This window comes from Streptomyces sp. SYP-A7185 (genome assembly GCF_046103685.1).
Taxonomy (GTDB): Bacteria; Actinomycetota; Actinomycetes; order Streptomycetales; family Streptomycetaceae; genus Streptomyces.
The window spans coordinates 2,236,562-2,293,021 of record NZ_CP122310.1 but is presented as its reverse complement, the minus strand read 5'-3'; the positions used below and the strand labels follow the sequence as shown (position 1 = coordinate 2,293,021).

The window sequence follows — 56,460 nt, the reverse complement described above, 5'->3', positions numbered from 1 at the left end:
TCGCACGCTACGGCGGCGACCCCGACGCGGCCGACCGCATCGCCGCCGCCTGCGCGGGACTCCAGTCCCTGGCCGCCGCGGTGGCCACCGAGATCCCGCGGAGCGACGGCGGGATGCGCATGGTCATCATCGAGGTCGACGGCGGGTACTTCTACCTGATGGCCGCGGGAGCCGGCGCCTACCTCGCCGTGCTCGCCGACGAGACCGTCGACGCGGGCCTCATCGGCAACCGCATGCGGGACCTGGTCGTCCGGATCGGCGCCCATTTGACGAGCCCGCCCAGGCGAGACGGGCAGGCCGTATGAATCCTCCGCAAGGCGAGAACCCCTCCCACCGAGACGACCCTCCCCAACGGGAACGGCGCAGCCCGGAGAACCCCGAGCGGCTCTACATCCTGACCGGCGAGGACACGGAGAGGGCACCGCTCGACCTCGTCACGCTGATCGTCGCGCACGGCGAGGCACCTCCCACGGCCGAGCCGGAGCACTCCGCCGTACTGCGGCTGTGCACGACCCCGCTGTCCGTCGCCGAGCTCTCCGCGTACCTCGCGCTGCCGTTCAGCGTGGTGACCGTCCTGCTGACGAAGATGCTCGGGGCCGACCTGGTACAGGCGCGGGCGCCGATCGTCCGCTCCACGCTCCCCGATCGTTCCCTTCTCGAAGCGGTGATGCATGGACTTCAAAAGCTCTGACACGATCACCGGGCCGAGCAGCGAGGACGTCCTGCCGCACACGGCCACGGCCGCCGTGAAGGTCGTGATCGTGGGCGGGTTCGGGGTCGGCAAGACGACGATGGTCGGCTCGGTCAGCGAGATCCGTCCGCTGACCACCGAAGAGACCATGACCCAGGCCGGCATCGGCGTCGACGACAACTACGGCTCCGAGACGAAGACGGCCACCACCGTCGCGATGGACTTCGGCCGGATCAGCATCTCCGAAGAGCTGGTGCTCTACCTGTTCGGCACCCCCGGCCAGGAGCGCTTCTGGTTCCTGTGGAACGGGCTCTTCGAAGGCGCGCTCGGCGCGGTCGTCCTCATCGACACCCGGCGCCTCGAAGTCAGCTTCGACGTGATCGGCCGCCTGGAGGAACGCGGCGTGCCCTTCGTCGTCGCCGTCAACGACTTCCCCGACGCACCCCATCACCCGATGGAGACCCTGCGCCGCGCCCTCGACCTGGACGACGCGGTCCCGATGGTGAAGTGCGACGCCCGCCAGCGCGCGTCGAGCCGGGACACCCTGCTGACCCTCATGCGGTACCTGCACTCCCTGACCGTGGCCCGCGTCTGACACCTCCTCTCATCCGCAACCCCGGATCCCCTTCCGCAACCCCGGAGCGACGAACGTGACGACCCCATCCCACTCCCGCCCCGGCATGGACGACCCCGCCATGCCACCGCCCGGCTGCCCCGCGCACGGGCTCGGCCCCGGCGGCCTGCGCCGGCTCTACGGCCCCGAGGCGGACACCGACCTCGCCGGCCTCTACGAGAAGCTGCGCGCCGAGCACGGCCCGGTGGCCCCGGCCCTGCTCCACAACGACGTGCCCGTCTGGGCGGTCCTCGGCCACAGCGAGAACCTCCACATGGTCCGCACCCCCTCGCAGTACACCCGCGACTCGCGCCAGTGGCGGGCCGTGCAGGACGGCTCCATGGGCCCCGACAACCCGCTCGCACCCGTCGTCACCTGGCAGCCCATGGCCAGCTTCGTGGAGGGCGACGAACACCAGCGGCTGCGCGGCGCGGTCACCGGCGCCATGGCCGGCCTCGACCACCGGGGCATCCGCCGCTACATCAACCGCTACAGCAACCTCCTGCTCAACGACATCTGCCAGGACGGCAAGGCCGACCTGGTGAGCGGCTTCGCCGAGCATCTGCCGATGATGGTCATGTGCCATGTCCTCGGCATGCCCGAGGAGTACAACGAGAAGATGGTGCAGGCCGCCCGCGACATGCTCCGGGGGACCGAGACCGCCATCGCGAGCAACGCGTACATCATGGACGCGCTGATGCGGCTCGTGGCGCGGCGCCGGGCGCAGGCCGAGGAGGACTTCACCAGCAACCTCATCGCACAGCCGGAGCAGCTCACCGACGAGGAGGTCGGCGCCCACCTGCGGCTCGTGCTGATCGCCTCGTACGAGGCGACGGCCAACCTCATCGCGAACGCCCTGCGCATGGTGCTCACCGACCCGCGCTTCCGGGCCCAGCTCAGCGGCGGCCAGATGACGGTGCCGGAGGCGGTCGAGCAGTCCCTGTGGGACGAGCCGCCGTTCAGCGCCATGATCGGCTACTTCGCCAAGCAGGACACCCAGCTCGGCGGCCAGCAGATCAAGGCGGGCGACGGCCTGATCTTCGGCATCGCGCCGGGCAACGTCGACCCGGTCGTACGCCCGGACCTCTCCGCCAACATGCAGGGCAACCGCTCCCACCTGGCGTTCGGCGGCGGGCCGCACGAGTGTCCCGGGCAGGACATCGGGCGCGCCATCGCCGACACGGGTGTGGACGCGCTGCTGATGCGCTTCCCGGACGTGGAGCTCTCCGTCGAGGAGCATGAGCTGCGCTGGACGTCGTCGATCCTCTCCGGGCACCTGGTGTCGCTCCCGGTGCAGTTCGCGCCGCGGCCCCCGCAGGACGTGATGGCGCGGCCGATGGCGCGGGTGCCGGGCGCGCGCAACGACTGGCACGTCTCGTCCCCGGCGCCCCGGCCCGCCTATCCCACGACTCCGGCGCCCCCGGCCGCCACGCCGCCGCCCGCCCCGGAGGCCGCACCGGTGGCGGCCGCGGTGCCCAGGCAGGGAGCGTGGCGCAGGCTGGTGACCTGGTGGCGGGGCTACTGACCGCTACGGTCCGCCCGCTGACGGACCCGCCCCGGAGCCGTACCAGGAGTCGTACGAGGTCCAGGCGCCCAACTCGCGTGCGCTGACGAAGCGGTGGTCGGCGCCCGTGACCGGGTCCCTGAACTCCAGGACGCGGGACAGGAGCTGGAGGGGCCGCCGGAAGGCGTCCGGCGGCACCGGCCCCGCGACCAGCGGGTAGACCGGATCGCCCAGGATCGGCAGGCCGAGCGCGTTCATGTGCACGCGCAGCTGATGGGTGCGGCCGGTGTGCGGGGTGAGCCGGTAGCGCGCCAGCGTGCCGTCGTGCTCGGCGCGTTCGACGCGGCTCTCGCTGTTGGGCTCGGCGCCGGGCACCTCGTAGGCGGCGATGACGCCGCGCTCCTTGACGATGTGGCTGCGCACGGTGCGGGGGAGCGCGAGACCGGGGGCGTGGGCGGCCACGGCCTCGTACTCCTTGCGCACCCGCCGCTCGCCGAACAGCGTCTGGTAGGCGCCGCGTTCCTCGGGCCGCACGGTGAAGAGGATCAGCCCCGCGGTGAGCCGGTCGAGGCGGTGGGCGGCGCCGAGCGCGGGGATGTCCAGCTCCCTGCGCAGCCGGGCGAGCGCGGTCTCGGTGACGTGGCTGCCGCGGGGCGTGGTCGCGAGGAAGTGCGGCTTGTCGGCGACGACGATGTGCTCGTCGCGGTAGACCACGTCGATGCCGAACGGCACCGGGACCTCCTCCGGCAGATCCCGGTGGAACCACACGAACGCGCCGGGCGCGTACGGATCGTCCGGTGTCACGGGGCGCCCGTCGACGCCGACGATCAGTTCGTCCCGCAGCATCCCGTCGATCACCCCGGGCCCGGCCTTGAGCCGCTCGACGAGGTGGTCCCGTACGGTCGCCCACGCTCCGTCGGCGGGCAGCTTGACCCGCATGGGGTCGACGCCGCGCCGCTGCGGCAGGGGAGAGGGCGGGATGCGGGGCTTGCGGGTCACAACCGGCAAGAGTACGGGCCCTGGCGGCCCCGCCCCGCCGGGCGCGGGGCGCGTAGGACGCGGGGTCAGCGGCTGCCCGTCGGGCCGTCCTCCCGGACCCGCGCGTGCAGATGCATGTCGAGCCAGCCCTCCTCGTGCAGGACCGCCCTGCGCTTGGTGCCCTCGGGGGCGAAGCCGGTCTTGAGCGCGACACGGCAGGACGCCTCGTTGGCCGTGGCGTGGGTGAGCTCCAGGCGGTGCAGGCCGACGTCGGCGAAGGCCCAGTCGGAGAGGGTGGTCAGGGCGCGCGGGGCGATGCCCCGGCCGCGGGCCGACGGCATGGTCCAGTACGCGACTTCGGCCTGGCCGTCGCCGAGCACGATCAGCCGCAGCGAGATCCGGCCCACCACCGCGTCCGTCGTGGCGTCGGCGATGGCCCAGTGCGCGTCGCGCTCCTCGGCCCAGGCCGCGCGCCAGCCCTCGATCCAGTCGCGGGTCTCGTCGACGGACTCGGCCCCGCGCGCGTGCCAGCGCTGGATCACCGGGTCCTGGAACGCCTCGTACACGGCGGGGGCGTCGGCCGCTTGCCAGGGGCGGATGAGGAGGCCGCCGGGGGCGGGGATGCGGGGCTGCTGTGTGCGGGCGAGGGCGCCCGGCGGCACGACGTCCGGGATCTTGGAGGGCATCCCGGCATGGTGCCAGCGGGGTCCGCCCGGGGGGAAACGATTTTGGTCTGACGTGGTCCGCGGACCGGTGGGGGCTGATCGCGCAGTTCCCCGCGCCCTGAAGGGGCTTGCCTGCGCCCGTCAGGGGCGCGGGAACTGCCGCCCCATCCTGCCGCCCCATCCGGCTCGAACTGCGCGATCAGCTCCCCGCTCAGCGGCAGACAGTGACTTGGCGGACCGGCGGCTGCTCAAGCCGAGGGCACCGACTCCTGCTCCGCCTCCACCTGTGCGTTCCAGTCGCGCTTGGCCGCCTGCCAGCCGTCCTCGTTGTGCCCCAGGCGCCAGTAGCCGGAGACCGAGAGGCGCTCGCGGGGGACCTCCCGCTCCACGCGGAGGTAGCGGCGGAGCTCCTTCACGAAGCCGGCCTCGCCGTGCACGAACGCCTGCACGTCGCCCGCCGGGAAGTCGAGGGCCCGTACGGCCTCGACGAGGGCCTCGCCCACGGGGCGCTCGCCGCGGTGCAGCCACCTGACGTCCGCGGCCGTGCTGATCTTCTGCTCCTCGTCCGCGTCGGCGACCTCGACGAAGGCGAACGCCGTGGCGCCCTCGGGCAGTGCCTCCAGGGAGGCGGCGATCGCGGGCAGCGCGCTCTCGTCACCGGCGAGCAGGTGCCAGTCGGCCGCGGTGTCCGGGGCGTACCCGCCGCCCGGGCCGAGGAAGCGGATCGTGGCGCCCGGCTCGACGCGCTTGGCCCACGGGCCCGCCAGGCCCTCGTCGCCGTGGACGACGAAGTCCACGGCGAGCTCGCGGGTCTCTTGGTCCCAGGAGCGGACCGTGTACGTGCGCGTCACGGGCCACTGGTCGCGGGGGAATTCCTCGCGGATCCGCTGGATGTCGAACGGCTCCGGGTAGGTCACGCCCTCGGCGCCGAAGAGCAGTTTCACGTAGTGATCGGTGGAGTCGCCCACCGCGAACTCGGCGAGACCCTCGCCGCCCAGGACCACGCGCTGCATGTGCGGGGTCAGGCGCTCGGTGCGCACCACCTGGGCGACGTGGGTCTTCGGTGCCTTGCGTGCCGGACGTTCTGCCATGGCGGCGGCCTCCCCTGATCAAATGTTGCTTAGGCTTACCTAAGCTAGCACCTCACCCCTGGAGAGTCGTGAGCAACCGCTTGAGCGCACCGCCCAGGTTCCACCGCTCCGCCAGCTCGTCCAGGGCCGCGGGATCACGGGGTTCGGCCGGCAGCGCGAGGTCCACGTCCGGCAGCGGGACGTCCCCCGCGACGCGGACCACCTTCGGCGCGACGGCGACATAGGCGCGGGACTCGGTGAGCCGCTTGCGCTGGGAGGGCGTCAGCTTGCTCATGGGGTCGTCCACGGCAGCCATGATTCCGGCCAGATCTCCGTACGCGTCGAGGAGCTTGGCCGCCGTCTTCTCGCCGATGCCTGGCACGCCGGGCAGGCCGTCGCTGGGGTCGCCGCGCAGCAGGGCCAGGTCCACGTATCCGGAGCCGTCCACGCCGTACTTCTCGCGGAGCCAGGCCTCGTCCGTGAGCTGGAGGGAGCCGACGCCCTTGAGGGGGTAGAGGACGCGGACGCCCCGCGCGTCGTCGACCAGCTGGTACAGGTCGCGGTCGCCGGTGACGATGTCGACCGGGCCCGTGGCGCGGCCGGCGTACGTACCGATCACGTCGTCCGCCTCGTAGGCCGGGACGCCCACGCGGGCGATGCCGAGGGCGTCCAGGACGTCCTCGATGATCGGGACCTGCGGCGCGAGGGTGTCCGGGGTCTCCTCGGCGTCCGGGCCCTGCTCGACCTCCTCGGCGACGCGATGCGCCTTGTACGAAGGGATCAGCTCGACCCGCCAGTGCGGGCGCCAGTCCGCGTCCATGCAGGCGACCAGGTCGTCGGGGCGGTGGTCCTGGACGAGCCGGGCGATGAAGTCGAGCAGGCCGCGCACCGCGTTCACCGGTGTGCCGTCCGGGGCCCTCACGGAATCGGGGACCCCGAAATAGGCCCGGTAGTACAGGGACGCCGTGTCGAGCAGCATGAGCCGTCGCGTTCGCTGAGTCACCTTCGCATCATGCCGCACGGCACCGACAGCGGACCGGCCGCGGCGCCGCCCGGGAGTGGTCCGGGCCCCGGTGGGCAGGGGCCGGATCATGGCGCGTTCCGGTCGACAGAAGTGAACGGAATGTGAACTGGATCACTCTTGCGTTTGATACGTGTAAGTCAGGGCAGGCGCCGAGCCGGAGCGCCTCCGGTCGAGAATTCAACTATTTCGCCGGGTAAACAGCGGGCAGAAACCGCGTCGCTCCACGGCCCGCCGGCGGGGGAGGCGGGCCGTCTTGGTTCAACCCGAGAGGTGTATGTGTCCAGGCTGCAAGCCGAACACCTGTACAAGGTATTCGGCAGACGACCCGCTGACGCGGTGGAGAAACTCCGCCACGGAACCGACCGAGAGGAACTGCGCGCCGAGGGCACCACGGCCGCGGTGATCGACGCCTCCTTCACGGTCGAGCCGGGCCAGATCTTCGTCGTCATGGGTCTCTCCGGATCCGGCAAGTCCACGTTGCTGCGCATGCTCAACGGACTGTCGGAGCCAACGGCCGGACAGGTGCTGTTCGACGGTCAGGACCTGACCGGGCTGAGCGCCCGCGAGCTGCGCGAGGTGCGCTCCAAGAAGATCAGCATGGTCTTCCAGCACTTCGCGCTCTTCCCCCACCGCAGCGTCCTGGAGAACGCCGGTTACGGCCTCGAGGTGCAGGGCGTGCCGCGCGCCGAGCGCGAGGAGCGCGCCACGGTGGCGCTCGAACTCGCCGGCCTCAAGGGCTGGGAGAAGTCCTGGCCCGACGAGCTCTCCGGCGGCATGCAGCAGCGCGTGGGCCTGGCCCGCGCGCTCGCCACCGACGCCGACCTGCTCCTCATGGACGAGTCGTTCAGCGCGCTCGACCCGCTGATCCGCCGCGACATGCAGGACCAGCTCCTCGAACTCCAGAAGCGGCTGAAGAAGACCATCGTCTTCATCACCCACGACCTGAACGAGGCCATGCGCCTGGGCGACCAGATCGCCGTCATGCGCGACGGCGAGATCGTCCAGATCGGCACCGCCGAGGACATCCTCGTCACCCCGGCCAACGAGTACGTCGCCGCGTTCACGCAGGACGTCGACCGCTCCCGGGTCCTCACGGCCGGCGCGATCATGGCCGAGCCCGAGACGGTGTTCGGCACGGAGACGGCCGAGGGCAAGGAGCTGACGACCGCACAGGACGTGCTGTCCGCGGCCCCCGCCACGGTCACGGCCGAGACCCCCATCATCGAGCTGTTCACGCCGTGCTCCACCAGTGACGTGCCCGTCGCCGTGACCGACGACGAGGGCGCGCTCATCGGTGTCGTGCCGCGGGCGCGGCTGCTCGCCGTGCTCGGCGAGCCGATGGACCCCGAGAACGAGCCGCAGGACACCGCCGTCCCGCTCGCCACGACGCGGGACACGACGCAGGACAACGGCGGACAGGCTGTGGGCAAGGTGGTCAGCGGTGCCTAGGATTCCCTTCGGCGAGTGGGTCAACGACAGCGTCGACTGGCTGCTCAGCCACATGGCCTGGCTGTTCGACTTCTTCAAGACCGTCTTCCAGGGCGCCTACGACGGCATAGCCGACGTGCTCCAGGCGCCCGAGCCGCTGCTCCTCGCGGGCATCTTCGCCGTCATCGCCTTCTGGCTGCGCGGTGTGGTCGCCGGTGTGCTGACCTTCGCGGGCTTCGCGTTCATCGTCTCCCTCGAACTGTGGGACCACGCGATGATGACGCTGTCCCTGGTGCTCGTCTCGACGATCATCGCGCTCGTCATCTCGGTGCCCGTGGGCATCTGGGCGGCGCGGTCCAGCACGGTCAGCGGCATCGTCCGCCCGGTGCTCGACTTCATGCAGACGCTGCCGGCGATGATCTACCTCATCCCCGCCATCCTGTTCTTCGGCATGGGCGCCCCGGCGGGCATCGTCGCCACCCTGATCTTCGCCCTGGCCCCCGGCGTCCGCATGACGGAGCTGGGCATCCGCCAGGTCGACAAGGAGCTGGTCGAGGCCGCGGACGCGTTCGGCACCACGCCGCGCAACATCCTGATGCGCGTCCAGCTGCCCCTCGCGCTCCCCACGATCATGGCCGGTGTCAACCAGGTCATCATGCTGGGCCTGTCCATGGCCGCCATCGCGGGCATGGTCGGCACCGAGGGCCTGGGCGCCGACGTCAACGAGGCCATCGGCCAGCTGAACGTCGGTCTCGGCTCCGAGGCGGGCGTCGCCATCGTCATCCTGGCCATCTACCTGGACCGGATGACCAGCTCGCTGGGCACCCAGGTCTCCCCGCTGGGCCGTCGCGCCCTGGCGAAGGTGCGCGCCGCGCAGGGCCTGAACATCTGGACCTACCGTCCGCAGGCCGCCGTCGCGGTCGTCGGCGTGGTCGTCCTCGCGCTCGTCGCGGGCGGCATGGGCGTCTTCGGTGGCTCGGCGTCCGAGGACGTCACGGCCGACGGCAAGAACGTCGGTCAGGGCAAGGAGATCAACATCGGCTACATCCCCTGGGACGAGGGCGTGGCCTCCACCTTCCTCTGGAAGGAAGTCCTGGAGCAGCGCGGTTTCAAGGCGCAGACCAAGCAGCTGGAGGCAGGCCCGCTCTACACCTCGCTCTCGCAGGGCAGCATCGACTTCCAGACCGACTCCTGGCTGCCGACGACGCACGCCGCGTACTGGAAGAAGTACGGCGACAAGCTCGAGGACATGGGCTCGTGGTTCGGCCCGACCTCGCTCGAACTCTCCGTGCCCTCGTACGTGAAGGGCGTCGACTCGCTGGCGGACCTCAAGGGCAAGAGCAGCACGTTCAAGGGCAAGATCGTCGGCATCGAGCCGAGCGCCGGCATGATGGGCCTGCTCAAGGACAAGGTCCTCAAGGAGTACGGCCTCGACAAGGAGTACAAGGTCGTCGACGGCTCCACGCCGGCGATGCTGGCCGAGCTCAAGCGCGCGTACGCCAAGAAGGAACCGATCGTCACCACGCTCTGGTCTCCGCACTGGGCCTACAGCGACTTCGACCTGAAGAAGCTCGACGACCCGAAGGGCGCCTGGGGCAAGGGCGACGGCGTGCACTCGCTGGCGCGCAAGGGCTTCTCCGAGGAGAACCCGCAGGTCGCCAAGTGGCTGAAGAACTTCAAGATGGAAGAGAAGCAGCTCACGAGTCTTGAGGCGGAGATCAACAAGGCGGGCAAGGGCAAGCAGCAGGAAGCCGTCCGCGCCTGGCTCAAGAAGAACCCGGGCGTCGTCGACAAGATGGCCCCGCTGCCGAAGAACTCCACCCCCGCCGAGGCGAAGCGTCCGCTGAACGCCGCGTACTTCGCGTGGGACGAGAACATCGCGGTCACGAATCTCTGGAAGCGCGTCCTGGAGAAGCGCGGCTACAAGATGAACCTGAAGCCGTCCGACGTCGGTCCCGTCTACACCGCGCTCGGCCAGGGCGACCTGGACCTGAACCTCGACGCCTGGCTGCCCACGACCCAGAAGCAGTACTGGGAGAAGAACAAGGCGAACCTCAACGACATCGGCTCCTGGTACAGCCCGACGTCGCTGGAGGTGGCGGTCCCGTCCTACGTCAAGGACGTGGATTCGCTGGCCGACCTCAAGGGCAAGGGCGACAAGTTCAAGGGCAAGATCATCGGCATCGAGCCCGGCACGGGCGTGATGACGGCGCTCAAGGACAAGGTGCTCCCCGGCTACGGCCTCGACAAGGAGTACAAGATCGTCTCCGGTTCGACGCCCGCGATGCTGGCCGAGCTGAAGCGCGCGTACGCCAAGAAGGAGCCGGTCGCGGTCCTGCTCTGGTCGCCGCACTGGGCCTACAGCGAGTACGACCTCACCAAGCTGAAGGACCCCAAGGTCGCCTTCGGCAAGGGCGACACGATCCGCACGCTCTCCAGCAAGGACTTCCCGGAGCAGTACCCGCAGCTCACGAAGTGGCTCAAGGGCTTCAAGATGAGCGAGAAGGAACTGGCCGGCCTGGAGAACGAGATCAACAAGGCGGGCAAGGGCAATGAGCCCAAGGCCGTCGACGCCTGGCTGGAGAAGAACCCGGGCTTCGAGCAGAAGATGACTCCGCAGTCCTAGTTCCGCGCCGGGCCGGGGTTTCCACCGGCCCGGCGCCGTACCGCCGACGCACCCCCGAGGGGTGGGCACCGCCCGTGTGGCGAAGCCCACCCCTCGGGACGTTCCCGGGGGCACCCGTGCTCCCTAGGCTGGGCAGCCTCCCCGCCGCTCGAACGTAAGTGCCCCTCCGTGACCGTCCGCGTCTCCCACACCCTCCTCGGCCTCGCCGTGGCCCTGGCGCTCGCCGCCGTCCTGCTCCTCGCCCACGCGGCGGGGGCCGGCGCCGCTCCCGCGTCCGCGGGCACCGCCCGCCTCGCCGCGCTCGCCGAGGACGTCACCGCCGCCGACGGCCACCGCTACGACGCGCGGGACCACACCGGCCGCACCATGGACGCCGCGCAGATCACACAGGGGCCCGACGGCGGCTACCTGGCCGTCTACCACACCCTGCTGAGCGACGGCCGCTTCCACGCAGCCGTCGCCACCTCCGGCGACCTGCGGCACTGGCACCGCCGCCACGACTTCGGGCCCGGCACCCACCAGGCGTCCCTCGCCGCCGACGGACGCGGCGGATACGTCCTCGCGTACGAGAAAGACCCGAAGAACCACATCGCCGTCCGCGGGTACGCGGACCGGGCGGCGCTGCTCGACGGGCGGGCCGGCCGGGCCTTCGACGCGCCCCGCACCCTCTCGCGGTGCGCCGAGGGCACGCCCGCCGTCACCGCCGTCCGCGGCGACACCGTCGAACTCACCGGGCACTACCGCGCCGGCTGCGACACCGACCGCCAGCTGCGCGCCACCCTCACCGGGTTCCGGCACTGGCACGCGACCCCGGACCGGCGCCTGGACCGGGCGCTCCAGACCTGGGGCAACAGCGGGAACTTCGGCGACCGGGCGTCCGTCGAACTCGACGGGCGGCGGACGCTCCTCGTGGAGGGGCAGCGCCTGCGGGGCGACTTCGGCAGCTGGCGGACCTACGCGTACGACCCCGTGAGCGGCCGGGCCGACCGGCTGGCCCTGGCCACCCATGGCGGAAGCCGCGCCTTCGCCAATCCGTCGGCCACCCTCGTCACCGACCCGCAGGGCAGGCCGGCGCTGCTGGTCAGCGTGTTCCTGCCGGCGGAAGGAGCGGCCCCCGGGGAGGCCGGGCAGCTCGTCTACTGGCGCAAGCTGTAGAGGGCGGTCCTCGCAACGGGGCAGAACCGTTTGGCGAACATGCGTAGGGTGCAGAAAACCCCTCAGGGTTGAGAGTGGACCGACGCGCAGAAGGGAGCCGAGGCGATGGACGAGCAGAAGGAAACCCTCCGGGTGGGCTCGGCCGTGCGGCGACGCCGCCGGCAGCTCGAACTCACCCTCGCCGTGGTGGCCGAGCGCAGCGGTCTCTCGGTGCCCTTCCTGAGCCAGGTCGAGAACGAGCGGGCGCGGCCCAGTAGGCGCTCCCTCCAGCGGGTCGCCGACGCCCTCCTGACGACCGACGTCGAACTGCTCGCCGCGGCGGACCCCGCATGCACGGTCGACCTGATGCGGGCCGGTGAGGGCGACGGCGAAGGCGCGTCCCCCGACGCCCGGGTGCGCAATCTGGTGCGCGGTCACCACCAGCTGCACGCCATCGAGTTCACCGGCGACCACGACGAGGGACGCGAGTTCCAGCACCGCAACGACGAGTTGATGTACGTGGTGGGTGGCGCCGTCGAGGTCGAGGCGGAGGGCAGGGCCTATCGCCTGGGGCGCGGCGACAGCCTGTATCTGACCGGCGGGGTGCGCCACCGGTGGCGGGCGACCGTGCCCGACAGCCAGGTCCTGGTGGTGGCCGTCGCCGATCACGTCGAGGCCGTGGACGGCTCGCGCCGCTGAGGGGATCGCACGGTGACCGGAGTACGGGTGGTCTCGCTGGTGCCTTCGCTGACCGAGGCGGTCGCGGTGAGCGCGCCGGGAGCGCTGGTCGGTGCCACGGAGTGGTGCAGCCATCCGGAGGACCTGGACGTGGCCCGCGTCGGCGGCACGAAGAACCCGGACGTGCGCCGGATCATCGGCCTCGCCCCGGACCTCGTGATCGCCAACGAGGAGGAGAACCGCGCCCCCGACCTCGCCGCGCTGCGGGCGGCGGGGCTCCAGGTCCTCGTGACGGAGGTACGCGATCTGCCCGGCGCCTTCCGCGAGCTGGCCCGGGTGCTGGCCGCCTGCGGGGCGGGGCGGCCCGGGTGGCTGGCGGCGGCGGAGACCGCGTGGGGGCGACTGCCGGAGCCGGACGCCCGGTTGACGGCGGTGGTCCCGATCTGGCGGCGGCCGTGGATGGTCCTGGGGCGCGACACGTTCGCCGGGGACCTGCTGCGGCGGCTCGGCGTCGACAACGCGTACGCGGCGCACGCCGAGCGCTATCCGCGGATCCCACTGGACGAGCTGCGGGCCGTGCGGCCGGACGTGGTGATCCTGCCGGACGAGCCCTACCGCTTCACCCGCGAGGACGGCCCCGAGGAGTTCACCGCCCCGTCGGTGCTGGTCAGCGGCCGGCACCTCACCTGGTACGGCCCGTCCCTCGCCCGGGCTCCCGCCGTGCTCGGCGCGGCTCTGCGCGAGGCCATCGGCTGAGCGGGGGCGCCACCGCCGAGCCTTGCGCCACCGCCGAGCGTCCGGTCAGTGCCGAGCGTTCGGTCAGCGCCGCGGGGCCGCGAGCAGCGTCCCGTCGAGCACGCCGCGCAGGGTCTGGGTGAGCGCCACCGCCCAGGCGGTCACGAGCAGGGCGTACAGGGCGAGCGCGAGCCAGTCGTACACCGCGAGGCCGGTGTGCTTGCCCAGGCCTTCGGCGCCCGTGACGCACGTGCCGACGGGGAACGTGAACGCCCACCAGGTCATCGCGAAGCGCATGCCCCGGCGCCGGGCGCGCACCACCATCGCGCCCGCGAGCGCCAGCCACAGCAGGGCGAAGCCCATCACCGGGACGCCGTAGAGCACCGCGAAGACGGCGAAGCCCTGGTCGTAGGGGGCGGGGACGACCCCGGCCGCGGCGGTGTCGGCGAACTTGTTCACGGCGGTCGTCGACTGGCCCAGCGGACCGAGCACCAGGAAGAGCGCCGGGGTGAGGGCGAGGGGGAAGGGGCCGCCGGTCAGCAGGCGGGCGAAGATCATCGGCAGCATCACCAGGGTGGCGAGCAGGCTCAGACCGAACATCGCGAAGCAGGCGAAGAGCAGCGTCTTTTGCGCCTGCCCCGCCGGGAGGTGGGGGACCAGGAGGGGGCCGAGCGCGGCGGACACCATGGGCGCCACCAGGGGCAGCAGCCAGACGGGCGACGCCTGCCCCGGCTCCGCGCGGTGCTTCACCGCCATCAGGTACGGGATCGCCACGGCCGCCGCGAGGCCGATGGCCGTGCCGGCGACGAAGAGGACGGCGTCGAGGGCGACCGCCGCGCTCGTCCCGATCCAGTCCTCGCCCACCAGGAGCGCGCCGCCGCCGACCGCGAGCAGGGCCATGGACAGACAGCCGTAGAAGGGGGCGACGGCCGGGTCCAGGAGGTGGGCGCGGGCCTGGTCCCGGTGGTGGATCCAGTGCAGGGTCCGGGCGGCGAGGAGGGCGGCCAGCAGGAGCAGGGAGAACGCCCAGACCGCCGTGCAGGCGGTGCGCAGGCCGGGGAACCGCACCGGCAGGGTCGAGCCCGCTCCGGCGATGATCGCCGTGCCCATGACGGCGGCGTACCAGTTCGGGCCGAGGTGGCGGGTGGCGAGGGTGAGGCGGCCGGTGCCGGTGGCGGGGTGTGCGGCGGCGGGGTGGGCGGCCGTGTCGTGCGCGGCGGTGGGGTCTGCGGCGTCGGGGTGTGCGGTGGGGCTCAAGGGTGCCTGCGGGTGGGCGACGGTGACCATGAGTCCACGGTCGCCGCCGGGCGGGCCCCCCACCAGGAGGCATCTTCGTATGAGGGCATAACCTGGGTTTATGAGTACGTCTTCTGGTTCCGCCGGTGGCTCCGACGCGTCGCCGGGGGTGCCGCTCGCGCACCGGGTGCCGGACCTCGGGGCGCTCGAACTGCTGCTGGCCGTGGCCCGGCTGGGCAGCCTGGGGCGGGCGGCCAGGGAACTGGGCATCACGCAACCCGCCGCGAGCAGCCGCGTCCGGTCGATGGAGCGGCAGCTGGGGGTGGCCCTGGTCGACCGGTCACCGCGCGGCTCGCGGCTCACCGACGCGGGGGCGCTCGTCACGGACTGGGCGCGGCGGATCGTGGAGGCTGCGGAGGCCTTCGACGCGGGCGCGCAGGCGCTGCGGGACCGGCGGGACTCGCGGCTGCGGGTCGCGGCGAGCATGACGATCGCCGAGTATCTGCTGCCGGGCTGGCTGATCGCGCTGCGCACACAGCGGCCGGACACGGCGGTGTCCCTGACGGCGGGCAACTCGACCGCGGTCGCGGAGCGGCTGCTCGCCGGGGAGGCCGACCTCGGCTTCGTCGAGGGGCTCGCCGTGCCGACCGGCCTGGACTCGGCGGTCATCGCCCACGACAGCCTGATCGTCGTCACCGCGCCGGGGCACGCCTGGGCGCGGCGCGGGAAGCCGCTGGGGGCCGCGGAGCTGGCGGCCACGCCGCTGATCCTGCGGGAGGAGGGGTCGGGGACGCGGCAGGTCCTCGACGCGGCGCTCGGCGGTCTGGCCCGGCCGCTGATCGAGCTGTCGTCCACCACGGCGGTGAAGGCGTCCGCGGTGAACGGGGCGGGGCCCGCGGTGCTCAGCGAGCTCGCGGTGGGGGAGGAGCTGTCGGCCCGGCGCCTGGTGAACATCCCCCTGGAAGGGGTGCAGCTGCGCCGCGCGCTGCGTGCGGTGTGGCCCACGGGCCACCGCCCCACGGGCCCGGCCAGAGACCTCCTGTCCCTGACCAGGGCGGGCTCACCTGCCCCGGCGGGGTGAGCCCGGCGGCGGGCGCGTGGGTGGGAGAGGTCAGGTCCTCCTGTCGCAGGCCGCTCGGGTCAGGGCCTTCATGACCCGGAGGTCTTCCCCCATCTCCGGGTGCCACTGCACCCCCAGCGCCCAGTGCGGCGAGGGCAGTTCCACCGCCTCCACGGTGCCGTCCTCCGCGTGGGCCGACACGATCAGGTCCCTGCCCAGCCGGTCCACGGCCTGGTGGTGGTACGTGGGGACGGGGCACGCGGTGGGCGCGATGGACTCGTACAGCGTGCCCGGCACCGGCTTCACCTCGTGCGCGCCGAAGACGCCCACCGCCTCCACGTGCCCCTCCAGGTGCTGCACCAGCGTCCCGCCCAGCGCCACGTTCAGGAGCTGCATCCCCCGGCAGATCCCCAGCAGCGGCGTCCCGGACGCCAGCGCCGCCTCGATCAGCGCCAGCTCCCACGCGTCCCGCTCCCGTGCCGGAGGGCCCGTACGCTCCTCACGCTTGGCGCCGTAACGGACCGGCTCGACATCGGGCCCACCGGCGATGACCACGCCGTCCAGCCGGGCGACGACGTCATCGGCGTACGAAGGATCGTCCGGCGGCAGCATCGCGGTGAGTCCGCCCGCCGCCCGCACCAGACGCGGGTAGCCCGCGGGGAGCAGGGCCGCGGGCAGCTCCCACACGCCCCAGCTCGCCCTCACCTCCAGGTAGGTGCTGACGCCGATCAGCGGCCGGCCGGTGCTCACGCTCACTCCGTCTCCCGTCATGTCCCGTCCTGCCCAGTCGTCCTTCGGCCGCGACCTGCTCAGTCGCGGTCCAGCTCCGCCTCCGCGGCGGCGAGTGCCGCGAACTCCTCCTCCGGAGCCCGCGCCACCAGATGCTTGCGGCTGTAGAAGCCGAAGTACGCGATCGCCACCACGTATACCGCGAGCGCGATCAGCGCCGCCGTCACGTCCACCAGGAACGTCGCGACCAGCGCCGCACAGGCGAGCACCAGCGCCACCGACGAGGTCACCGTGCCGCCCGGCGTACGGTACGGCCGTTCGAGCTCCGGCTCCCTGCGGCGCAGCACGATGTGCGACAGCGACATCAGGGCGTACGAGATGGTCGCCCCGAACACCGCGACGTTCAGCATGCGCGCGCCGTCCCCGGTCGCCGCCGCCAGGCCGAAGCCGATCGCCCCGGGCACCAGAAGGCCCAGGTAGGGCGCCTTGCGGCTGCTGGTGAGCGACAGGAACTTCGGCAGGTATCCCGCCCGCGACAGGGCGAACAGCTGGCGCGAGCCCGCGTAGATCAGGGAGAAGAACGACGCCACGAGGCCCGCGAGACCGGCGTAGTTGACGATCCGGCTGAGCGCCGTCGCCTCACCGCCCGGCTGGAGCGCCTCCACCAGCGGATTGCCCGCGTCCTGGATCGCGTTGGCGCCGCGCGCCCCCGCCGACGCGAAGAACGTGAGGAGCGCGAGCACGACGAGGATGGCCATCGACCAGCGGATCGCGCGCGGCAGCGTACGCGCGGGGTCCTTCGTCTCCTCCGCGGCGAGCGGGACGCCCTCCACCCCGAGGAAGAACCACATGCCGAACGGGAACGCCGCCCAGATGCCCAACAGGCCCATCGGCAGCCAGGAGTTGGCGCCGAACGCGTCCGCCTCCACGGGGATGTCGTTCAGCTTCGACGCGTCGAAGTCCATGAACGCGCCCACCGCGAAGACGAGCAGCGCCGCCACCGCGATGCCCGTGACGACGAAGCTGAAGCGCAGCGCCTCGCCGACGCCCCACAGATGGATGCCGATGAAGACGACGAAGCACGCGAGGTACACCGGCCAGCCGGAGGTGAGGCCGAAGAGGCCGAGCGACTCGACGTAGTCGCCGATGAAGATGGAGATCGCGGCCGGCGCCAGAATGTACTCGATGAGGATCGCCGTGCCGGTGAGGAAGCCGCCCCACGGGCCGAGGGCCCGGCGCGCGAAGCCGTAGCCGCCGCCCGCGGTCGGCAGGACCGAGGAGAGTTCCGCCAGCGAGAAGACCATGCACGCGTACATCACGCCCATGAGGGCCATGGCGATCCCGAGGCCGCCGAAGCCGCCCTCCGCCAGGCCGAAGTTCCAGCCCGAGTAGTCGCCGGAGACCACGTACGCGACCCCGAGCCCGGTGAGCAGCAGCCAGCCGGCGCTGCCCCGGCGCAGCGTTCTGCGGTCCAGGTAGTCGTCCGCCGGTGCGGCGGGACTCGTCTTGGGTGACTCCACGGTCATGACACGACTCCTGAGGACGGGTGACTCAATGGAACGGATCCATACCTTTGCTGTGCCGGACGCGAGAAATCAAGACCCCTGCGTTACACCGCGGTTAATCACCTCTCGCCGCGCCCCTAGGTGAGGAAGCCCCGCAGCAAGGCGGCCGTGCCGCCGCAGTGCTCGCGCATGATCTCCCGCGCCCCGTCCGCGTCCCCGTCGAGCACCGCCTCGACCAGCGCGGTGTGCTGGCGCTGTGAATGCTCCAGGTTCCGGACCAAGAGGGGGATGCAGTCCAGGAGGTCGTTGACGGTCGCGCGGACCGCCGCGTACTGCGCGGTGAGCGAGGGGGAGCCGCACAGTTCGGCGAGCGTCAGATGCAGGAGCGTGTCCAGGCGCCGGTACTCGGACAGGGGTGCCTCGTGCGTCTGTGCGAGCGCCGTGCGCAGCCGTTCGCGCTGCTCCTCGCTCAGGCCGTGCGCCGCGCAGAGCCCGGCCGCGCCGACCTCAAGGACTTCGCGGAACCGCAGCGCGTCCTCGACGTCGACGTCCGCCACGCGCCGCCGCAGCTCGTCCTCGCCCGCGGCCTCGGGGCGCGGGCGGACGAACGTTCCGCCGTACCTGCCGCGCCGGGATTCGACGAGGCCCTGGTCCTGGAGCACCTTGAGGACCTCGCGCAGCGTGACCCGGCTGATCCCGAGACGGTCGGCCAACTCGCGTTCCGACGGGAGGCGTTCGCCGCCGGGCACCAGGCCGAGGCGGACCACCTGGAGGATCTGTTCCAGGGCCTCCTCGAAGCCGTTGCCCGCCCGTACGGGGCGAAGGACCGGCGTGAGCCGGTCGTCGGCGGTCGCGGCGGCCGGACCGGCGGCCGCCCGGGCGGCTTCGCCGGCGGCCCCGTCGGCATCCGTGTGCGACATCTGGCCGTACCCCCTTCCCAATCAATGGTTCTCGGCAATACCTTATGGCTCTCGGCTGACCCAAGGAGGATTTTCCCGTGGCAGACCGCACACCCCCGCTCGGGATCGAGGAGCTGCGTGCTCTCGTCACGAGCGGCGAGATCGACACTGTCGTCCTGGCCTTCCCCGATATGCAAGGGCGGTTGCAGGGCAAGCGGTTCGCCGCCCGGTTCTTCCTCGACGACGTCCTGGAGCACGGCACGGAGGGCTGCAACTACCTCCTGGCCGTCGACCCGGAGATGAACACGGTCGAGGGCTACGCCATGTCCTCCTGGGACCGCGGGTACGGCGACTTCGCCATGCACCCGGACCTGACCACCCTGCGCCGCGTCCCCTGGAACGAAGGCACCGCGCTGCTCGTCGCGGACCTGGCCTGGAACGACTCGTCGCCCGTCGTGGCCGCGCCCCGCCAGATCCTGCGCCGCCAGCTCGACCGGCTCGCCGAACTCGGCTACGGCGCCAACGTCGGCACGGAGCTCGAATTCATCGTCTTCAAGGACACCTACGAGCAGGCGTGGGACGCGGGCTACCAGGGCCTGACCCCGGCCAACCAGTACAACATCGACTACTCGGTGCTCGGCACGGGCCGCATCGAGCCGCTCCTGCGGCGCATCCGCAACGAGATGGCCGCCGCCGGGCTCGTCGTCGAGTCCGCCAAGGGCGAGTGCAACCCGGGCCAGCACGAGATCGTGTTCCGCTACGACGACGCCCTGGTCACCTGCGACCAGCACGCCATCTACAAGACCGGCGCCAAGGAGATCGCGTCCCAGGAGGGTGTCTCGCTCACCTTCATGGCCAAGTACAACGAGCGCGAGGGCAACTCCTGTCACATCCACCTCTCGCTCGCCGACGCCGACGGCACCAACGCCATGGCCGGTGACGGACCCGGCGGCATGTCGCCCGTCATGCGGCACTTCCTGGCCGGGCAGCTCGCCGCGCTCCGGGAGTTCTCCCTCCTCTACGCGCCCAACATCAACTCGTACAAGCGGTTCCGCCCCGGCTCCTTCGCGCCCACCGCCGTCGCCTGGGGCTACGACAACCGCACCTGCGCCCTGCGCGTCGTCGGCCACGGCCGCTCGATGCGCTTCGAGAACCGCCTGCCGGGCGGCGACGTGAACCCGCACCTGGCGGTCGCCGGACTCGTGGCCGCCGGACTGCACGGCGTGGAGCAGAAGCTCGAACTGCCCGAGGAGTGCACGGGCAACGCCTACACCGGCGACTACGCCCACGTCCCCACCACCCTGCGCGAGGCCGCCGAGCTCTGGGAGAACAGCGCCATCGCCAAGGCCGCCTTCGGCGACGAGGTGGTCGCGCACTACGGCAACATGGCCCGGGTCGAGCTGGACGCCTTCGACTCCGCGGTGACCGACTGGGAGCTCCGCCGCTCCTTCGAACGCATGTGAGGCACCCTTGCTCGACGCTCAGAACCCCGACGCCCAGCACCCCGAAAACCCCGACGCCCGGCACCCCGGCGTACGGCACCTCGACGTACTGAACCCGGCGACGGCCGAGGTCGTCGCGACCGTCCCCGCCGCCACCGCCCGGGACGTCGACGCCGCCGTCGCCCGGGCCACCGCCGCGCAGGTCGCGTGGGCCGCGGCGGCCCCCGCCGACCGCGCCCGCCTGCTGCGCCGCTTCGCGGCCGCCGTCGACGACCACCTGGAGGAGCTCGCCCTCCTGGAGGTGCGCGAAGCCGGCCACCTCATCGGCAACGCCCGCTGGGAGGCGGGCAACGTCCGCGACCTCCTGGACTTCGCGGCCGGGGGAGTGGAGCGGCTGAACGGCCGTCAGATCCCGGTTCCCGGCGGTCTGAACGTCACGATCCTCGAACCCCTCGGCGTCGTCGGCGTCATCGCGCCCTGGAACTTCCCGATGCCGATCGCCGCCTGGGGCACCGCCCCGGCGCTCGCGGCCGGCAACGCGGTCATCCTGAAGCCCGCGGAGACGACCCCGCTCACCGCCCTGCGCCTGGCCGAACTGGCCCTGGAGGCGGGCCTTCCCGAAGGGCTCTTCCAGGTCCTGCCCGGTGAGGGCCGCATCGCGGGCAACGCCCTCGTCGAGCACCCCGGCGTCGCCAAGATCGTGTTCACCGGCTCCACGGGCGTCGGCAAGCAGATCATGGCCAAGTGCGCCGACCGCGTGAAGCGCGTGACGCTCGAACTCGGCGGCAAGAGCCCGAACATCGTCTTCGCCGACGCGGACGTGGAGGCCGCCGCCCTCGCCACCCCCATGTCGTACCTCGACAACTCCGGCCAGGACTGCTGCGCCCGCACCCGCATCCTCGTCCAGCGGTCGGTCTACGACCGCTTCCTGGAGATCGTGCGGCCCGCCGTCGAGTCGGTCGTCGTCGGCGACCCGTCCGACGAGAAGACCCAGATGGGCCCGCTGATCTCCCGTGCCCAGCTGGAACGCGTGCGGTCGTACGTGCCCTCCGGCACCGGCATCCACGGCTCGGCGCCCGAGGGCCCCGGCTTCTGGTTCCCGCCCACGCTCCTCACCGACGTCGACCCCGCGTCACCGGTGGCGACGGAGGAGGTCTTCGGGCCGGTCGCCGTCGTCCTGCCCTTCGAGGACGAGGCCGACGCGATCCGCCTCGCCAACGCGACCGAGTACGGCCTTTCGGGGTCCGTCTGGACGCGGGACGTGGGCCGTGCGCTGCGGGTCTCGGGAGCCGTCAAGGCCGGGAACCTGTCCGTCAACTCGCACTCCAGCGTGCGCTACTGGACCCCGTTCGGGGGTTACAAGCAGTCCGGGCTCGGCCGTGAGCTCGGCCCGGACGCGCTCGCCGCCTTCACGGAAACCAAGAACGTCTTCATCAGCACGGAAAGCACGGAGGCCTGAGCCCCATGTCAGAGAACATCTGCCGCCGCCTGGTAGGCCGTACCGCCGTCGTCACCGGGGCCGGCAGCGGCATCGGCCTCGCCACCGCCCGCCGCCTGGCCTCCGAGGGCGCCCACGTCGTGTGCGGCGACATCGACGAGACCGCGGGCAAGGCCGCCGCCGACGAGGTCGGCGGGATCTTCGTCAAGGTCGACGTCACCGACGCCGAGCAGGTCGAGGCGCTCTTCAAGACCGCGTACGACACCTACGGCTCGGTCGACGTCGCCTTCAACAACGCGGGGATCTCGCCGCCCGACGACGACTCCATCCTGGACACGGGCCTGGAGGCCTGGAAGCGCGTCCAGGAGGTCAACCTCACCTCCGTGTTCCTGTGCTGCAAGGCCGCCATCCCCTACATGCGCCGCCAGGGCAAGGGCTCGATCATCAACACCGCGTCGTTCGTGGCGCGGATGGGCGCGGCGACCTCCCAGATCTCCTACACGGCCTCCAAGGGCGGCGTCCTCGCGATGTCCCGCGAGCTGGGCGTGCAGTTCGCCCGCGAGGGCATCCGCGTGAACGCGCTGTGCCCGGGCCCGGTCAACACCCCGCTCCTCCAGGAGCTCTTCGCCAAGGACCCCGAGCGGGCCGCCCGCCGCCTCGTCCACATCCCCGTGGGCCGGTTCGCCGAGGCCGACGAGCTCGCCGCCGCCGTGGCGTTCCTCGCCAGCGACGACTCCTCGTTCGTGAACGCGACCGACTTCCTGGTCGACGGCGGCATCTCGGGCGCGTACGTCACGCCCGTGTAGCCGCTCCTGCGCCGCAGGGCCGGTCCCCCGCGCAGTTCACCCCGCAGCAACCCTCCCGACAGCCGGGCGTCGCACGACGCCCGGCTGTCCTGCGTAGACACAGGAGTGTGTTCATGAACCTCAAGCGCCGCTGCGCCGCGGCCGCGGCCGTCCTCGCCGTCGCCGCCACCGGACTCGTCACCGTCCAGGCGACCGCGGAGGCCACCCAGCCCCCGCAGTCCGCCCGCCCCACGGGCAAGAAGTGCCCCACGCTCACCGTCTCCGCGGGCTGGTACGGCGACAACCGGGCCAGACTCCAGAAGATGATCGACACGTACGGCCGCTGCGCCGACGGCGGGCGCACGGGCGGGGGCAAGGGCGGGGCCAAGCCCGTCGCCGCCTTCGACTGGGACAACACGGTCATCAAGAACGACGTCGGCGACGCCACCATGTTCTGGCTCCTGCGCCACGGCAAGATACGGACACCCCGCGGCGGCGACTGGCACTCCACCAGCCGCTATCTCACCGACCCGGCGGCCAAGGCCCTGGCCAAGGCCTGCCCCGCCGACGGCACCACCCTCCCCACGCGGCGGGACACCGACTGCGCCGACGAGATCGTCTCCGTCTACGGCGAGGGCACCACCACCGGCGGGGACACCGCCTTCGCCGGCTACGACCACCGCCGCATGGAACCCCAGTACGCCTGGCTCGCCCAGCTCACCCGCGGCTGGTCCGCCCACCAGGTCAAGGGCTTCGCCGCCGCGGCCCGCAAGGAGAACCTCGCGGCGCCCGTCGGCACCGAGCAACGCGTCGGCACCGGCCGGGTCACCGGCTGGGCCCGCTACTACGACCAGCAGCGCGATCTGATCCGTACGCTCAAGAAGGCCGGATTCGACGTCTACGTCGTCTCCGCGTCGCCCGAGCCGGTCGCCGAGGTGTGGGCCGAGAGCGTCGGCGTCGACGCCCGGCACACCATCGGCATCCGCAACGTCATCGCGCACGGAAAGCTGACGGCCCGTCTGAAGGGCTGCGGCACCGTCGAGGACGGCGACGACTCGATGATCACGTACATCGACGGCAAGCGCTGCTGGATCAACCAGGAGATCTACGGGGTCCGGGGCGCGGCCGCCGAGAAGGTGCGACCCGCGGCCAAGCGGCAGGTGTTCGCGGCCGGCGACTCCGACACCGACGTCTCCTTCCTGCGCGACGCGACCGCCCTGCGCCTGGTCCTCAACCGCAACAAGAACGAGCTGATGTGCCGCGCCTACGACGACGGCGACGGCCGCTGGCTGGTGAACCCCCTGTTCATCGAGCCCAAGGGCAGGCTCGCCGAGCCCTACCCGTGCGCCACCACCGGCTACACCGAACGGGACGGCGAGAAGGGCCCCGTGCGCCGCGCCGACGGGTCCGTCATCCCCGACCAGAAGGACACGGTGCACGGGTCCTGACCGCACGGCGAGATTGATGTACGGTCCATGCGCATGCGCAACAGACATGCCCTGGCCTTGACGTTGGCCGCGGCCGCCGCTCTGGCGGCCGTGCCCGCGTCGCTCCCCGCGGCCGCCGCCACGCCCGCGAAACCCGCCGCCGCTAAGGCCCACTGCCCGCAGCTGTCCAAGAAGCTGAACTGGTTCGGCGACAACCGGGCCCATCTCCAGCAGGTGATCGACGAGCGCGGACGCTGCGGCTCCCACCGGGGCCACGACCACAAGCGTCCCGTCGCCGCCTTCGACTGGGACAACACCGTCGTCAAGAACGACATCACCGACGCGACGATCGCCTGGGCCCTGCGCCACGACAAGATCCTGCGCCCCGCGAGCTGGAAGTCCACCAGCAAGTGGATGACGGACGAGGCCGACAAGGCGCTCACCCGGGCCTGCGGCACGAAGGTGCCGGTCGGCAAGCCGCTGCCCACCTCCACGGACACCGACTGCGCCGACGAGATCTTCGAGGTCCGCGAGGACGGCAAGACGATGAGCGGCGCCGCCGCCTTCGCGGGCGAGTGGAACCACCGGCACACCGTCCCGCAGTACGCCTGGGTGCCCCAGCTCTTCGCCGGGCACACCGTGCCCGAACTGGAGTCGTACGCCGCCAAGGCCCGCAAGCAGGTCCTCGCCGCCCCCGTCGGCGCCACCCAGACCGTCGGCACCCACGAGATCCCCGGCTACGCGCGCTACTACGACCAGCAGCGCGACCTCATCCGCACGCTCAAGAAGGCCGGGTTCGACGTCTACATCGTCTCGGCGGGCTCGGAGCCGGTGACCGAGGTCTGGGCCGGTGGCAAGGGTGGCGTGGGCATCGACCGCGAGCACACCATCGCCATCCGCTCGGTCCTGGACCGCAAGGGCCGGATCACCACCTTCAACCAGGGCTGCGGCGACGTCCCGGTGAACAAGGGCGAGGCCATCCCCTACATCGACGGCAAGCGCTGCTGGATCAACCAGGAGATCTACGGCGTCAAGGGCGCGTCGGCCTGGGACCAGCAGGACCGCTCCCACCGCATCGCGCTCGGCGGAGGTGACGCCGACACCGACGTCACGTTCGTCGGCGACGCCACCGGCGCCCACCTCGTCCTGAACCGCAACAAGAACGAGATCATGTGCCGTGCGTACGACGACGCGGACGGCCGCTGGGTCGTGAACCCCATGTTCATCGAGCCCCTGAAGCAGAAGCCGGACCTCTACCCCTGCTCGACGTCCGCGTACAACGCGCCGGACGGGAGCAAGACCCCGGTCCTGCGCCGCGACGGCTCGGTGGTTCCCGATCAGGCGGACGCCGTGTACTGACTGTTCTGATCTTCACGGCACGTCCTAGAGTGCCGGGATGAGCATGTCGCCCCCGCCCGGCTGGTACCCGGACACCTCGGCCCCACCGGCCCGGCCCGTCGAGCGCTGGTGGGACGGGTCCGCGTGGACCGAGCACCGGCGTGCGCCCGAAGCGCCCCAAGGGGGCTGGGCGCAGCCGGGGTTCGGTCCGCCGCAGGCACCGACCCGGGTCACGCCGTCGGCGGTGGCTCCCGGCGGCGGCCGGGGCAAGGCGGTGGCGCTGGCCACCGCGGGGGTCGTCCTGGTGGCGTCGATCGTCACCGGCGTGGTGCTCCTGAACGACGACGACGAGCCCCGGGTCGAGGGCCCCGTCGCGACCACGTCGGAGCAGGCCGACCCGCCGTCGCCGACCTCTCCGTCGCCCACCACCTCGGCGCCGGACCCCGACCCCTCCACCCTCGTCGACCCGTTGAACGGCATCACGCTCCCCGTGCCCGAGGGCTGGGAGAAGGCCGACAGCACGGTCGGCGGCGATCCGACCGTCCGCACCCCGGACATCTACGACTGTCCGGGCGAGGGCAGCCTCTGCCGCCACGGCACGGTCTACTCGCGCACGTCGACGGCGACCGACGAGCGTTCGCCCAAGACGCTGGCCCAGCGGGACATCAAGGACGCGGCGGACAGCGCGTACGACGAGGACAAGATCGGCATGCGGCCCTTCGGCGGCATCGCGGGCCACGAGAAGGTCAAGGAAGGGGCCGTCGCCGTCGCGGGCCGCGCGGGCTATCTCGTGCGCTGGCGGGTCCGCACGGAGAAGGGCCCCGGCGGATACGTCCAGTCGCTCGCCTTCCCCTCCACCGTCGGCTCCGAGTCGGTGATCATCGTGCGCTTCGCGATCGACGCCGGGGACGAGGCGCCGCCGCTCTCCGACATGGACGAGATCACCCAGGGGATCCGCCCGGTCGGCGGCGGAGAGAGCGACGGCGGCGCCGGCAGCAGCGTGGGCCCGACGCCCTGACCGCTACGGCCCGCCCGCTGCGTCGGCGCCCTGCCTAGAGGAACGTGTGGCCTTCCCCGCGGTACGTCGGGACGGTGGCCGTCACCCGGTCGCCCTCGACGAGGTGCAGCGCGTCGAACCGCTCGCACAACTCCCCGGCCTTGGCGTGCCGGAACCACACCTTGTCGCCGATCAGCAGATCGTCGGCGGGCGAACCGAGCAGCGGGGTCTGCACCTCGCCCGCGCCTTCCTGCGGGTCGTAGCGCAGCCCCTCGGGGAGGTACGGCACCGGGGAGCGGTCGGGGCCCGCGGCGCCCGAGGCGGGGTAGCCGCCGCCGAGCACGGTCACGGTGCCCACGCCGGGGCGGCGCACCACGGGCTGCGCGAAGAGCGCGGCCGGACGCCCGCTGAACGACGTGTAGTTGTCGAAGAGCCGCGGTACGTACAGACCCGACCCCGCGGCGATCTCGGTCACCGCCCGCTCGGCCGCCGTGTGCTGCACGCTGCCGGTGCCGCCGCCGTTGACGAACTCCAGGTCCGGCGCGACCGCCCGCACCGCGCGGATGGTCTCGGCGCGGCGCGCGGCCAGCTCCTTGCGGGCCGCGCTCTGCATGAGACGGATCGCGCGCGAGCGCAGGGGACGGCCGGCGATCGCGTCACCGACACCGGCCACATGCCCCTCGTACGCCATCACGCCCACCAGCCGGAAGCCGGGCCTGCGGACCACGGCGCGGGCCAGCGCGGCGACTTGGGCGGGGGAGTGCAGCGGCGAGCGCAGCGCGCCGATCCGCACCCGCCCGCCGAGGGTCTTGAAGGCGGTGTCCAGCTCCAGGCAGACCCGCACCTCTTCGCCGCCGCCGTCCCTGGCCTCGTCGATGAGCCGCAGCTGGGCCGGGTCGTCGACCATCACGGTCACCGCCGCGGCGAGCTTCGGGTCGGCGGTCAGTTCGGCGAAGGCGGCGCGGTCGGCCGAGGGGTAGGCGAGCAGGACGTCGTCGAACCCGGACCGGGCGAGCCACAGGGACTCGGCGAGCGTGAAGGACATGAGTCCCGCGAAACCGTCCCGGGCCAGCACCCGTTCGAGCAGGGCCCGGCAGCGCACGGACTTGCTCGCGACCCTGATCGGCTTCCCGCCGGCCCGGCGCACGAGGTCGTCGGCATTGGCGTCGAACGCCTCCAGATCGACGATCGCGACGGGGGCGTCGAGGTGCGCGGTGGCCCGGTCGTAGCGGGCCTTGTCTGCTGCACGGGAGGTCATGGCCGAAGCCTGCCAGACGCGATTACCCGAGGGTAGGGGGATGATCCGGGCAGATCGCCCGGGGGCCGAGACTGGTTCCCGCACGACCGGAATCTGCCCTTAGAGTTACGCGCAGAAGAGCGAGGAAACGGGGGGTGCATGAGCACGGAAGCGCGACGGGCCCCACTCCCGCCACGTCCCACGACTCCACCTCCGCCCGCCTCTCCGCCCCCTCCCGCCCCCTTCTCGGACCCCGGCCCGCCGCAGGCCGACGAGGACGCCGTCGACGCCGGGACGCCCGCGCCCGTGAGCGTGCCGGCGCCCGCCGCCGGTGACCACGACTCCGTGCTCGGGGATCTGCTCGCGCCCTTCGACCGGGTACGGGCGCCGGGTCCCGCGGCCGACGACGTCACCGCCGCCGAGGAGCCGGAGTCCCCGCCCCCGCCCCCCGCGTCAGCACGCTTCCCGGACGCCCCACCACCCCCACGGACGACCCCACCACCCCCACGGACGACCCCACCACCCCCACGGACGACCCCACCACCCCCACGAACGACCCCTTCACCCCCACGAACGGCCCCGATGCCACCCGCCCCGGCCGGAAAGCCGCCTCGCCCGGCGTCCGGCCTTACTCCGCCACTGCCACGGACCGCTCCGTCCGGGTCCGCCGGGCCGCTGCTTCCGTCGGCGTCCGACCTCGCTCAGCCGCGGTCGCGGACCGCTCCGTCCGGGGCGGACTCCGCTGAGCCGCCGCTTCCCTCTGCGTCCGACCTCGCTCGGCCGCGGTCGCGGACCGCGCCCTCCGCGTCCGGGCGCACCCAGCCGCCCTCCCGGACCGCCCCGTCCGGCCTCCCTCGGCCGCCGCTTCCCGAGGAGCCGCCGCGTGTCGGACGGTCCGATGCGGAGCGGGCCGCGGAGTATCGGCTGCGGCCCCCGATGCCTTCGGTGGCGCCGGTGGGGATATCTCCGGCCTCGGCCCGGAGTGAGGTCGTGTCCGAGGCCGACAGCGCCGACAGCCCCGCGGCCCCTGTGGTCCCGTCGCCGCCCTCCCCCCGAACCACCGCCGCCCGGCGCGCGGTCGGTGCCGTCGATCTGACGCCCGGGCCCGGAGCGGGGCGGCCCTTCGTGTCGTTCGCCCGGCCCGCGCTGTACGACGACAGCACCACCCGGCTGCGCCCCGTCCGCACCTGGGCCCAGCCCCGCGTGACCGCCGCCGCTGCCTGCTTCGTGCTCGGCCTCGGACTCATCGGCGGCGCGGCGACCGGCAGTTGGCTGACCGGGGGCTCCGAGGAGACGGGCACCACGCTGTCCGCGTACGCCGTCGCGGGCGAGCTCTGGCACAGCGTGCCCGTCGACCAGCTCTTCCCCGCCACCATCAAGGGCGAGGGCGCCGGACCCGGCGGCGCCGACCGCACCTGGACCCGGATCGCCGTCGCCCCCGACGCCTCCTGCAAGAGCGCCTTCGACCCGCTCCTGCGCAAGGCCCTCGCCCCGGCCGGCTGCCTCAGGCTGCTGCGCGCCACGTACACGGACGCGACCCGCAGCCATGTCACCACCGTCGGCCTGCTGTTCACCAAGGCCGACGCCGACGCGATGCGCTCCCTGCGCACCCGCTTCACGGAGGAAGGCCTCGACCGGCGCCCCGACCTGATGCCGCGGCCGTACGCGGCCAAGGGCACCCCGGCCGCGGACTTCGGCGACGCCCAGCGCGCCTCCTGGACCGTGTCGGTGCTCCCGGACGCCCCCGTCGTCGCCTTCTCCGTCTCCGGCTTCGCCGACGGCCGCGCGGTCACCGAACCCGAGCCCGCCGACGAGGCCACGCGGACCTCGGAGACCTCCGCCCCCGCCCAGGCCGGCCTCGGCCACGAGGCGAAGGGCATCGCCGACCGCGTCGAGCGGCGCCTGCGCAAGACCATCGCGGCCACGGAGCACCCCTCATGAGAATCCGCCGACCGGGAGTCGCCGCCCTCGCCGCGTCGCTCGCCCTCCTGCCCGCCACCGCCCACGCCGACGACGGCATACGCGCCCAGCAGTGGGCCCTCGACGCGATGCACACCGGCCAGGCCTGGCAGACCACCAAGGGCAAGGGCATCACGGTCGCCGTCCTGGACACCGGCATCGACGTCGACCACCCCGACCTGGCCGGCAGCGTCCTCACCGGCAAGGACATGGTCGGCTTCGGCGCGAAGAAGGGCGACCGCGCCTGGGCCCGGCACGGCACCGCCATGGCCAGCATCATCGCGGGCCACGGACACGGCCCGGGCCGCGCGGACGGCGTGCTCGGCATCGCGCCGGAGGCGAAGATCCTGCCGATCCGCGTGATCCTGGAGGACGGCGACCCGCACCGCTCGAAGGCCCGCAACACCCGGGGCAACGCGCTGGCCGACGGCATCCGCTGGGCCACCGACCACGGCGCCGACGTCATCAACCTCTCCCTGGGCGACGACTCCAAGTCCGCCCACCCGGAACCCGCCGAGGACGCCGCCGTCCAGTACGCCCTGAAGAAGGGCGCCGTCGTCGTCGCGTCGGCGGGCAACGGCGGCGAGCGCGGCGACCACATCTCGTATCCCGCGGCCTACTCCGGCGTCATCGCCGCCACCGCCGTCGACGAGAGCGGCGACCGCGCCTCCTTCTCCACCCGCCGCTGGTACGCCACGGTGAGCGCCCCCGGCAAGGACATCGTCATCGCCGACCCCGACCGGGAGTACTACGAGGGCTGGGGCACGAGCGCCGCGTCGGCGTTCGTCTCGGGCGCCGTCGCCCTCATCCGCGCCGCCCACCCCCGCCTGACCCCGCCCCAGATCAAGCAGCTCCTGAAGGACACGGCGCGCGACGTCCCGAGCGGCGGGCGCGACGACGCACGCGGCTTCGGCTTCGTCGACCCGGCGGCCGCGATCGCCGAGGGCGGCAAGAAGAAGCCGGACGGGCTGAAGTCAGCGGCGTACGGAGAGAAGTACTTCGGCCCGGGTCCGGACGCGGACCGGGGCGACGACGGCCCCGCAGGCTGGGTGGGCCCGGTCGCGGGCGGCCTCGGCGCGGCCCTCCTGGCCGCGGCGGTCTACCTCTGGCGCGGCCGCAGGGGCGCCCGTCCCGCCACCGCCCGGCAGGTCCCCTGACGCGGTCGACCGGGTGCAGGTCGATAGGGTCAAGGCCGTGGCGAACAAGAACATCCCGGACCCCGGCTTCTCCGACGACGACGGCACGGCCGACCCCCGGCTCTCCGCGGCCCTGACCGCGTGGGCCGGCGACCGCACGGCCCACGGCCCCGTCCTGGAGGCGCTCACCGGCGCCCGGCTGCTCGTGCCGGTGGTCGCTGTCCTCGGCGAGGTCGAGGAGGACGAGAACGGCCTGCGCCGCGAGAAGACCAGCGACATGGCGGTGCCCACGCTCAAGGCGGGCGGCCGCACGGCCCTGCCCGCGTTCACCTCGACCCGGGCGCTCGCTCTGTGGGACCCCGAGGCCCGCCCGGTGGCCGTCCCGCTGCACCAGGCGCTCCAGGCCGCGGCCCACGAGCAGGCCGACACGATCGTCCTCGACCTCGCGGGCCCCGTCCCCTACGAGATCGACCGCACCGCCCTGATCGCCCTCTCCGAGGGCCGCCACACCCGGGACCCGCTCGCCGACCCCGCCGTCACGGCCGCCGTGCGCGCGGCCGTCGCCGCCGAGCCCGCCGTCGTGCGGGCCTACCTCGGCGCGGGCACCGCCGACGGCACCCTGGCGCTCGTCCTCGACGCATCGGCGGACCCGGCCGAGGCCGCCGGGCGCGTCGCCCGGCACATCGCGGCCGACCCGACACTGAGGGCCCGCCTGGTGAGCGGCCTCGACCTGGCACTGCTGCCGGCCGAGGCGACGCCACCGGGCGAGCCCCTGTACGTACGAGAAGGCTGAGCGGTCAGCCGAAGACCGGGCCCGTGTACTTCTCGCCCGGGCCCTGACCCGGCTCGTCCGGGACGTCGGACGCCTCGCGGAAGGCGAGCTGCAACGACTTCAGGCCGTCGCGCAGCGGGGCCGCGTGGAACGAGGAGATCTCGGTGGCGCTCGCGTCCATCAGGCCGGCGAGCGAGTGGATCAGCTTGCGGGCCTCGTCGAGGTCCTTGTGGCCCTCGCCGCCCTCCGCGAGGCCGAGGTTCACGGCCGCGGCGCTCATCAGGTGCACGGCGACCGTGGTGATCACCTCGACCGCGGGGACGTCCGCGATGTCACGGGTCAAGGTGTCGAAGTCCGGGGAGTCCGGGGAGTCGGGGGAATCAGGGCCCGGGCCGGTGCCGGACTCGGGGGTGGGGGTCGCGTCGCTCATGCCCCACACGATAAGCGGAGCCCCGCCCGGCCCGGTCCGCGGGAGCCGGTGCGCACCGATGCGGGGCCGTACCGGGCCGATGCGGGGCCGATGCGGGGCCGAGGGCGCCCGGTGGACGCCGGTGGTTAGCCCCACCCCGGCGGAGCTGCTAACCTTGTGTAACGACCGGCCGGATACTCGCGTGCCACGCAGAGGCCCGGCCCACAAGTGGAGGCTCCGCTTCCCACCTAGTCGCTCCCCCGGAGCGGCGGGTCACCGGTCAGGCAGCCGCAGTCCCCGAGACTACGGCAGGCCCGAGATGCGCCCCGCGATCACCGCGGAGGTGCTCCGGTAGTAATGGAGCCCCTTCCTGTGATCGGTTGGGGCATTTTTTATGCACTCACTCGGTTGGTCCGGATAACAGACGTAACGCGGCTGTCCGCCAGACCGCCGCGTGGTGCTACCGAGGAGGATCCATCAGCGCCGAGCCCCGCATCAACGACCGGATTCGCGTTCCCGAGGTGCGACTTGTCGGTCCCAGCGGCGAGCAGGTCGGGATTGTTCCGCTTGCCAAGGCCCTGGAGCTCGCACAGGAGTACGACCTCGACCTGGTCGAGGTGGCGGCGACCGCCCGTCCGCCCGTGTGCAAGCTCATGGACTACGGGAAGTTCAAGTACGAGTCGGCCATGAAGGCCCGTGAGGCGCGCAAGAACCAGGCGCACACGGTCATCAAGGAGATGAAGCTCCGGCCGAAGATCGACCCGCACGACTATGACACCAAGAAGGGTCACGTCGTCCGGTTCCTCAAGCAGGGCGACAAGGTCAAGATCACGATCATGTTCCGTGGTCGCGAGCAGTCCCGGCCGGAGCTCGGCTACCGACTGCTCCAGCGTCTCGCGAACGACGTCGAAGACCTCGGGTTCATCGAGTCGAACCCGAAGCAGGACGGCCGAAACATGATCATGGTCCTCGGTCCGCACAAGAAGAAGACCGAAGCCATGGCCGAGGCCCGCGAGGCCCAGGCGGTCCGCAAGGCGGACGCGAAGGCCAACCCGGGCCGCTCGCAGAACTCCGCCGAGGGGGAGGAGCCCGACGAGGCTCCCGCCGAAGCCGCCGCCGAGGCCCCCGCCGAGGCTCCGGCCGAGGCGCCTGCCGAGGCCTGATCCCAGGACGCGAGTCCGGGGATCGCCAACTGACACATACGGTTCCCGGATGCCCGGTTTCACGACCGGGCATCCGGGTGCCACTGACGAGGAGAGAACGGCGCTATGCCGAAGAACAAGACGCACAGCGGTGCCAGCAAGCGCTTCAAGATCACCGGCTCCGGCAAGGTGCTCCGTGAGCGCGCCGGCAAGCGCCACCTGCTCGAGCACAAGTCGTCCCGTCTGACGCGGCGCCTCAGCGGCAACGCCGAGATGGCCCCGGGCGACGCCAAGAAGATCAAGAAGCTTCTCGGCAAGTGAGCGCGGGCGCACACCGCGCCCGCACTCTGAACCGGGACCCAGTCGATACCGGGTCGTGTGAGTCCAACCACGGCCCCGCTACAAGGAGTTAACAAGTGGCACGCGTCAAGCGGGCAGTCAACGCCCACAAGAAGCGCCGCGCAGTCCTCGAGGCTGCCAAGGGCTACCGCGGTCAGCGTTCGCGCCTGTACCGCAAGGCCAAGGAGCAGGTCACCCACTCCCTGGTCTACAACTACAACGACCGCAAGAAGCGCAAGGGCGACTTCCGCCGCCTCTGGATCCAGCGCATCAACGCCGCTGCCCGCCAGAACGGCATGACGTACAACCGCCTCATCCAGGGTCTGAACGCCGCCAACATCGAGGTGGACCGCAAGATCCTCGCCGAGCTGGCCGTCAACGACCCGAACGCGTTCGCCGCGCTCGTCGAGGTCGCCCAGAAGGCGCTGCCGAGCGACGTCAACGCCCCCAAGGCTGCCTGACGCCTCGCTGTACCTGAGCGTTACTCGCGGACCCGCAGGCCCTTTGGCCTGCGGGTCCGCGTGCGTTCGGTTTCCCGTCCGCCTCCTTGGCCTCCTCCGCCGTCTCCTCCCGAAGGTGAGTTCATGACCGCCGCTCCCGAGCCGATCTCTCCCAAGTCGTCGCGCGTCAGTGCCGCCCGGCGGCTGGCCAAGCGGAACTTCCGGGGGAAGGAGCGGCTGTTCCTCGCCGAGGGGCCGCAGGCCGTGCGGGAGGCCGCGGCGCACCACGGCGCGGCAGGCACGCTCGTCGAGGTGTTCGTGACCGTCGAGGCCGCCGAGCGCTACGCGGACATCGTCGGTGAGGCCCGCGCCGCCGGGGCCCGGGTGCACCTGGCCGACGAGGACGTCATCGGCGACATCTCGACGACCGTGACGCCCCAGGGGCTCGTCGGCGTCTGCCGGTTCGTGGACACCTCCTTCGACGCCGTCCTCGCCGCCCGGCCCAAGCTGGTCGCCGTCCTCGCGCACGTCCGTGACCCCGGGAACGCCGGCACCGTGCTGCGGTGCGCCGACGCGGCCGGGGCCGACGCCGTCGTCCTGACGGACGCCTCCGTGGACCTCTACAACCCCAAGTGCGTACGCGCCTCGGTCGGCTCGCTGTTCCATCTGCCCGTCGCCGTCGGCGTCCCCGTCGAGCGGGCCGTGCAGGGGCTGAAGGACGCGGGCGTCCGCATCCTCGCCGCCGACGGAGCGGGCCGGGACGACCTCGACGACGAGCTGGACAAGGGCACCATGGGCACGCCGTCCGCCTGGGTCTTCGGCAACGAGGCCTGGGGGCTCCCGGAGGAGACCCGCGCACTCGCGGACGCGGTGGTGCGTGTTCCGATCCACGGCAGAGCCGAAAGCCTCAACCTCGCGACGGCCGCGGCCGTGTGCCTCTATGCGTCCGCCCGTGCACAGCGTGCGGCTGGAGGGTGCCGTTCCGTCACTCCCAGCTAGTAGGGTGACGGGCTCGGAGGCCTCCTGCGCCGGTCCGAGAGGTGGGGTACGGGGAATGAGCATCGGCACGAGCGGATCACCGGGAGTACGGGACATTTTGTCCACGCGCGCGGACCAGGGCGCCCTCGGTGACTTCGGCGGCCTCGGTGTCGACCCGGACGACCTGCCCGACGGCCTCGTCGTCGCGGACGAGACCGGCCACGTCATCTGCTTCAACGCCGCGGCCGTGCGCATCACCGCGGTGCCCGCCGCCGACGCCCTGGGCGCCCCGCTGGAGCGGGCCCTGCCCCTGGAAGACCTCGAAGGCCGCCGCTGGTGGCAGCTGACCGATCCGTACGGCGGCCTGGCCACGCGCTTCGCGCAGCCCGAGCGCAACCTCCTGCTGCCCGGCGGGCGCGAGGTCCTCGTCTCCGCGCGCTATGTGCGCACCGCCCCCACCGGGCCCGTGCGCCGCGTGGTCGTCTCCCTGCGCGACACCGAGGCCCGCCGCCGCACCGAGCGCAGCCACGCGGAGCTGATCGCCACCGTGGCGCACGAACTGCGCTCGCCCCTCACCTCCGTGAAGGGCTTCACGGCGACGCTCCTCGCGAAGTGGGAGCGCTTCACCGACGACCAGAAGAAGCTGATGCTGGAGACGGTGGACGCCGACGCCAACCGCGTCACGCGGCTGATCGCCGAGCTCCTGGACATCTCCCGCATCGACTCCGGACGGCTCGAACTGCGCCGCCAGCCCGTCGACATCGGCGCGGCCGTCGGCCGCCACATCCAGGCCCATGTCGCCTCCGGGCAGGACGCCGACCGCTTCCTCGTCCGGATAGAGCAGCCGATGCCCGACTGCTGGGCCGACCCGGACAAGATCGACCAGGTGCTCAGCAACCTGCTGGAAAATGCGGTGCGCCACGGCGAAGGAACCGTCACCATCGACGTGGCGGCCTCGCCGTCCCCCCGCGAGCGGGACGGCGCGGAGACCGCCGTGACCGTGAGCGACGAGGGAACGGGCATTCCGGAGGAATCGATGGGCCGCGTCTTCACCCGCTTCTGGCGGGGCAGCAAACGCGGCGGGACGGGACTCGGCTTGTACATCGTGAAGGGCATCGTGGAAGCGCACGGCGGGACGATCACCGTCGGCCGCGCGCCCGGCGGCGGCGCCCAGTTCCGATTTACGTTGCCCGTGGGCACTCCGGCGTATCTTCTCTGATCACTCGTGATCCGCCGGAGCACCGCCCGCGGGCTCATTCACCCGCGTCACCCCCGTTAGACTCGATCCTTGGCACGTTTGCGTCCCCCTATGCGGACGATTCGTCTCCGAGTCGTAGACGGGGACCATCACCAGCCAAACGGAAGCACGGGAAGAGATGTCGGCACCGAACAAGTCGTACGACCCTGTTGAGGTCGAGGCACTGAAACCTGAAGAGATCGAGCGCATGCGGGACGAGGCGCTCGCCGCCTTCGCGGCCGCCGGCGACCTCGAACAGCTCCAGGAGGCCAAGGTCGCGCACACCGGCGGCACCTCGCCGCTGTCCCTCGCCAACCGCGAGATCGGCGCGCTGCCCCCGCAGGCCAAGGCCGAGGCCGGCAAGCGCGTCGGCATGGCGCGCGGCGCGGTCAGCAAGGCGCTCGCCGCCCGCCAGAGCGAGCTGGAGGCCGAGCGCGACGCCCGGGTGCTCGTCGAGGAGGCAGTGGACGTCACGCTGCCGTACGACCGCGTCCCGGCCGGTGCCCGGCACCCGCTGACCACGTTCATGGAGCGGGTCGCGGACGTCTTCGTCGCCATGGGCTACGAGATCGCCGAGGGCCCCGAGGTCGAGGCGGAGTGGTTCAACTTCGACGCCCTGAACTTCACCCCGGACCACCCGGCCCGGCAGATGCAGGACACGTTCTTCGTCCAGGGGCCCGAGGGCGCCGACGGCGCGGAGTCCGGTGTCGTGCTGCGCACCCACACCTCTCCGGTGCAGGCCCGCGCGATGCTCGACCGTGAGCCGCCCGTCTACATCGTCTGCCCCGGCCGGGTGTACCGCACGGACGAGCTGGACGCGACGCACACCCCGGTCTTCCACCAGATCGAGCTGCTCGCCGTGGACGAGGGCCTGACCATGGCCGACCTCAAGGGCACCCTGGACCACATGGTCCAGTCGCTCTTCGGCGCGGACATGAAGACGCGCCTGCGTCCGAACTACTTCCCGTTCACCGAGCCGTCCGCCGAGATGGACATGGTCTGCTACGTCTGCCGCGGCGAGTCCGTGGGCAATCCCGACCGCCCCTGCCGCACCTGCGGCAGCGAGGGCTGGATCGAGCTGGGCGGCTGCGGCATGGTCAACCCGAAGGTACTCACCGCCTGCGGTGTCGACCCCCAGAAGTACAGCGGATTCGCCTTCGGGTTCGGCATCGAACGGATGCTGATGTTCCGCCACAACGTCGAAGACATGCGAGACATGGTCGAGGGTGACGTCCGGTTCACCCGGCCCTTCGGGATGGAGATCTGATGCGGGTCCCGCTTTCCTGGCTGCGGGAGTACGTCGATCTCCCCGCCACCGAGACCGGCCGTGACGTCCAGGCCAAGCTGATCGAGGTCGGCCTCGAGGTCGAGACCGTCGAGCAGACCGGCGCCGGCCTCACCGGGCCGCTGGTCGTCGGCAAGGTCCTGACCATCGAGGAGCTGGAGGGCTTCAAGAAGCCCATCCGCTTCTGCACGGTCGACGTCGGCTCCGCCAACGGCACCGGCGAGCCGCAGGAGATCGTCTGCGGCGCACGGAACTTCGCCGTCGGCGACAAGGTCGTCGTCGTGCTCCCGGGCGCCGTCCTGCCCGGCGACTTCAAGATCGCCGCCCGCAAGACGTACGGCAAGACGTCGCACGGCATGATCTGCTCCGGCGACGAGCTGGGCATGGGCGACGACGGGAGCGGCGGCATCATCGTCCTGCCGCCCGAGCACGAGGCCGGCACGGACGCCATCGAGCTGCTCGAACTGGTCGACGAGGTCCTGGACATCGCCGTCACGCCCGACCGCGGGTACGCGCTCTCGATGCGCGGCGTCGCCCGCGAGGCCGCCATCGCGTACGGCCTGCCGCTGCGCGACCCGGCGCTCCTTGACGTGCCCGCGCCGAACGCCTTCGGCTATCCGGTCAAGATCTCCGACCCGCGCGGCTGCGACCGCTTCACCGCGCGCACGGTCACGGGCCTGAAGCCCGAGGCCCGCTCGCCGATCTGGTTGCAGCGCCGCCTCCAGAAGGCGGGCATGCGCCCGATCTCGCTCGCCGTCGACGTCACGAACTACGTGATGCTGGAGCTCGGCCAGCCCCTGCACGCCTACGACCGCTCGCGCATCGAGGGCACGATCGGTGTGCGCCGTGCCGAGCAGGGCGAGAAGTTCACGACGCTCGACGGCGTCAAGCGCGTCCTCGACGCCGAGGACCTGGTCATCACCGACGACCGCGGCCCCATCGGCCTCGCGGGCGTCATGGGCGGCGCGAACACCGAGATCGCCGACCACGAAGAGACCGCCGGGACCACCGACGTCGTCATCGAGGCCGCGCACTTCGACGCGATCTCCATCGCCCGCACGGCCCGGCGCCACAAGTTGCCCTCCGAGGCAGCCAAGCGCTTCGAGCGCGGCGTCGACCCGCAGGCCGCGTCGGCCGCGGCGCAGCGCACGGTGGACCTCCTGGTCCTGCTCGCGGGCGGCACCGCCGAGGCCGGGGTCACCGAGGTCATCGCGCCCTCCGCGCCGCACACGATCACGATGCCGGCCGATCACCCGGACAAGGTCGCCGGCGTGGCGTACGGCCGCGAGACCGTCGTGCGCCGCCTCCAGGAGGTCGGCTGCGACGTCTACGGCCAGGACGCCCTGACCGTCACCGTGCCGTCCTGGCGCCCCGACCTCGCCGAGCCGAACGACCTCGCCGAAGAGGTCATCCGCCTCGAGGGGTACGAGAACCTCCCGTCGACGTTGCCCAAGCCCCCCGCGGGCCGCGGTCTGACCGACCGGCAGCGGCTGCACCGCCGCTTCGGGCGCGCGCTCGCCGGCAGTGGATTCGTCGAGGCGCCGAACTACCCCTTCATCGGCGAGCAGGTCTTCGACCAGCTGGGCCTTGAGCCCGGCGACCCCAAGCGGCGGGTCGTGAAGCTGGTCAACCCGCTCTCCGACGAGGAGCCCGCGCTCCGTACGACGCTGCTCCCGGGCCTGCTCGGCGCGCTGCGCCGCAACGAAGGCCGCGGCAACCACGACCTGGCGCTCTTCGAGACGGGCCTGGTCTTCCAGCCCCGCGAGGAGGCCCGGGTCGCGGTGCGGCTGCCCGTCGACCGCCGTCCCACGGACGAGGAGATCGCCTCCCTGACCGAGGCGCTCCCCGTCCAGCCGCGGCACGCCGCCGTCGTCCTCGCGGGCGCCCGCGAGCAGGCCGGCTGGTGGGGCAAGGGCCGTCCGTCCGAGTGGGCCGACGCGGTGCAGGCCGCGCGTGACCTGGCCGCCGAGTCGGGCACCGAACTGCTGGTGCGCCAGGGGCAGTACGGCCCGTGGCACCCGGGCCGGTGCGCCGAGCTCGTCGTCGTGATCGACGGTGCGGAGGAGGTCGTCGGGTACGCGGGCGAGCTGCACCCGCGTGTCGTCAAGACGCTGGGTCTGCCCGCGCGCACCTGCGCGATGGAGCTGGACCTGGACCGCCTTGAGGACGCCGGAACCGGAGTCCCGCGGGGTCCGAAGATCTCCACGTTCCCGGTCGCCACGCAGGACGTCGCGCTCGTCGTCGACGGCGGTGTCCCGGCCATCGACGTGGAGAAGGCGCTGCGTGAGGGCGCGGGTGAACTGCTCGAGTCCATCCGGCTGTTCGACGTCTTCACCGGCGAGCAGATCGGGGCGGGCAAGAAGTCCCTGGCGTACGCGCTGCGCTTCCGCGCGGCCGATCGCACGCTGACCGTGGACGAGGCCTCCGCGGCCCGTGACGCGGCCGTCGCCCTGGCGGCCGAGCGGACCGGCGCGGTGCTGCGCGGAGCGTAGTCACCGCCTGTAGTCGCCGCCAGGCGCACAAGAGGCGCAAAGAAGGGCGTATCCGGACCTCCGGGTACGCCCTTCACTCGTTTGAGTGGCAAGTAAGCCCTCTCTAGCCCGATCGGCCCATGCGGTCGACAGAATCAGTCCGGCCGCAGGGGTCGTGATCGGCAAGGCCTGCGCGGTCCGCACGCTGAACAGGGCCTTAGGGGGGCCGTCGGCATGATCCGTATCAGGGCTGGAGCTCCCCGCCGGGCGCTGCTCCGGGAGAGGCACCGCGCCAGGCTCCGGGCGAGGACCAGGGCGAGGGCGTCCCGGATGGACCCGCCGAGGATCCGGCGCGTGCTCGCCCTCGGCCTGCCCGCGGTGTGGGGCGCGGCCGCCATCACGTACAAACTGGTCTGCCCGCTCGCGCAGCGGGACGGCCTGGGCGCGCGGATCGTCACCAGCGCGGTCTTCTTCGCCGTCGGCGCCGGTCTGATATTGCAGGCCCGCGGCGCCCTGCTCCGGGAAGTGCGCCAGCTGCGCGAGGTCGCGGGCGCCGCCCAGAACGCTCTGCTGCGGCCACTGCCGCCCCGCGTCGAGGGCCTCACGGTCGCGGCCGGGCGGATCTCCGCGTCCCGCGGCGCCTCGGTCGGCGGGGATCTGTACGAGGTGGTGGCCACCGACCACGGCGTGCGCATCGTGATGGGCGACGTGCGCGGGCACGGCCTGACCGCCCTCGGCACGGCCGCCGCCGTGCTCGGCAGCTTCCGCGAGGCGGCGCACGAGGAGACCGAACTGCCGCACGTCCTGAGAAAGCTGGAGCGTGCCCTCGGGCGGCATCTGCGGGAGCGGTCGCGGGCCGAGCACCCGGCAGGCGGCGCTCCGGAGCCGGAGAGTCCGCTGGCCGAGGAGTTCGTCACCGTCCTCCTGATGGAGATCGGCCCGGACGGCGGGATGACCGCGCTCAACTGCGGCCACCCGTGGCCGCACCGCCTGAGCGGGAACGCCGAGCCGGTCACGGGCGAGGAACCGCTGCCGCCGCTGGGTCCCTTCCCGCTCCCCGCCGAACTGCCGTTGCTGCACTGCGGACCGCTCCTGCCGGGCGAGGCGCTCGTCCTGCACACGGACGGCATGGAGGACGCGCGGGACGCGGCCGGACGGTTCTTCCCGCTCCGGGCGGCGCTCACCGAGGCGGTGCGGGTCCCGCCGGTCGTGCCCCAGACGGTGATCCGCGCGGTGTACGCCCAGCTCCTGCGGCACGCGGGGCGGCCCCCCACCGACGACGCCGCGCTCCTGGTCCTGCGCAACGACCGCCGGCGGGTGCCGCTCCAGCAGGGGGAGACGGTGCGTCGGGAAAGCACCATGACGTGACGCACCGTCATCCTCCACCGGCCGTGCGCCGTCCGTCCCCGCCTTGGAGGTGTCGGGCAGACGGCGGGGCGGACGGCGCCGTTGAGGACCGCCGCACTTTTTGAGGGGGAGCCGGCGGCCCGGCCGGCCTCCTTGTGAGGAACCTCAGTCAAGCGTGACGGGAGTGGCGACGGCAGAGCGCACACCCCCCGGATTCGGGCGTTCCGTTCACACCCCGTGTGAAGTCACCTCTACTACGCTGGCCACACCGAGCCACCGGAGGGCCTCCATGCAGCCCAATACCCTGCTCGACGCGATCCTCGACGAGGCGGGAATCTCCCACGCGGGCCTGGCTGCCCACGTCAACCAGGCGGGGAAGAGGCGCGGCCTCGCCCTGCGGTACGAACACACCGCCGTGTCACGGTGGTTGAAGGGGCAGCGGCCGAGAGGCCAGGTGCCCGACTTGATCTGCGAGGTGCTCGCGGGGCGACTCCAGCGCACCGTGACCCTCGACGACATCGGCCTCGGCGTGCCGGGGCGGCCGACCGTGGGGCACGGCTCCATGGCCTCGACGCTCTCCGGCTTCGTGGAGCGGGCCACGGCGCTGTGGCGCTCGGACGAACAGCAGCGCCCGCACCTCCTGGGCGCGCCCGCGGTCACGGGCACCCCCGCAGTGATGCCCGTCTGGGAGTGGGAGAACCCGCCTGAGGACGTGGACGTGTCGCGCGGCGGCAGACACCAGGTGAGCACGGCCGACATCGACATGATGCGGGCGGCCCGCGCCCACTACGAGCAGATGTACCGCAAGACCGGTGGCATCGCGACCCGCACCCGCATCGTCGGCTTCCTCAACGCCGAGGCCGCGCCCCTGCTGCGCGGCAGCTACACGGACGAGACGGGACGCCAACTGCACCGGTCCACGGGCGGGTTGGTGGCCATCGCGGGCATCTGCGCCTACGACTCGGACGCGCACGGCCTGGCCCAGCGCTACTTCCACCAGGCCCTGCGCCTGGCGAAGGCCAGCGGGGACCGGGGGCTCGGCGCCTATGTGATCGCGCTGCTCGTCAACCAGTCCCTGTTCATGCGCGAGTACCGCCAGGCGGTGGCCTTCGCGGAGGCCGCGCTGCGCGCCGCGGGGCGCGAGCTGACCCCGGCCCTGGCGTCCGATCTCTACGCCATGCAGGCCAAGTCGTACGCACACCTGGGCGACGGCAGCAGCGCGCTGTCGTGCATCCGGCGTGCGGAGGTCGCCGCCGACCGCATCCGGCGGGGACGCGAGCCGGACGAGACCGGCTATGTCCAGCCCGGGCTAGTCAACGTACAAGTGGCGGAGGCCCTGCTCAGTCTGGGGGACCTCACGGGGGCGTACGAGCATGCGGCGGCCGCGGTGGACACCCCGGCGCACGACCGGGGCCGGGTCCACCGGCTCGCGATGCTCAGCCAGATCGAACTGCGCCAGGGAAACACCGACGAGGCCGTGGCCACGGCCGTGGAAATGGCCGAACAGGCCCGGGGAATGGAGTCACAAAGGCTGCGCGACCGGCTGCGGGCCGTGCGGGAACATCTGGTACGCAGCGACTGCGCGGGCACGGCCGAGGCGGCCGAACTCATCGACGGGGCGTTGCGCGTACCCCTGTGACGTGCACCGCCCGGCACTGCTCTGAACACCCTCCTGCTGCGATATTGCCATCTACTCGGCGGAAGGTGGCAGAACCGTGCAGTGGACGAAACAAAGCGAACAAACTGTGTATGGAAATCGATGGTTCACGGTCAATCTGGCAGACGTGGAACTGCCCGACGGCCGGCACCTCGATCACTTCCTGATACGGCTGCGGCCCGTCGCCGTGGCCACCGTCGTCAATGAATCCAACGAGGTGCTGCTGCTCTGGCGGCACCGCTTCATCACCGACAGCTGGGGCTGGGAACTCGCGGCGGGCGTGGTCGAGGACGGCGAGGACATCGCGTTCGCGGCAGCCCGGGAAATGGAGGAGGAAACCGGCTGGCGGCCGGGCCCGTTGCGACACCTGATGAGTGTCGAGCCGTCCAATGGGCTCACCGACGCCGTGCACCACATCTACTGGTCCGACGTGTGCACCTACATCGGTCATCCCGAGGACGACTTCGAGTCCGACCGCCGTGAATGGGTCCCACTCAAACTTGTCCCAGACATGGTGGCCCGCGGAGAAGTACCCGCCGCCAATATGGCGGCGGCGCTACTCCTCCTGCACCACCTGCGTCTTGGCCAGGACGCGCACTAACGGCCGATGGCCTGCCAGATCGCCACGGCGAGCGCACCGACCGCCGTCAGGGCGACCAGGGCGGGCAAGGGCCAGCGAGTGTGCTCGAGTGCGGTGATCCTTACGGTCAGTTCGTCCTGGTTCTTGACGCTCTGTTCGTCGTGTTGGGTGAGCAACGCCAGCTGTCCGTCGACGCGGGTCAGACCCACGTCCAAGCTGCGGCGTAACTCGGCGAGTTCTTGCGGGACCACGCGATGCTCGGGGTCGGCGGTCACTGGTCCGCTCCTTTCTGTAGCTGTCCATCCCCCTGATGCGCACGGAAAGTCAACTCGCCCGGTGGCCAGGACGGGAGAGTGTGCGAAGGGCATATGCGAGCCCACGGCGCACACGGTGTGTGAATGCCGCGGGCCCGGCACTCGATCGAGTGCCGGGCCCGCGTGCGGTGCGAAGCCGCGCGTACCAGTGTGAGCGGTGCCGACCGCGTCAGACGGCTCGGACGGGGTCAGACGGGGTCAGGCGGGGTCAGCCGTAGGGGTAGAAGCCCGAGCCGGACTTGCGGCCGAGCCGGCCCGCGTCCACCATCCGCTGGAGCAGCGGGGGAGCGGCGTACAGCGGCTCCTTGTACTCCGCGTACATGGAGTCCGCGACCGAGGCGACGGTGTCGAGACCGATCAGGTCGGCGAGCTTGAGCGGACCCATCGGGTGGGCGCAGCCCATCTCCATGCCGTTGTCGATGTCCTCACGGCTCGCGATGCCCGACTCGAACATCCGGATCGCGGAGAGCAGATACGGGATGAGCAGGGCGTTGACGACGAAGCCCGAGCGGTCCTGGGCGCGGATCGCGTGCTTGCCGAGCACCTTCTCGACCATGGCCTGCGCGCGGCTGATCGTGCCCTCGGACGTCGTGAGCGCGGGGATCAGCTCGACGAGCTGCTGCACCGGGGCCGGGTTGAAGAAGTGGATGCCGATGACCGCGTCGGGGCGGGACGTCGCGACGGCCAGCTTCACCAGCGGGATGGAGGAGGTGTTGGAGGCGAGGATCGCGTCCTGCCGGGTCACCACCTGGTCGAGCACCTGGAAGATCTCGGTCTTGACCGCCTCGTTCTCGACGACCGCCTCGATGACGAGGTCGCGGTCGGAGAACTCCCCGAGGTCGGTCGTGAAGCTGAGGCGGGCGAGCGTCTCGTCCCGCTCCTCCTCCGAGATCTTGCCGCGCTCGGCGGCCTTGGAGAGGGAGTTGTACAGCCGGGTGCGGCCGATCTCCAGGGCCTCGCCGGTGGTCTCCGCGACCATCACGTCCAGTCCGGAGCGGGCGCAGACCTCCGCGATCCCGGCGCCCATCTGGCCGCAGCCCACTACTCCGACGCGTGCGATGTCGGGCATAGAGTCGGTCACCTCGTGCCTTTCGCTGATCAACGGGCGGGCAGCCGCCGTACGGGTGTGGTGTCTGCCCCAGCGGTGAACGTTACTCCGGAACCTCAGGTGCATGGCGTGCCGGGTCGGGCATGCTGTCCCTGCAGACTGCGGTTCCGGCGAATACACAGGCCAGGGGGCAAGCGGATGAGGCGTATGTCACGCCGAGGGTTCACGATTGCGGCAGCCGCGATGGTGGCGGGGCTCACAGCCGCGGGCGACGCGGCGGCGGTGCCCGGGAAGGGGCCTGCGCGCCGTGAACTGCGGGGCATGTGGCTGGCGACCGTCGCCAACCGCGACTGGCCCTCCAAGCCCGGACTCACGGCGGACCAGCAGCGCGCCGAGCTGATCGGCCATCTGGACACGGCCGTCCGGCGCCGCCTGAACGCCGTGATCTTCCAAGTGCGGCCCACCGCCGACGCGTTGTGGCCCTCGCCGTACGAACCCTGGGCGGAGTGCCTCACCGGCACCCAGGGCAAGCACCCCGGCTGGGACCCGCTGGGCACCGCCGTGACCGAGGCGCACCGCAGAGGCCTGGAGCTGCACGCCTGGTTCAACCCCTTCCGCATCGCCAACCACACGGACCCCTCGCGTCTGGTCCCGACCCACCCCGCGCGGCTGCACCCCGACTGGGTCGTGCCGTACGGCGGGAAGCTCTACTACAACCCCGGTCTGCCCGAAGTGCGGCGTTTCGTGCAGGACGCGATGCTCGACGCCCTGCGCCACTACGCCATCGACGCGGTGCACTGGGACGACTACTTCTACCCGTACCCGGTCGCCGGGCAGGTCTTCGACGACGACGACGCCTTCGCGCGGTACGGCGGCGGCTTCCCGGACCGGGCCGCCTGGCGGCGCGACAACATCGACCGCCTGGTGCGCGAGATGGCGGCGCGGGTGAAGAAGGTGCGGGGGCGCGCGCAGTTCGGGATCAGCCCCTTCGGGGTCTGGCGCAACGCCTCCACCGACCCGCTCGGTTCGGACACCCGGGCGGGCGTGCAGACCTACGACAACCTGCACGCCGACACCCGCGGCTGGGTCAAGAAGGGCTGGCTGGACTACATCTGTCCCCAGCTCTACTGGAACATCGGGTTCACCGTCGCGGACTACGGCAAGCTGCTGCCCTGGTGGGCCGACGTCGTCAAGGACACGGGCGTGCGGCTGTACGTGGGGGAGGCCCTCTACAAGGCGGGCGACCCCGCGCAGCCCGCGGCCTGGCAGGACCCCGCCGAGCTATCCCGCCATCTCACGTACGCCAAGAAGTTCCCCGAGGCGCGCGGGCACGTGTACTTCTCGGCGAAGGAAGTGGGCGTGGACAAGATCGGCGCGATGGCGCGCGTGGTCGCCGACCATTACCAGAAGCCGGCCAAACCGCCCCGCTGACCCGGTCCGCGCCCGGAGCTACGAGGCCGGGTCCTGATGCCGTACGACGGTGTCGGGGCCCGGTGAGAGCAGCGTCTCGTGGCCGTCCTCGAAGCGGACGCGGAACGGAGGCCCGCCGTCCGCGCCGAGCACCTCCACGACCTCCGCGATCCGGTCGTGCTGCCCGACGATCCTGCCGTGCAGCACCAGCTCGTCGCCTACGGTTGCACGCATCTGGAGCGACCTCCTCGTCCCACCGTGCGGTTGCCTTCCGTGGCCGTCAGTCTACGACCGGTGGCCGGAGTTCCGGCCCTGCCGTCGGCGGCTAGCCGCGCGCCCGCTGGGTGACCGCGATGCACACGAGGACGGCCGCGGCGGTCAGCGGCGCGGCCGGCGTGAGGTGCTCGCCGAGCAGGAACACCGACCACACCAGCGTCAGCAGCGGCTGCGCGAGCTGGAGCTGACTGGCCTTCGGCACGCCGATCGCGGCCATGCCGCGGTACCACACGACCAGGCCGAGGAACTGCGAGCCGATGGCGGCGTAGAGGAGCCCGGCGGTGCTGTGCCCCGTGAGTTGGAAGGGCTCGTGCCGGAGGGCGACGGCCGCCCCCGCCACGGCGAGCGGCAGGCACAGGACCAGCGCCCAGCCGATGACCTGCCACCCCGGCATCTCGCGGGCCAGCCGGCCGCCCTCGGTGTATCCGGCCGCGCAGATCAGGAGCGAGGCGAAGAGGTAGAGGTCGGCGGTCGACAGGGCGCCGCCGCTCTGCTGCACGGTGAACGCGATCACCGCCGCCGCGCCCGTGAGGGCCGCGGCCCAGAACGTCCGCGAGGGCCGGGCGCCGGTGCGCAGCGCCGAGAAGACGGCGGTCGTCAGCGGGAGCAGGCCCACGACCACGGCCGCGTGGGCGGTCGTGGAGGTCTGGAGGGCGAGCGTGGTGAGCAGCGGGAAGCCGATGACGACTCCGGCGGCCACGACCGCGAGCCCGGTCCAGTGGCGGCGGGCGGGCGGCGCGACGCGCAGGGCGAGCAGCGCCCCGCCCGCGATGACCGCGCTCAGGACGCAGCGCAGGGCCACGAACGACCAGGGGCCGATGCCTTCCAGGCCCCAGGCGGTGGCGGGGAAGGTGAGCGAGAAGGCGGTGACGCCGAGCGCGGCCATGACGGTGCCGGTGCGGCGGGAGCCGTGCGGGCGCGGGGACCCCGGGCCGTCCGGACGGCCGGTGACCGCGGCTTCGTGGACACCTGCGGGCGGGGTGACCGCTATCCGGTTCGGGCGAGTAGCGCTATCCTGTGCTGTCATGCATGAGGGTAGCAGCGTCGCTGAGTTGGCAAAACGGTTGCGGGACGAGCTGGACCGCTACTCACCAGGTGGAAAGCTGCCGTCGAGTCGGACGCTGGTCGACCGGTTCCGGGTGAGCCCGGTGACCGTGTCGCGGGCCCTGGGGCAGCTGGCAGCCGAGGGCCTGGTCGTCACCCGCCCCGGCGCCGGTGTCTTCCGCGCCGAGCAGCAGGCCGCCGCCGCGCCGGCGGGGGACACCTCGTGGCAGGAGGTGTCGCTGAGCGCCGACGCGGCCACCGAGCCGGTGCCGCGCGCGGTGGACGCCTCCGGGGTCCTGGTCACGCTGGCGGCGCCCTCGCCCGGCGTCATCGAGTTCAACGGCGGCTATCTGCATCCCTCGCTCCAGCCCGAGCGCGCGATGGCGGCGGCCCTGGCGCGGGCGGGACGGCGGCCCGGGGCGTGGGGGAGGCCTCCGATCGACGGGCTGCCCGAGCTGCGGGAGTGGTTCGCGCGCGGCATCGGCGGGGCGATCACGGCCGCCGAGGTGCTGATCACCGCGGGCGGCCAGAGCGGGCTCACCACGGCCCTGCGGGCGCTCGCCCCGCCCGGCGCGCCCGTCCTGGTCGAGTCGCCCACGTACCCCGGCATGCTGGCCATCGCCCGCGCGGCGGGGCTGCGGCCCGTTCCGGTGCCGGTGGACGTCGACGGCGTACGTCCCCAGCTGCTGGCGGCGGCGTTCAAGGCCACGGGGGCGCGGGTCTTCGTCTGCCAGCCGCTGTTCCAGAACCCGACCGGTGCGGTGCTGTCGGCGGAGCGCCGCCCCGAGGTGCTGCGCATCGCGCGCGAGGCGGGGGCCTTCGTCATCGAGGACGACTTCGTGCGCCGCCTCGTGCACGAGGACGCCGGGCCGCTGCCCAAGCCCCTCCAGGCGGACGATCCCGACGGGGTCGTCGTGCACGTCTGCTCGCTCACCAAGGCCACGTCGCCGAGCTTCCGGGTGAGCGCGCTCGCCGCGCGCGGACCGGTCCTGGAGCGGCTGCGCGCGATCCAGGTCGTCGACCACTTCTTCGTGCCGCGGCCCCTCCAGGAGGCGGCACTCGAACTGGTCGGCTCCCCGGCCTGGCCGCGCCATCTGCGCAACGTGGCGGGCGAGTTGAAGGACCGCAGGGACGCGATGGCCGCGGCCCTGCGCCTGCACCTGCCCGAACTGGCCCTGCCGCACATCCCCGCGGGCGGCTACCTCCTGTGGCTGCGCCTGCCCGACGGAGCGGACGAGGCCGCCCTGACGGGCGCGGCACTGCGGGCGGGCGTCGCGGTGGCCCCGGGCCGCCCGTACTTCGCGGCCGAACCCCCGGCGGCCCACCTCCGCATGAGCTTCGCGGCGGTCGCGGGGGCCGGAGAGATCGCCGAGGGGGTACGCAGACTGCGGGGGGCGTGCGACGAGGTGTGGGGGACGCCCCGCTGAGGGAGGGCCACGGAGGGCGGTCACGGACCCCGGGGACGCCGTGCGCGATGTGCGCGGCGGCTGGTTTCACCGGGGTCGGTTCGGTGTGCTGCGTCGCGCGGGACCCGTGGGCCCCGGCCACCGGGCAGCCGTCGTCCGGGGCGCGGGCCGGGGCGCCGGGCACCCGGCGGTTCGGGAGAGCGCGGTGCATGCCCCGCCAGCCGTGCGGATCGCTAGCGGGACGGGGTTTCCGGACGCGGAGGGCTTGGTGGAGCTGTGTGCCGCGCAGTGGGATCGCCTCGGGTGTACGCCGTCGTGAGGATCAGGTCCTTGGCGGGGCCCGCGACCCGCCAGCGCGTGCGCCAGCGCCGTTCGTCGTACACCTCGAACTCGCCGCGGTAGAGGTCGAGCGCGCACGGGTGGTCGGCGGTGTGCCGGCCGGTGCGCAGGTCCAGGTCGTGGAAGGGGCGGCCGTCGGCGAAGCGGACGTGCGCGGTGGCCGGGTCGCCGCCCGGCAGGAAGAGCAGGGTGCGCTCGGCGGGCCGTGGCGTCCCGCGCCAGGTGAAGGTGCCGGACTCGTGGTGCAGCAGACCGCCGTCCTCGGACGGCGTGAACACCGTCGTCCCCGAGAAGTGGCCCTCCGCGTTCCCCGCCAGGTCCCGCGCCGTCCGCTCCACCTGCCACGACCCGGCCAGGTAGGCCAGCACGTCACGTACGCCGTGGAAGTCCTCGCTCATCGCACGCCCCGTCCCGCGCCCACCGCCCGCCGCGCCATGGGCGCGACGGGCTCGGCTGCTGCATCCGGAAAGGGCATGCCCGCAGGTTACGCGGCTCCGGCAGAACCCCCGGAGCCCCGGGCCCCCGGAGTCTGGACCCCCGGAACCTCAGACCCCCCTCCCGTGATGTCCGCCCCTGCTCAGGATGTCTACTTGTCGACGAAACCCAGGCTGCCCTCGTCGTACCGGGTCCCGGCGACCGCCTCCGCCGGTGCCGCCGCGTCGATCGCCGCGAGCTCCTCGGCGGAGAGCTCGACGTCCAGCGCCCCCAGGTTCTCCGTGAGGTACTTCTCCCGGCGCGTGCCCGGGATCGGCACCACGTCCTCGCCGCGGTGCTGCACCCAGGCCAGGGCCAGCTGCCCCGCCGTGACGCCCTTCTCCTCGGCGAGCTTGTCGAGGGCGGTCACGATGGGCAGGTTCCGCTCCAGGTTCCCGTCGGCGAACCGCGGCTGGCCACGCCGCATGTCGCCTTCCTGGAGCCCGGCGAGCGAGGTGTAGCGCCCGGTCAGGAAGCCGCGCCCGAGCGGCGAGAACGGCACGAGTCCGATCCCGAGCTCGCGGCAGACCGGAGCGATCTCCGCCTCCAGGTCCCGCGTCCACAGCGACCACTCGCTCTGCAGCGCGGCGATCGGATGCACCGCGTGCGCCCGCCGGATCGTCCGCGCGCTCGCCTCGGAGAGCCCGAGGTGCCGTACCTTCCCGGCCGCGACGAGCTCGGCCATCGCGCCGACCGTCTCCTCGATGGGCACGGTCGTGTCGACGCGATGCAGGTAGTACAGGTCGATGTGGCCGGTGCCGAGCCGCCGCAGCGAGGCGTCGCACGCCTGGCGTACGTAGGCTGCGTCACCCCTGATCCGCGTCGGCTCGCCCAGGCGGTTGGCGAAGCCGAACTTCGTGGCGACGACGGCCTGCTCCCGGCGGCCGGCCAGCGCGCGGCCGATCAGCTCTTCGTTGTGCCCCGCGCCGTAGAAGTCGGAGGTGTCGAGCAGGGTGACGCCCAGGTCGAGGGCGCGGTGCAGCGTCGCGATCGACTGCGTGTCGTCGGAGGGGCCGTACGCGTGACTCATCCCCATGCAGCCCAGCCCCTGGGCCGAGACGGTCAGTTCCCCGAGACGGCGGGTGGGAACGCTGGTCATGCCTACCTCCAGGTGGAGCCGCCGTGTGCCTGTGTCCGGCGGACGGTCCCGACCCTAGGAGTTCGAGCCGACTCCAAGTCAACCGGTTTCCGGGGGCGTTGCGGCCGTCACCGCTGGTCCGCCGCCGCGTACAGCTGCGCCACGTCGATCTTCTTCATGCCGAGCATGGCGGCCATGGCGCGCTGGGCCCGCCCCTGGTCGGGGTCGGCCAGGAGCGTGGACATCGCGACGGGGACGACCTGCCAGGAGAGGCCGAACCGGTCCTTGAGCCAGCCGCAGGGGCCCTCCTCGCCGCCCTCGGAGAGCTTGGTCCAGTAGTGGTCGACCTCCTCCTGGTCGGCGCAGTCGATGGTGAAGGAGATCGCCTCGTCGAAGGTGAACTGGGGGCCGCCGTTGAGCGCCACGAACGACAGGCCGTCCAGCTCGAACTCGACGGTCATCACGGTCCCGGCCGGACGCGGCCCTGCGTCGCCGTAGCGGGAGACGTTCGTGATCTTCGAGTTGGGGAAGACGGAGACGTAGAACGTGGCGGCTTCCTCGCCCTGGGTGTCGAACCAGAGGGTGGGCGTGATGCGGGGCATGACTCTCTCCTGCCGTCGGCGGGCTCTTCGTGTGTCAGTACTGACCCCGGCCCCCGCGAGAACTCATCGCTCGCGCGTCCCCTTTTCCCTCGATGACCTTCGATGACCCCTGATCCATGACCTTTGATTGCATAAAACTGCGGTGCTGCGTATAGTCATGCCATCAAAGAGGAGGGTTCCATGGCGGTACGCGCAGCAGTGGCAGGAGCGAGTGGGTACGCGGGCGGTGAACTGCTGCGTCTGCTGCTCGTCCACCCCGAGGTGGAGATCGGCGCCCTGACCGGCAACGCGAACGCGGGCCAGCGCCTGGGCGCGCTGCAACCGCACCTGATGCCGCTCGCCGACCGGGTCCTGGAGCCGACCACCGCCGAGGTCCTCGCGGGCCACGACGTCGTCTTCCTCGCGCTGCCCCACGGCCAGTCCGCCGCCGTCGCCGAGCAACTGGGCCCGGACGTCCTCGTCGTCGACATGGGCGCCGACTTCCGGCTCAAGGACGCGGCCGACTGGGAGAAGTTCTACGGCAGCGACCACGCCGGGACCTGGCCCTACGGCCTGCCGGAGCTGCCGGACGCCCGCGCGGCCCTTGCAGGGACCAAGCGCATCGCGGTGCCCGGCTGCTACCCGACGGCCGTCTCGCTCGCGCTCTTTCCCGCGTACGCCGCCGGGCTCGCCGAGGCCGAAGCGGTGATCGTCGCGGCGTCCGGGACCTCGGGCGCGGGCAAGGCGCCGAAGCCGAACCTGCTCGGCTCGGAGGTCATGGGCTCCATGTCGCCGTACGGCGTCGGCGGCGTCCACCGGCACACCCCCGAGATGATCCAGAACCTGTCCGCCGCCGCGGGCACCCCGGTCACCGTCTCCTTCACGCCCACCCTGGCCCCGATGCCCCGCGGCATCCTCGCCACGTGCAGCGCGAAGGCGGCCGAGGGGGTCACCGCCGAGTCCGTGCGGGCCGTGTACGAGAAGGCCTACGCGGACGAGCCGTTCGTGCGGCTGCTCCCGGAGGGCCAGTGGCCCGCGACCGCCGCCGTGTACGGCTCGAACGCCGTGCAGATCCAGGTCGCGTACGACGAGGCGGCGGGCCGCGTCATCGTGATCAGCGCCATCGACAACCTCACCAAGGGCACCGCCGGCGGTGCGGTCCAGAGCATGAACATCGCACTCGGGCTCCCCGAAGAGCTCGGTCTTTCCACGATCGGAGTGGCACCGTGAGCGTCACGGCAGCACAGGGATTCACGGCGGCGGGCATCGCCGCCGGGATCAAGGAGAACGGCAACCCGGACCTGGCCCTCGTGGTCAACACCGGGCCCCGCCTGGCCGCCGCGGGCGTCTTCACCTCCAACCGCGTCAAGGCCGCCCCGGTCCTCTGGTCGGAGCAGGTCGTCAGGGGCGGGCTCGTCTCGGCCGTCGTCCTCAACTCCGGCGGCGCCAACGCCTGTACGGGCCCCCAGGGCTTCCAGGACACGCACGCCACCGCCGAGAAGGTCGCCGAGACCCTCGGTCTGAACGCGGGCGAGGTCGCCGTCGCGTCGACCGGGCTCATCGGCGTCACCCTCCCCATGGACAAGCTCCTGCCGGGCGTCGAGACCGCCGCGGGCGAACTCTCCGCGCACGGCGGCGAGAAGGCCGCCATCGCCATCAAGACCACCGACAGCGTGCACAAGACCGCCGTGGCCGCCGGCGAGGGCTGGACGGTCGGCGGCATGGCCAAGGGCGCGGGCATGCTCGCCCCCGGCCTCGCCACCATGCTCGTCGTCCTCACCACGGACGCCGACGTCGAGGCCGAGGTCCTGGACAAGGCCCTGCGGGACGCCACGAAGGTCACCTTCGACCGGGTCGACTCCGACGGCTGCATGTCGACGAACGACACGGTGCTCCTGCTGGCGTCCGGCGCCTCTCAGGTCGCCCCGGAGTACGCCGCGTTCGCCGAGGCCGTCCGTACCGTCTGCGACGACCTCGCCCGCCAGCTCATCGGCGACGCCGAGGGCGCCAGCAAGGACATCAGGATCGAGGTCGTCAACGCCGCCTCCGAGGACGACGCCGTCGAGGTGGGCCGCTCCATCGCCCGCAACAACCTCCTCAAGTGCGCCATCCACGGCGAGGACCCCAACTGGGGCCGCGTGCTCTCCGCCATCGGCACCACGAAGGCCGCCTTCGAGCCCGACCAGCTGAACGTCGCCATCAACGGCGTCTGGGTCTGCAAGAACGGCAGCGTCGGCGAGGACCGCGACCTGGTCGACATGCGCTACCGCGAGGTCAAGATCACCGCGGATCTCGCGGCGGGCACCGCCGAGCCCGTCGTGATCTGGGCCAACGACCTGACCGCCGACTACGTCCACGAGAACAGCGCGTACTCCTCATGAGCGGCACCGCGGACGACATCACGGACGACAAGGCGAACACCAACCCGACCGCGCGCAAGCACACCGCGCTCCCCAAGGCGCAGATCCTCATCGAGGCGCTGCCCTGGCTGACCCGGCACCGCGGCAAGACCGTCGTCATCAAGTTCGGCGGCAACGCCATGGTCGACGAGGAGCTGAAGGCGGCCTTCGCGCAGGACGTCGTCTTCCTGCACCACGCGGGCCTCAAGCCCGTGGTCGTGCACGGCGGCGGACCGCAGATCAGCGCGGCCCTGGACCGGCACGGCATCGTCAGCGAGTTCAAGGCGGGCCTGCGGGTCACCACCGAGGACGCCATGGACGTCGTACGGATGGTGCTCGCGGGCCAGGTCCAGCGCGAGCTCGTCGGCCTGCTCAACCAGCACGGCCCGCTCGCCGTCGGCCTCACCGGCGAGGACGCGCACACCATCACCGCCACCAAGCATCAGCCCCGCATCGAGGGCGAGCTGGTCGACATCGGCCGCGTCGGCGAGATCACCGAGATCGACACCGGCGCCATCGAGGCCCTGCTCGCCGACGGCCGCATCCCGGTCGTCAGCTCGATCGCCCGCTCCCAGGACGACCACCATGTCTACAACGTCAATGCTGATACGGCGGCTGCGGCACTCGCTGCGGCCCTTGATGCCGAAACCCTCATGGTCCTCACGGACGTCGAGGGCCTCTACGAGGACTGGCCCCACAGTGACGAGGTGATCAGCCGCCTGACCGCGAAGGAGCTGGAGAAGCTCCTTCCCGAGCTGGCCAGCGGCATGGTCCCGAAGATGGAGGGCTGTCTGCACGCCGTGCGCAACGGCGTCGAGACGGCCCGTGTGATCGACGGACGGGTCCAGCACTCGATCCTGCTGGAGATCTTCACCGACGAGGGCATCGGCACGATGGTCGTGCCCGACGCGCCCGACGACCTGACCGAGGGGGAAGCGGCATGAGCGGCAACGAGGAGCTGACGCGGCGCTGGCAGGACGCGCTGATGGACAACTACGGCACGCCCAGGCTGCCCCTCGTCCGCGGCGCGGGCAGCAAGCTGTGGGACGCCGACGGCAAGGAGTACGTCGACTTCGTCGGCGGCATCGCGGTCAACGCGCTCGGCCACGCCCACCCGGCGGTCGTCGAGGCGGTCAGCACCCAGATCGCCTCCCTCGGCCACGTCTCGAACCTCTTCGTCGCCGAGCCGCCGGTCGCCCTGGCCGAACGGCTGCTCCAGCTCTTCGGGCGCCCGGGCCGCGTGTACTTCTGCAACTCCGGCGCCGAGGCCAACGAAGGCGCCTTCAAGCTCGGCCGCCTGACGGGCCGTCCGCACATGGTCGCCACCGAGGGCGGCTTCCACGGCCGGACCATGGGGGCGCTCGCGCTCACCGGCCAGCCCGGCAAGCAGGAACCGTTCCTGCCGCTGCCCGGCGACGTCACGCACGTCCCGTACGGCGACGCGGAGGCCCTGCGGGCCGCGGTCACCGAAGAGACCGCCCTGGTCGTCATCGAGCCCATCCAGGGCGAGAACGGCGTCATCGTGCCGCCGGCGGGCTATCTCAAGGCGGCCCGCGAGATCACCGCGGCCACCGGGACCCTGCTCGTCCTGGACGAGGTGCAGACCGGAATCGGCCGGACGGGCCACTGGTTCGAGTACTTCGCGCACGAGGGCGTTGAGCCCGACGTCGTCACGCTCGCGAAGGGTCTGGGCGGCGGGCTGCCGCTCGGCGCGACCGTCGCGTTCGGCGCGGCGGCCGAGCTCTTCACGCCCGGCCACCACGGCACCACGTTCGGCGGCAACCCGGTGGCCTGCGCCGCCGGACTCGCCGTGCTCGACACGATCGAGGCGGACGGGCTCCTGGAGAACGTGAAGCGGGCGGGCGAGAAGCTGCGCGACGGAATCGAGTCACTGGGACACCCGCTCGTGGGCCACGTCCGGGGTGCGGGCCTGCTGCTGGGTATCGTGCTCACCGAGCCGCTCGCGCCACGGGCGCAGCAGGCGGCTCAGGACGCCGGCTTCCTGGTGAACGTGCCCGCCCCCGATGTCGTACGGCTGATGCCGCCGCTGAACGTGCGCGACGACGAGGTGGACGCGCTCCTGCGGGCCCTGCCCGGCGTGTTTGACCAGGCCACCGCGGCCGACGGGGACGGACGATCCGGAGAATGAGACGACGATGAGCCAGGCGCAAGGCAACGAGCACGCGGAACACCCGGATCACGCCGGGCCCGCGGTGCCGCAGACCCGCACCGCACGCCACCGCCGGATCGTGGACATCCTCAACCGGCAGCCGGTCCGCTCCCAGAGCCAGCTGGCGAAGCTGCTCGCCGACGACGGTCTCACCGTCACCCAGGCGACGCTCTCGCGGGACCTGGACGAGCTGAACGCGGTGAAGATCCGCAACGCCGAGGGCGACCTCATCTACGCGGTCCCGAGCGAGGGCGGTTTCCGCACGCCCCGGGCGCCGCTGGGGGAGTCCGCCAAGGAGGAGCGGATGCGCCGCCTCTCGTCGGAACTCCTGATCTCCGCGGAGGCATCGGCCAACCTGGTCGTCCTGCGCACCCCGCCGGGAGCCGCGCAGTTCCTGGCGTCGGCGATCGACCAGGCGGAACTGCACGACATCCTGGGCACGATCGCGGGCGACGACACCCTGATGCTGATCAGCAGGGAGGCCACGGGGGGCCAGGCCCTGGCGGACCACTTGCTGCGCCTGGCGTCGAACGAACACTGAGCCGCGAGGCCGGGCCGGGACATCCGGCCCGGCCGGGGTTCGGGCCTTACCCCAGCACCCCGCCCAGCGGGTCATCCCCGAGGAACGCCACCAGCTCGGCCACCGTCGGAGCAGTCGCCGGCCCCCGGCGGGTCACCGCGTACGCCGCCGCCGCGTTGGCGCCCCGCGCGGCGGTGAGCGGATCGAGCCCTCGCCCCAACAGGGCGATGAACGCCCCGACATGGGCGTCCCCGGCGCCGTTGCTGTCCACCGCGTCCACGGCGAAGCCCGGCACATGAACCACCTCGTCCGCGCCCGGCGCGGCCAGCCAGCAGCCGTCCTTGTCCGCCCGCACCAGCACCCCGGCCCCCGGCGCGAGCCGCGCGCGCAGGGCGGGCGCGGCCTCCCGC

At 72.2% G+C, this 56,460-nt stretch carries 54 protein-coding genes (2 of these 54 only partly in view); 36 read left to right on the top strand and 18 right to left on the bottom strand.

Annotated elements, in window-relative coordinates; all coding sequences use genetic code 11:
* The 4 genes in view from QBL25_RS09985 to QBL25_RS09970 are tightly spaced (at most 55 nt apart) and all read left to right on the top strand, a layout consistent with a single transcriptional unit that may run on beyond the window.
* Positions 1-305 carry the 3' portion of a roadblock/LC7 domain-containing protein gene (locus QBL25_RS09985; protein ID WP_361834221.1) on the top strand. Its footprint begins 103 nt before the window's first position, so only the last 305 of its 408 coding nucleotides appear in the window; its start codon lies off the left edge, out of view; it ends in the stop codon at positions 303-305.
* The gene (locus QBL25_RS09980) at positions 302-691 is read left to right on the top strand and encodes a DUF742 domain-containing protein (protein ID WP_409056657.1); all 390 of its coding nucleotides are present in this window, start codon (positions 302-304) and stop codon (positions 689-691) included. The genes QBL25_RS09985 and QBL25_RS09980 overlap by 4 nt, the downstream gene beginning before the upstream one ends.
* Entirely contained in the window at positions 672-1,286 is a 615-nt protein-coding gene (locus QBL25_RS09975) for a GTP-binding protein (RefSeq protein WP_409056656.1), read from the top strand. Before QBL25_RS09980 ends, QBL25_RS09975 begins: the two co-directional genes overlap by 20 nt.
* Positions 1,287-1,341: 55 nt before the next feature.
* Positions 1,342-2,829: a cytochrome P450 gene (locus tag QBL25_RS09970; RefSeq protein ID WP_409056655.1), complete on the top strand. Its 1,488-nt coding sequence runs from the start codon at positions 1,342-1,344 to the stop codon at positions 2,827-2,829.
* 3 nt (positions 2,830-2,832) lie between these two features.
* Here QBL25_RS09970 and QBL25_RS09965 read toward each other — a convergent pair whose 3' ends face one another.
* The 4 genes from QBL25_RS09965 to QBL25_RS09950 all read right to left on the bottom strand — a co-directional run bounded on the left by QBL25_RS09965 (position 2,833) and on the right by QBL25_RS09950 (position 6,500).
* Complete coding sequence (locus tag QBL25_RS09965) at positions 2,833-3,807, bottom strand: pseudouridine synthase (RefSeq protein WP_409056654.1); 975 nt, start codon at positions 3,805-3,807, stop codon at positions 2,833-2,835.
* Between the two features lie 65 nt (positions 3,808-3,872).
* Positions 3,873-4,472: a GNAT family N-acetyltransferase gene (locus tag QBL25_RS09960; RefSeq protein ID WP_409056653.1), complete on the bottom strand. Its 600-nt coding sequence runs from the start codon at positions 4,470-4,472 to the stop codon at positions 3,873-3,875.
* 227 nt (positions 4,473-4,699) lie between these two features.
* Positions 4,700-5,542 (bottom strand): siderophore-interacting protein, encoded by an 843-nt coding sequence (locus tag QBL25_RS09955; protein WP_409056652.1) that lies wholly within the window; start codon positions 5,540-5,542, stop codon positions 4,700-4,702.
* A gap of 52 nt (positions 5,543-5,594) precedes the next feature.
* A complete protein-coding gene (locus tag QBL25_RS09950) occupies positions 5,595-6,500 on the bottom strand; it encodes a 5'-3' exonuclease H3TH domain-containing protein (RefSeq protein WP_409062599.1) in 906 nt (301 codons plus the stop codon).
* A gap of 321 nt (positions 6,501-6,821) precedes the next feature.
* Here QBL25_RS09950 and QBL25_RS09945 point away from each other — a divergent pair, with 321 nt between their 5' ends.
* The 5 genes from QBL25_RS09945 (at position 6,822) to QBL25_RS09925 (ending at position 13,167) form a co-directional block, all read left to right on the top strand.
* Entirely contained in the window at positions 6,822-7,994 is a 1,173-nt protein-coding gene (locus QBL25_RS09945; protein ID WP_409056651.1) for a glycine betaine/L-proline ABC transporter ATP-binding protein, read from the top strand.
* Positions 7,987-10,599, top strand: coding sequence for an ABC transporter permease/substrate binding protein (locus QBL25_RS09940; RefSeq protein ID WP_409056650.1), 2,613 nt, complete (start codon positions 7,987-7,989; stop codon positions 10,597-10,599). The genes QBL25_RS09945 and QBL25_RS09940 overlap by 8 nt, the downstream gene beginning before the upstream one ends.
* A 168-nt stretch (positions 10,600-10,767) precedes the next feature.
* Positions 10,768-11,754: a hypothetical protein gene (locus QBL25_RS09935; RefSeq protein ID WP_409056649.1), complete on the top strand. Its 987-nt coding sequence runs from the start codon at positions 10,768-10,770 to the stop codon at positions 11,752-11,754.
* Positions 11,755-11,859: 105 nt separating this feature from the next.
* The gene (locus QBL25_RS09930; RefSeq protein WP_409056648.1) at positions 11,860-12,432 is read left to right on the top strand and encodes a helix-turn-helix domain-containing protein; all 573 of its coding nucleotides are present in this window, start codon (positions 11,860-11,862) and stop codon (positions 12,430-12,432) included.
* A gap of 12 nt (positions 12,433-12,444) precedes the next feature.
* Positions 12,445-13,167: a helical backbone metal receptor gene (locus QBL25_RS09925; RefSeq protein WP_409056647.1), complete on the top strand. Its 723-nt coding sequence runs from the start codon at positions 12,445-12,447 to the stop codon at positions 13,165-13,167.
* A gap of 63 nt (positions 13,168-13,230) precedes the next feature.
* Here QBL25_RS09925 and QBL25_RS09920 read toward each other — a convergent pair whose 3' ends face one another.
* Positions 13,231-14,433 carry a TDT family transporter gene (locus QBL25_RS09920; RefSeq protein WP_409056646.1) on the bottom strand — a complete coding sequence of 401 codons (1,203 nt, stop codon included), beginning with the start codon at positions 14,431-14,433 and terminating at the stop codon, positions 13,231-13,233.
* 70 nt (positions 14,434-14,503) lie between these two features.
* Here QBL25_RS09920 and QBL25_RS09915 point away from each other — a divergent pair, with 70 nt between their 5' ends.
* Complete coding sequence (locus QBL25_RS09915; RefSeq protein WP_409056645.1) at positions 14,504-15,463, top strand: LysR family transcriptional regulator; 960 nt, start codon at positions 14,504-14,506, stop codon at positions 15,461-15,463.
* Between the two features lie 30 nt (positions 15,464-15,493).
* On the opposite strand, the gene QBL25_RS09910 is transcribed toward QBL25_RS09915, so the two are convergent.
* From QBL25_RS09910 to QBL25_RS09900, 3 genes are all read right to left on the bottom strand, one after another.
* Positions 15,494-16,213, bottom strand: coding sequence for a gamma-glutamyl-gamma-aminobutyrate hydrolase family protein (locus tag QBL25_RS09910; RefSeq protein ID WP_409056644.1), 720 nt, complete (start codon positions 16,211-16,213; stop codon positions 15,494-15,496).
* Positions 16,214-16,251: 38 nt separating this feature from the next.
* Positions 16,252-17,697, bottom strand: coding sequence for an ethanolamine permease (eat, locus tag QBL25_RS09905; protein ID WP_409056643.1), 1,446 nt, complete (start codon positions 17,695-17,697; stop codon positions 16,252-16,254).
* Positions 17,698-17,813: 116 nt separating this feature from the next.
* A complete protein-coding gene (locus QBL25_RS09900; RefSeq protein ID WP_409056642.1) occupies positions 17,814-18,596 on the bottom strand; it encodes a FadR/GntR family transcriptional regulator in 783 nt (260 codons plus the stop codon).
* A 77-nt stretch (positions 18,597-18,673) separates the two neighbouring features.
* On the opposite strand from QBL25_RS09900, the gene QBL25_RS09895 reads away from it, so the two are divergent.
* The 6 genes from QBL25_RS09895 (at position 18,674) to QBL25_RS09870 (ending at position 26,023) form a co-directional block, all read left to right on the top strand.
* Complete coding sequence (locus QBL25_RS09895) at positions 18,674-20,038, top strand: glutamine synthetase family protein (protein ID WP_409056641.1); 1,365 nt, start codon at positions 18,674-18,676, stop codon at positions 20,036-20,038.
* Positions 20,039-20,126: 88 nt separating this feature from the next.
* Positions 20,127-21,476: an aldehyde dehydrogenase family protein gene (locus QBL25_RS09890; protein ID WP_409062598.1), complete on the top strand. Its 1,350-nt coding sequence runs from the start codon at positions 20,127-20,129 to the stop codon at positions 21,474-21,476.
* 5 nt (positions 21,477-21,481) lie between these two features.
* Positions 21,482-22,261 (top strand): 3-oxoacyl-ACP reductase, encoded by a 780-nt coding sequence (locus tag QBL25_RS09885; RefSeq protein ID WP_409056640.1) that lies wholly within the window; start codon positions 21,482-21,484, stop codon positions 22,259-22,261.
* A gap of 113 nt (positions 22,262-22,374) precedes the next feature.
* Entirely contained in the window at positions 22,375-23,688 is a 1,314-nt protein-coding gene (locus QBL25_RS09880) for an HAD family hydrolase (protein WP_409056639.1), read from the top strand.
* 33 nt (positions 23,689-23,721) lie between these two features.
* On the top strand, positions 23,722-25,026 hold the full coding sequence (locus QBL25_RS09875) for a haloacid dehalogenase-like hydrolase (protein WP_409056638.1): 1,305 nt from the start codon (positions 23,722-23,724) through the stop codon (positions 25,024-25,026).
* 37 nt (positions 25,027-25,063) lie between these two features.
* The gene (locus QBL25_RS09870; protein WP_409056637.1) at positions 25,064-26,023 is read left to right on the top strand and encodes a DUF2510 domain-containing protein; all 960 of its coding nucleotides are present in this window, start codon (positions 25,064-25,066) and stop codon (positions 26,021-26,023) included.
* Positions 26,024-26,057: 34 nt separating this feature from the next.
* On the opposite strand, the gene QBL25_RS09865 is transcribed toward QBL25_RS09870, so the two are convergent.
* The gene (locus QBL25_RS09865) at positions 26,058-27,260 is read right to left on the bottom strand and encodes an amino acid deaminase/aldolase (RefSeq protein ID WP_409056636.1); all 1,203 of its coding nucleotides are present in this window, start codon (positions 27,258-27,260) and stop codon (positions 26,058-26,060) included.
* Between the two features lie 969 nt (positions 27,261-28,229).
* On the opposite strand from QBL25_RS09865, the gene QBL25_RS09860 reads away from it, so the two are divergent.
* From QBL25_RS09860 to QBL25_RS09850, 3 genes are read left to right on the top strand one after another with little or no spacing between them, the layout of a single operon-like run.
* On the top strand, positions 28,230-29,180 hold the full coding sequence (locus tag QBL25_RS09860; RefSeq protein WP_409056635.1) for a hypothetical protein: 951 nt from the start codon (positions 28,230-28,232) through the stop codon (positions 29,178-29,180).
* Complete coding sequence (gene mycP / locus QBL25_RS09855) at positions 29,177-30,355, top strand: type VII secretion-associated serine protease mycosin (RefSeq protein WP_409056634.1); 1,179 nt, start codon at positions 29,177-29,179, stop codon at positions 30,353-30,355. Before QBL25_RS09860 ends, mycP begins: the two co-directional genes overlap by 4 nt.
* A 37-nt stretch (positions 30,356-30,392) precedes the next feature.
* Positions 30,393-31,127, top strand: a complete 735-nt coding sequence (locus QBL25_RS09850; RefSeq protein ID WP_409056633.1) for an SseB family protein — start codon at positions 30,393-30,395, stop codon at positions 31,125-31,127.
* A gap of 4 nt (positions 31,128-31,131) precedes the next feature.
* Here the strand turns inward: QBL25_RS09850 and QBL25_RS09845 are convergent, their stop codons facing one another.
* Positions 31,132-31,536 (bottom strand): DUF1844 domain-containing protein, encoded by a 405-nt coding sequence (locus tag QBL25_RS09845; protein WP_409056632.1) that lies wholly within the window; start codon positions 31,534-31,536, stop codon positions 31,132-31,134.
* A 455-nt stretch (positions 31,537-31,991) separates the two neighbouring features.
* Here QBL25_RS09845 and infC point away from each other — a divergent pair, with 455 nt between their 5' ends.
* From infC to QBL25_RS09795, 10 genes are all read left to right on the top strand, one after another.
* A complete protein-coding gene (infC, locus tag QBL25_RS09840) occupies positions 31,992-32,678 on the top strand; it encodes a translation initiation factor IF-3 (RefSeq protein ID WP_409062597.1) in 687 nt (228 codons plus the stop codon).
* Between the two features lie 105 nt (positions 32,679-32,783).
* Positions 32,784-32,978, top strand: a complete 195-nt coding sequence (rpmI, locus tag QBL25_RS09835) for a 50S ribosomal protein L35 (RefSeq protein ID WP_135330421.1) — start codon at positions 32,784-32,786, stop codon at positions 32,976-32,978.
* Between the two features lie 95 nt (positions 32,979-33,073).
* Positions 33,074-33,457 (top strand): 50S ribosomal protein L20, encoded by a 384-nt coding sequence (gene rplT / locus QBL25_RS09830; RefSeq protein WP_361834284.1) that lies wholly within the window; start codon positions 33,074-33,076, stop codon positions 33,455-33,457.
* A gap of 123 nt (positions 33,458-33,580) precedes the next feature.
* Positions 33,581-34,435, top strand: coding sequence for a TrmH family RNA methyltransferase (locus tag QBL25_RS09825; protein ID WP_409056631.1), 855 nt, complete (start codon positions 33,581-33,583; stop codon positions 34,433-34,435).
* A gap of 55 nt (positions 34,436-34,490) precedes the next feature.
* Entirely contained in the window at positions 34,491-35,633 is a 1,143-nt protein-coding gene (locus QBL25_RS09820) for an ATP-binding protein (RefSeq protein WP_409056630.1), read from the top strand.
* A 157-nt stretch (positions 35,634-35,790) separates the two neighbouring features.
* The gene (pheS, locus tag QBL25_RS09815) at positions 35,791-36,918 is read left to right on the top strand and encodes a phenylalanine--tRNA ligase subunit alpha (RefSeq protein WP_409056629.1); all 1,128 of its coding nucleotides are present in this window, start codon (positions 35,791-35,793) and stop codon (positions 36,916-36,918) included.
* Entirely contained in the window at positions 36,918-39,428 is a 2,511-nt protein-coding gene (gene pheT / locus QBL25_RS09810; RefSeq protein ID WP_409056628.1) for a phenylalanine--tRNA ligase subunit beta, read from the top strand. The genes pheS and pheT overlap by 1 nt, the downstream gene beginning before the upstream one ends.
* A 309-nt stretch (positions 39,429-39,737) precedes the next feature.
* Positions 39,738-40,775 (top strand): PP2C family protein-serine/threonine phosphatase, encoded by a 1,038-nt coding sequence (locus QBL25_RS09805; protein WP_409056627.1) that lies wholly within the window; start codon positions 39,738-39,740, stop codon positions 40,773-40,775.
* A gap of 268 nt (positions 40,776-41,043) precedes the next feature.
* Positions 41,044-42,393: a transcriptional regulator gene (locus QBL25_RS09800; protein WP_409056626.1), complete on the top strand. Its 1,350-nt coding sequence runs from the start codon at positions 41,044-41,046 to the stop codon at positions 42,391-42,393.
* A 76-nt stretch (positions 42,394-42,469) separates the two neighbouring features.
* Positions 42,470-43,012, top strand: coding sequence for an NUDIX hydrolase (locus tag QBL25_RS09795; protein ID WP_409056625.1), 543 nt, complete (start codon positions 42,470-42,472; stop codon positions 43,010-43,012).
* Here the strand turns inward: QBL25_RS09795 and QBL25_RS09790 are convergent.
* A complete protein-coding gene (locus QBL25_RS09790; protein WP_409056624.1) occupies positions 43,009-43,266 on the bottom strand; it encodes a hypothetical protein in 258 nt (85 codons plus the stop codon). The genes QBL25_RS09795 and QBL25_RS09790 overlap by 4 nt on opposite strands.
* Before the next feature lie 247 nt (positions 43,267-43,513).
* Positions 43,514-44,374: a 3-hydroxybutyryl-CoA dehydrogenase gene (locus QBL25_RS09785; RefSeq protein WP_409056623.1), complete on the bottom strand. Its 861-nt coding sequence runs from the start codon at positions 44,372-44,374 to the stop codon at positions 43,514-43,516.
* 177 nt (positions 44,375-44,551) lie between these two features.
* Between QBL25_RS09785 and QBL25_RS09780 the strand changes: the two genes are divergently transcribed.
* Positions 44,552-45,784 (top strand): glycoside hydrolase family 10 protein, encoded by a 1,233-nt coding sequence (locus QBL25_RS09780; protein ID WP_409056622.1) that lies wholly within the window; start codon positions 44,552-44,554, stop codon positions 45,782-45,784.
* Positions 45,785-45,802: 18 nt separating this feature from the next.
* On the opposite strand, the gene QBL25_RS09775 is transcribed toward QBL25_RS09780, so the two are convergent.
* Positions 45,803-45,997, bottom strand: coding sequence for a DUF1918 domain-containing protein (locus tag QBL25_RS09775; RefSeq protein WP_409056621.1), 195 nt, complete (start codon positions 45,995-45,997; stop codon positions 45,803-45,805).
* A gap of 91 nt (positions 45,998-46,088) precedes the next feature.
* The gene (locus tag QBL25_RS09770) at positions 46,089-47,066 is read right to left on the bottom strand and encodes a DMT family transporter (RefSeq protein WP_409056620.1); all 978 of its coding nucleotides are present in this window, start codon (positions 47,064-47,066) and stop codon (positions 46,089-46,091) included.
* Here QBL25_RS09770 and QBL25_RS09765 point away from each other — a divergent pair.
* Positions 47,065-48,510, top strand: coding sequence for a PLP-dependent aminotransferase family protein (locus QBL25_RS09765; protein ID WP_409056619.1), 1,446 nt, complete (start codon positions 47,065-47,067; stop codon positions 48,508-48,510). The genes QBL25_RS09770 and QBL25_RS09765 overlap by 2 nt on opposite strands.
* A 212-nt stretch (positions 48,511-48,722) precedes the next feature.
* Here QBL25_RS09765 and QBL25_RS09760 read toward each other — a convergent pair whose 3' ends face one another.
* The 3 genes from QBL25_RS09760 to QBL25_RS09750 form a co-directional block, all read right to left on the bottom strand.
* A complete protein-coding gene (locus QBL25_RS09760; protein ID WP_409056618.1) occupies positions 48,723-49,226 on the bottom strand; it encodes a DUF6314 family protein in 504 nt (167 codons plus the stop codon).
* Positions 49,227-49,414: 188 nt separating this feature from the next.
* Positions 49,415-50,401 (bottom strand): aldo/keto reductase, encoded by a 987-nt coding sequence (locus QBL25_RS09755; protein WP_409056617.1) that lies wholly within the window; start codon positions 50,399-50,401, stop codon positions 49,415-49,417.
* A gap of 107 nt (positions 50,402-50,508) precedes the next feature.
* Positions 50,509-50,982 (bottom strand): VOC family protein, encoded by a 474-nt coding sequence (locus tag QBL25_RS09750; protein WP_409056616.1) that lies wholly within the window; start codon positions 50,980-50,982, stop codon positions 50,509-50,511.
* A gap of 180 nt (positions 50,983-51,162) precedes the next feature.
* Here QBL25_RS09750 and argC point away from each other — a divergent pair, with 180 nt between their 5' ends.
* From argC to QBL25_RS09725, 5 genes are read left to right on the top strand one after another with little or no spacing between them, the layout of a single operon-like run.
* On the top strand, positions 51,163-52,191 hold the full coding sequence (gene argC / locus QBL25_RS09745; protein ID WP_409056615.1) for an N-acetyl-gamma-glutamyl-phosphate reductase: 1,029 nt from the start codon (positions 51,163-51,165) through the stop codon (positions 52,189-52,191).
* Complete coding sequence (argJ, locus tag QBL25_RS09740) at positions 52,188-53,342, top strand: bifunctional glutamate N-acetyltransferase/amino-acid acetyltransferase ArgJ (protein WP_409056614.1); 1,155 nt, start codon at positions 52,188-52,190, stop codon at positions 53,340-53,342. Before argC ends, argJ begins: the two co-directional genes overlap by 4 nt.
* Complete coding sequence (gene argB / locus QBL25_RS09735) at positions 53,339-54,304, top strand: acetylglutamate kinase (protein WP_409056613.1); 966 nt, start codon at positions 53,339-53,341, stop codon at positions 54,302-54,304. The genes argJ and argB overlap by 4 nt, the downstream gene beginning before the upstream one ends.
* Positions 54,301-55,509 (top strand): acetylornithine transaminase, encoded by a 1,209-nt coding sequence (locus QBL25_RS09730; RefSeq protein WP_409056612.1) that lies wholly within the window; start codon positions 54,301-54,303, stop codon positions 55,507-55,509. Before argB ends, QBL25_RS09730 begins: the two co-directional genes overlap by 4 nt.
* A 7-nt stretch (positions 55,510-55,516) precedes the next feature.
* The gene (locus QBL25_RS09725) at positions 55,517-56,071 is read left to right on the top strand and encodes an arginine repressor (protein ID WP_363210941.1); all 555 of its coding nucleotides are present in this window, start codon (positions 55,517-55,519) and stop codon (positions 56,069-56,071) included.
* A gap of 46 nt (positions 56,072-56,117) precedes the next feature.
* Here QBL25_RS09725 and QBL25_RS09720 read toward each other — a convergent pair whose 3' ends face one another.
* On the bottom strand, positions 56,118-56,460 hold the 3' portion of the coding sequence (locus tag QBL25_RS09720) for a PfkB family carbohydrate kinase (protein ID WP_409056611.1). Its footprint extends 629 nt past the window's final position; 343 of the gene's 972 nt are visible here — the last part of the coding sequence; its start codon lies off the right edge, out of view — the gene reads right to left on this strand; it ends in the stop codon at positions 56,118-56,120.

Excerpts from the sequence above, each read along its gene's own strand:
- QBL25_RS09980 (WP_409056657.1), top strand. The coding sequence starts at position 302 with ATGAATCCTCCGCAAGGCGAGAACCCCTCCCACCGAGACGACCCTCCC.
- QBL25_RS09975 (WP_409056656.1), top strand. The coding sequence starts at position 672 with ATGGACTTCAAAAGCTCTGACACGATCACCGGGCCGAGCAGCGAGGAC.
- QBL25_RS09960 (WP_409056653.1), bottom strand. The coding sequence starts at position 4,472 with ATGCCCTCCAAGATCCCGGACGTCGTGCCGCCGGGCGCCCTCGCCCGC.
- QBL25_RS09955 (WP_409056652.1), bottom strand. The coding sequence starts at position 5,542 with ATGGCAGAACGTCCGGCACGCAAGGCACCGAAGACCCACGTCGCCCAG.
- QBL25_RS09950 (WP_409062599.1), bottom strand. The coding sequence starts at position 6,500 with ATGCTGCTCGACACGGCGTCCCTGTACTACCGGGCCTATTTCGGGGTC.
- QBL25_RS09930 (WP_409056648.1), top strand. The coding sequence starts at position 11,860 with ATGGACGAGCAGAAGGAAACCCTCCGGGTGGGCTCGGCCGTGCGGCGA.
- QBL25_RS09920 (WP_409056646.1), bottom strand. The coding sequence starts at position 14,433 with ATGGTCACCGTCGCCCACCCGCAGGCACCCTTGAGCCCCACCGCACAC.
- QBL25_RS09915 (WP_409056645.1), top strand. The coding sequence starts at position 14,504 with ATGAGTACGTCTTCTGGTTCCGCCGGTGGCTCCGACGCGTCGCCGGGG.
- QBL25_RS09910 (WP_409056644.1), bottom strand. The coding sequence starts at position 16,213 with ATGACGGGAGACGGAGTGAGCGTGAGCACCGGCCGGCCGCTGATCGGC.
- eat (WP_409056643.1), bottom strand. The coding sequence starts at position 17,697 with ATGACCGTGGAGTCACCCAAGACGAGTCCCGCCGCACCGGCGGACGAC.
- QBL25_RS09900 (WP_409056642.1), bottom strand. The coding sequence starts at position 18,596 with ATGTCGCACACGGATGCCGACGGGGCCGCCGGCGAAGCCGCCCGGGCG.
- QBL25_RS09885 (WP_409056640.1), top strand. The coding sequence starts at position 21,482 with ATGTCAGAGAACATCTGCCGCCGCCTGGTAGGCCGTACCGCCGTCGTC.
- QBL25_RS09880 (WP_409056639.1), top strand. The coding sequence starts at position 22,375 with ATGAACCTCAAGCGCCGCTGCGCCGCGGCCGCGGCCGTCCTCGCCGTC.
- QBL25_RS09875 (WP_409056638.1), top strand. The coding sequence starts at position 23,722 with ATGCGCAACAGACATGCCCTGGCCTTGACGTTGGCCGCGGCCGCCGCT.
- QBL25_RS09870 (WP_409056637.1), top strand. The coding sequence starts at position 25,064 with ATGAGCATGTCGCCCCCGCCCGGCTGGTACCCGGACACCTCGGCCCCA.
- QBL25_RS09865 (WP_409056636.1), bottom strand. The coding sequence starts at position 27,260 with ATGACCTCCCGTGCAGCAGACAAGGCCCGCTACGACCGGGCCACCGCG.
- mycP (WP_409056634.1), top strand. The coding sequence starts at position 29,177 with ATGAGAATCCGCCGACCGGGAGTCGCCGCCCTCGCCGCGTCGCTCGCC.
- QBL25_RS09845 (WP_409056632.1), bottom strand. The coding sequence starts at position 31,536 with ATGAGCGACGCGACCCCCACCCCCGAGTCCGGCACCGGCCCGGGCCCT.
- rpmI (WP_135330421.1), top strand. The coding sequence starts at position 32,784 with ATGCCGAAGAACAAGACGCACAGCGGTGCCAGCAAGCGCTTCAAGATC.
- QBL25_RS09825 (WP_409056631.1), top strand. The coding sequence starts at position 33,581 with ATGACCGCCGCTCCCGAGCCGATCTCTCCCAAGTCGTCGCGCGTCAGT.
- QBL25_RS09820 (WP_409056630.1), top strand. The coding sequence starts at position 34,491 with ATGAGCATCGGCACGAGCGGATCACCGGGAGTACGGGACATTTTGTCC.
- pheS (WP_409056629.1), top strand. The coding sequence starts at position 35,791 with ATGTCGGCACCGAACAAGTCGTACGACCCTGTTGAGGTCGAGGCACTG.
- pheT (WP_409056628.1), top strand. The coding sequence starts at position 36,918 with ATGCGGGTCCCGCTTTCCTGGCTGCGGGAGTACGTCGATCTCCCCGCC.
- QBL25_RS09805 (WP_409056627.1), top strand. The coding sequence starts at position 39,738 with ATGGACCCGCCGAGGATCCGGCGCGTGCTCGCCCTCGGCCTGCCCGCG.
- QBL25_RS09800 (WP_409056626.1), top strand. The coding sequence starts at position 41,044 with ATGCAGCCCAATACCCTGCTCGACGCGATCCTCGACGAGGCGGGAATC.
- QBL25_RS09785 (WP_409056623.1), bottom strand. The coding sequence starts at position 44,374 with ATGCCCGACATCGCACGCGTCGGAGTAGTGGGCTGCGGCCAGATGGGC.
- QBL25_RS09780 (WP_409056622.1), top strand. The coding sequence starts at position 44,552 with ATGAGGCGTATGTCACGCCGAGGGTTCACGATTGCGGCAGCCGCGATG.
- QBL25_RS09775 (WP_409056621.1), bottom strand. The coding sequence starts at position 45,997 with ATGCGTGCAACCGTAGGCGACGAGCTGGTGCTGCACGGCAGGATCGTC.
- QBL25_RS09765 (WP_409056619.1), top strand. The coding sequence starts at position 47,065 with ATGCATGAGGGTAGCAGCGTCGCTGAGTTGGCAAAACGGTTGCGGGAC.
- QBL25_RS09770 (WP_409056620.1), bottom strand. The coding sequence starts at position 47,066 with ATGACAGCACAGGATAGCGCTACTCGCCCGAACCGGATAGCGGTCACC.
- QBL25_RS09760 (WP_409056618.1), bottom strand. The coding sequence starts at position 49,226 with ATGAGCGAGGACTTCCACGGCGTACGTGACGTGCTGGCCTACCTGGCC.
- QBL25_RS09755 (WP_409056617.1), bottom strand. The coding sequence starts at position 50,401 with ATGACCAGCGTTCCCACCCGCCGTCTCGGGGAACTGACCGTCTCGGCC.
- QBL25_RS09750 (WP_409056616.1), bottom strand. The coding sequence starts at position 50,982 with ATGCCCCGCATCACGCCCACCCTCTGGTTCGACACCCAGGGCGAGGAA.
- argC (WP_409056615.1), top strand. The coding sequence starts at position 51,163 with ATGGCGGTACGCGCAGCAGTGGCAGGAGCGAGTGGGTACGCGGGCGGT.
- argB (WP_409056613.1), top strand. The coding sequence starts at position 53,339 with ATGAGCGGCACCGCGGACGACATCACGGACGACAAGGCGAACACCAAC.
- QBL25_RS09730 (WP_409056612.1), top strand. The coding sequence starts at position 54,301 with ATGAGCGGCAACGAGGAGCTGACGCGGCGCTGGCAGGACGCGCTGATG.
- QBL25_RS09725 (WP_363210941.1), top strand. The coding sequence starts at position 55,517 with ATGAGCCAGGCGCAAGGCAACGAGCACGCGGAACACCCGGATCACGCC.